Consider the following 57,671-nt stretch of genomic DNA (forward strand, 5'->3'; position numbering starts at 1 on the left):
GTTGCTCAGGTACTTAAAAAAAATATTTTATAATAGTGTTGCGGAATTAAGGAATTTTACACACATATGATTAGTATTATTGCTGCAGTAGACAGAAAGAGAGGTATCGGTTATCAGAACCGGTTGTTATTCTGGCTTCCCAATGATTTGAAGCGTTTCAAAGCCCTCACCACGGGAAATACCATCATCATGGGCCGAAAGACCTTTGAATCTCTCCCCAAAGGCGCGCTTCCCAACCGCCGCAACGTTGTTCTGTCCACTCAAAAAGATTTGATCTGTCCCGGTACAGAAGTTTTTCCCTCATTGGAAGAAGCACTAAGCAGTTGCCAGCCCGACGAACACGTCTACATCATCGGCGGTGCAAGCGTTTATCGCCAGGCACTCCCCTTTGCAGATACCCTCTGCCTGACCGAAGTGGATGCAGAAGCCCCTCAGGTGGACGCCTACTTTCCCGAAGTCGCTCCGACTGTATGGCAAGAAAAAAGCAGGGAGTCCCATCCCGCAGATGAGAAGCATCCCTGCCCTTATGCATTCGTCGATTATATCCACCGGTAAAATTAATCTTCCTCTTCTTCTACCGTTATAGGCATCTGCCGCTTGATGGCTTCGTGGAAAGAAATCAAGGTTTCCGTACGCGCCAGTCCCAGCGGCTGCAACTTATCATGTATGATGCTCAGCAAATGATGGTTGTTGCGGGCATAAAGCTTTATGAACATATCATACTTGCCCGTTGTAAAATGGCATTCCACAATCTCGGGAATAGCTTCCAATGCTCTCGTTACAGCATCAAAAGAAGCAGGATCCTTTAGATAGATACCGATATAGGCGCATGTTTCATATCCTATCTTCTCCGGATCAATCACATATTCAGAACCTTTCAATATACCTAAGTTTGTCAGCTTTTGAATGCGCTGATGAATGGCTGCTCCCGATACATTACAAGCTCTGGCCACTTCAAGAAAAGGAATGCGTGCATTATCGGCTATAAGTTTTAAAATCTGTTCGTCTAAAGTATCCAATTGATGATGTCCCATTTCAAATTCTAATGATTAATAAATTACTATATCTCCCGCATATCTATACGGCAACATGCAAAGTTAGCTATTTTTTCGCCAATAAAAATACGGTTTATAACTTTTCTTGCAAAAAAAAGAATAATACCGCATATCAGGCATTTCAAAGTGCATATGCAAAATTCCATCTCGCATGACCGGAAAATTGCAGATGAGCTTTAAAGATATTATCTTTGTAGTAGCAATAATAATGAACCGTTATGAAAAAGTATTCCTTATTCCTATTATGCCTGATGGCAGCAATATCCTTGCATGCCCAAAGTTTTGCCGATTATTTTGCAGATAAAACCCTGCGTGTCGACTATATCTTTACCGGAAATGCAGCCAAACAAGAGATATGCCTGGACGGATTGTCTTGTCTCCCCTCTTGGGCAGGAAGGAAGCATCATTTACCTGAGTTGCCCCTGCAAGGAAACGGACAAATCATTATGCGAGATGCAGCCAATGGCAGCGTAATCTACAAAACATCCTTTTCTTCGCTCTTCCAGGAGTGGCTGGAAACGGATGAAGCCAAAGCGGTGACCAAAGGATTCGAAAACACCTTTCTCCTTCCCTATCCCCTCCGTCCTGCAGAAATAGAAATAACACTTCTCGACCCGCGTAGAAATGTACGGGCAAGCATGAAACATACGGTCAGTCCCGACGACATCCTGATACATCAGAAAGGTACTGCCCACATCACACCACATAAATATCTGCTGCAAAGCGGCAATACGGCCAAATGCATCGACGTAGCCATCCTTGCAGAAGGATATACTCCCGAAGAGATGCCGGTATTCTACGAAGACGCAGCCATTGCCTGCGAAAGTCTGTTTGCCCACGAACCCTTCCGGTCCATGAAAAAGCACTTCAACATTGTAGCAGTGGCTAGCCCCTCCGAAGACAGCGGAGTAAGCGTACCACGCCTCGGAGAATGGAAACGGACAGCATTCAGCTCTCATTTCAGCACATTCTATTCAGACCGGTATCTGACCACCTCCCGTGTCAAATCCATACACGATGCGCTGGCGGGAATACCGTATGAACACATCATCATCCTTGCCAATACGGAAGAATACGGCGGCGGTGGAATCTATAATTCCTATACCCTTACTACCGCCCACCATCCAATGTTCCGCCCCGTTGTGGTACATGAGTTCGGGCATAGCTTTGGCGGACTGGCCGATGAATACTTCTACGACAATGACGTGATGACAGATACCTATCCACTAGATGTGGAACCCTGGGAACAGAACATCAGCACAAGAATCGATTTCATTTCCAAATGGGAAGATATGCTTGCTCAAGGAACTCCCGTTCCTACTCCCTCTTCTGAAAGTGGAACATATCCCGTAGGTGTATATGAAGGAGCTGGCTATTCTGCCAAAGGCATTTACCGTCCGGCAGACAATTGCCGCATGCGCACCAATGAATACCCTACTTTCTGCCCGGTCTGCCAACGGGCCATCCGCCGCGTCATTGAATTTTATACTGAATAAAAACAAACTAAACTAAAAGAACTTATGATCAGACTTCAACGTATTACAACAGCTGACACAGACTTGTACAGCTACATGGAGAAATTAATGACCCAATCGTTCCCTTCAGAGGAGTACCGGGAACTGGAGGAATTGCGCAAGTATACAGATACCAAAACGCACTTCTATAACAATATCATCTTCCATAACAACACCCCGGTAGGTCTCATCACTTACTGGGATTTCGGACATTTTTACTATATAGAGCATTTTGCCATTGACCCCGCACAGCGTAACGGCGGATATGGAAAGAGCGTACTAAACCATTTATGCCAACTCTTAAAACATCCCATCGTCTTGGAAGTGGAAATACCCGAAGAAGAAATGGCTAAACGCCGCATTAACTTCTATCAACGGCAAGGATTCTCCTTATGGGAAAAGCCCTACCAACAACCACCCTATAAAACAGGCGACAACTACCTGCCTATGCTCATCATGGCCTATGGAGATATAGAATGTGGAAAGGATTTTGACTCTGTAAAGGAACACATCTACCGCGAAGTATATAATGTGAAATCTTAAAAACCCAATATACTTAAAACAATAAAGGTCGTTTCAACAAATGAAACGACCTTTATTATATCATTAAACTAACTTTTACTGACGCGGTTGCGCAGAATAGTTAATCTTCAAAGCATAAGCCTTACGAAGCGCTTCTTTGATATCTGTTACGATACCCATTTTCGTATCTTGGTCAACTTTCAAAGACACTGTCATCTGCGGCTGATCTTCTTCTTTCATACTGGCACGTTCACCAATAATGTAATCTTGAATTTCAGCAACTTCAGCATAGCTGTCGTTCAACTGGATACGGCTCTCATTACCTAACTTCTTACGAAATTCGGCAGTAGGTTTTCCTACATAGATAAACGTAACCAAAGACTTCTTTTCAAGTTTCTCCAATTCTGTAGCTTGCGGAACCTTAAACTCAACCTTCAATGTTACCTCACGCATCGTTGTTACAATCATGAAGAAGAACAACAAGGTGAAGATAAGGTCAGGCAGAGAAGAAGTGTTCAACGCCGGCATTCCACGTTTACCAGTCTTATTAAATTTTCCCATTACTTCTTTTCTCCGTACTTTTTAGGTTCTGCCTCAGAAATCTTCTGAGAATAAATTTCACGAATTGCATCTTGTTGTTCTTGATCCAACTCCATATAATTCTTCTGCCACTTTTCCTGAGCCAATTCATCACGCAACTCGTTATAAGCTGCTACCAACTCATTCTGTACAGACATATATGCTTTGTATGAAGAACCACGGTCACAACGCAAAGAAATCACATGGCCTTCCGTCACTTGTACTGTACCGAAGAAAGGAACATTCTTAGAAATCTTTTCCGGTTTTGTATCTTCGTTATACGGATTGGCAATAAATTCTTTTGCTTTTGCACGCAATTGGTCAACAGTAATATAATCATTCCCGCACATTAACTGGTCCTGCATGTTCAAGAAGACTTGCAATACGTTGCGTTCCTTCTTCTTTGCATCGTCCAACTTCTGGTCCTTTTCCGGTGGAGGCGGCAAACGTCTTGCCAAACCACGGTCGGTATCCATAGATGTTGTAATCAAGAAGAAAATCAGCAACAAGAAAGCGATGTCCGCAGTAGAACTTGAGTTAATTTCAGGAACTTCTCTTTTCTTTTTAGCCATTGTAATTATATCTTTAAATTGAGTTACCTCAATTGATTATGATAATTTTTTCTTAATGCTACTAAAAATGATTGCCAAGACTGTACCAGCAAACAAGATATAGATAGAATAAAGGAACATGTCAGTAAGCTTCAACCAGAAAGGTACGTTCTCAGTTCCGCTATAACCCGGAATAACAAGTGGTTCTTCACTACCCATAGTCCAAGAAATAACAACAACTGCAACCAATATAACCAAACCAATCAAAGATTTCAACGCTGCTCCCGGATTGTCTTTCAGTGCAGCTCCAAATTGGAACAAAACACCAACCACGGTAGCAATAATAGCTACAAAGAACAGAATGTACATCAAATAAATCAATGCGTCTGTATGAGCCGGTTGCCACATTTCTGCGTCAACGCTTGCCAACACTGCATCGCCCTGAGCATCTCCACCGAAGAAGAACATGCCCAACACTACCAAGATGATAGCGAACATGACATACAGTGCATAGTATGATACTTTATATGATAACTTAGCCATCTTAATTATTTTTTGTATTTCAAGTCATATTTGATAACCATATCCAACAGAGAGATAGAAGAATCTTCCATTTCGCTGGTCAAAGCTTCAATCTTAGCCAGGATGTAGTTATAGAATACCTGCAGAATCAAGGCAACGATCAAACCGAAGATAGTTGTAATCAAGGCAACCTTCATACCACCTGCTACAACCGTCGGAGAGATATCACCTACCTGCTGGATCTTATCAAATGCCTGCACCATACCGATTACAGTACCCAAGAATCCCAAAGACGGAGCCATAGCGATGAACAGTGTAATCCAAGAGCAACCTTTTTCCAGGTAACCAGCTTGTACACCACCGTAAGAAACTACTGACTTTTCTACTACGTCGATACCTTGGTCAATTCTCATCAGACCTTGATAGTAGATAGAAGCGATAGGACCTCTAGTGTTACGTGCGATGTCTTTAGCAGCTTCAACGTCACCTTTTTCCAAAGCAGCTTCAATAGCAGCCAAGAATTTCTTTGTGTTGATTTCAGCCAAGCTCAAATAAATGATACGTTCAATACAAAATGCAAGACCGATAACCAATGCGATAGCTACCAAACTCATGAAAGATGCAGTACCTTCAATAAACTTAGTTTTGAGTTCTTTGTGGATACCACCTTCTGCAGCTTCCATTGCGGCAGGAGCAGCAGCGTCAGCAGCAGGTGCTACAGCTGCTTGTTCAGTTTGTTCAGCTGCAGGAGCATCTTGAGCCTGAGCAAGTTGAGTTGAGCCAAATGTTAAGACTCCCATCACAGCAACAATTGCAAATAACTTTTTCATTGTGTGTCTAATTTTTAAGATTAATTAATTAATTTATTTATTATAATTTGTTGTTTTATCTCCATTTTATCACACTGCGGAGAGACGGGGATTCGAACCCCGGATACCCTTTAGGGGTATACACGCTTTCCAGGCGTGCCTCTTCAACCACTCGAGCATCTCTCCAATAGACGCCTTTTCTGAAATCGGGTGCAAATTACAAAAAAAATGCGAACCACCAGCGTTTTCAGCTACAAATGTATTCTTTTTTTTGTTGTTCTGCCTCATTCTCCCCGTTTTATATTAAATAAAATCTCAAAATTAATAAACTTTAAAATCTTAAAGAACTTATTTGAGCATTCCGAACACTTTTAAAGCGTTATCAGAAGTAACCTGGGCCACCTTTTCAGGAGAGTTCCCATAGATTCCGGCCACCTTTACCAAAGTATCCTTAACATATGCGCTTTCGTTCCTCTTGCCTCGATTGGGAACCGGAGTCAGATAAGGGGAATCGGTTTCCAGCACGATGCGTTCCAAAGGAATATTCTTCAAGACTTCGGGTAAAGTTGATTTCTTGAAAGTCACCACACCATTTATTCCTATCATGAAATCCGCAAATTCCATAATCCTGCAGGCCTCTTCCGAGGTTCCCGTAAAACTATGGAAAATTCCTTTCAAAGGAGTCTGCTGATAGGGTTTCAACACATTATATATATGGTCGAACGCTTCCCTACAATGCAGCACTACCGGCAAACCGTATTCCAAAGCCCACTCAATCTGCTTGTCCAACACCCTTTGCTGCTCTCTAAGAAAAGTCTTATCCCAATACAAGTCCATACCAATCTCGCCAACCGCAACAAATTCATTCGGTGAAGCCAGCTCCCGGGCCACTATTTCCAACTCCTTTTCATAATCCGCATCCACAGAGGTAGGGTGCAATCCAATCATCGGATAGCAATACCCTTTATATTCACGGCACACCCGAAGCATAGGTCCTATGGTGGTACTATCGATATTGGGCATAAAAATATGCGTGACTCCTGCCTCACGGGCACGAGCCATCACTTGAGGCAAATCCTCTGCAAACTCTTCTAAAAAAAGATGGGAATGTGAATCAATCAATCTCATTCTTCAACTTACTCTTTGCGTTTCTCACCGGTACGGTAATAATAGATTATTCCATAATCACGGCATAAATCCAAACGTTTCTCATTGGGAGTGACCTCCTCGAATTTCTTTTCAACCTGGTTCCATATATCCAAAATCAAACCATCCGCCTCTGCACGCATCGAAGCCAAGGTGTCCAAACTGCGGGCTGTCAAAGATTGAAGATTCTTTTGCTTCTCATAACTATCCATGAAAATATCATAATGCACCCTCACTTTTGCAATCGTAGGGTTATAAATGGGAATTCCTCCCTGGGATATACGTTTGTTTTCCCCATCCACGATTTTACGCCCCCACTCTGCCAAGGCAGGCTCTGTCGATAAATCAGGCACATTATTGTTGCTTGTGTCCAAACCGTAATATTCCTTATGAGCAATACGCACTTCAGAACGGATGACAGCTAAATTCAACACCTGGATAAAATGAGAAATATACAGACGGGCAGTCTTTACATTAGCCTGATGCTTACGTCCCGCCCGAGCCTGCCGCTCAAAACAGTCGGCATAATAAGCTTGCGCAGCTTCAAACTTTGTAAGAAAATTCCGCGCATCAGTCAACGCCTTCAAAGATACGGCCAAATCATACACATTACATATATCACCCTTGACGACCACTGCTTTCAGCGCCCGTATTCTCGCTTGATCTGTATTAGGCAATCTTCTATAAGGCATTTTCTCCCGGATTTAAAGTTATACTTCCCGATGCATCAGGTTAGCCATCAGGTTCTTCAATTCCTCTTTCTTTTCATCTGCCACCTTCACCGCCAACAGACTTTCCATTGCGCGTTCACAATACTCTTCCATCTTTTTCTCACACAGTTCCTTGACGCCAATCCGGTTATACAGTTCCGTCACCGCAGCAACTTTCTCCTCCGGGTTGAATGCAACAGCATCCACCCAAGCATTCAAGCGGGTCAACTGCTCCTCATCCGCATGTTCAAAAGCCTTTATCAGCATGTAGGTCTTTTTATTGCACAGAATATCACCTCCAATATTCTTTCCAAAGACGGCAGCATCGCCATAAATATCCAGGAAATCATCTTTCAACTGAAAAGCGACACCCAAGTTCATGCCAAAATCATACAACTGCTCCGCATCTTCAGAAGAAGCCCCTCCCAAAAGAGCGCCAATCTTCAAGCTTGCAGCCAACAATACCGAAGTTTTCAGACGAATCATTTCCAGATACTCCTCTGCCTTCACATCCTTCCGATGTCCAAACTCCATATCCAGCTGCTGTCCTTCACAGATTTCCAGTGCAGTCAGGCTAAATATATCCATCACCTCTTTCAGGTGTTCAACCGGGCATTGAGCCATAAACTGATAAGCTAATACAAGCATTGCATCCCCCGAAAGGATGGCAGCATTGTCATCCCAAACTTTATGTACCGTCTCCTTACCACGGCGACGGTCTGCACGGTCCATCAAGTCGTCATGCAAAAGAGTATAATTATGATACACTTCAATCCCCGTTGCAGGGTTAAAAATACGGGTAATATCCTCCTGATACAGATTGTAGGCCATCAACATCAATACCGGACGGATTCTTTTTCCGCCCATGGACAACACATAGGTAACGGGAGCATATAAACCTTGAGGAGTACGGGTAAACTGCAATTCTGCAATATGAGAATTTATTCTTTCTAAAAGCTCGGAAGCTGTAAACATGGCATTTTCAGAATTTAGGGAATAGCGGATAATGAAAAGAGGCTGCATTCCGGCAGCCTCTCCCACTTATAGATATTTTATTACTGCAATCTAAACATTACAGGCACGGTATACTTAACACGAACGGGTTTACCACGCTGCATACCGGGTTTCCACTTCGGCATGCCCATAATCACGCGGACAGCTTCTTTGTCCAAATACGGGTCAACGCCTCTCAGAACTTTAGCATCTACGATACTACCGTCCTTATTAACCACGAACTGTACAGTTACACGGCCTTGAGTTCCGTTTTCCTGTGCAATAGTAGGATATTTAATATTCTTGCTCAAATACTGCATCAAACCAGCCATACCACCATTCGGGAACTCAGGCATCTGTTCTACCACCTCGAAAATAGTCTGTTCTTCCGGTTCTTCCTCTTCCACTGCTACGGGAACATATTTGATTTCCACTGCCTGGTTCAATTCTTCAGAAGATACAATGGCCGTTTCTTCCACGTCAGCATCGTCTTCAACGATAGTCAACGTCTCTGCAATTGAAGGGGCTTCGGGAGGCGGAGGAGTAACCTGCTCCGGCTGTTCTGTAATAGGGATGATTTCCTCTTCAAAAAATACGTCGGTAATAGCCTGGCTCGTGTCAATCTTGATGTCACGCTTTGTCCACTCGAACGCAACAAACATGAAAGCGAGCACGATTACATAACCGACAAGCAGCCAAGTCGACTTCTTACTCTCCAGGTCTGCCTTAGGTGATTTCTTAATTTCCATAATTTATAATATAATTTTAGTGTTTCTCATTTGGGGCAAATATAGCACTTTTCCCAAGAATGTTCACGCTCTGCTGTTTTTTTTTACACAATAGGCGCTCCATTTTCATTTTTTTAATCCTTCAAAAACCTCCATGTGCTTTTGTGCCACAAATGTAACGAGATATTTTAAAAATACCGTATCTTTGGCAAGAATTTTAAATGAAATATTGAAATTTTCTGTTTTGCAGGTGTTATACCTATATAACTATAGCATAAAAGTCATGAAAAAGATAACAATAGCAATCGACGGTTTTTCCTCTTGCGGGAAAAGCACTATGGCCAAAGACCTCGCCCGCGAAATCGGTTACATATATATAGATAGTGGTGCCATGTATCGGGCAGTAACATTATATAGTATAGAGAATGGTATTTTCCAGGGTGACCGCATAGATGCCGAAAAACTGAAAAGTCTAATAAAGGATATACATATTTCTTTCCGCCTGAACCCCGAAACCGGACGCCCAGATACCTACCTGAACGGAGTAAATGTAGAAAACAAAATCCGTACCATGGAAGTATCTTCACGTGTCAGCCCCATTGCAACATTGGATTTCGTACGCGAAGCTATGGTGGCACAGCAACAAGAGATGGGCAAGGCCAAGGGTATCGTTATGGATGGGCGCGACATCGGCACTACCGTTTTTCCGGATGCCGAGCTGAAAATTTTTGTAACCGCCACCCCCGAGATACGGGCACAACGCCGCTATGACGAACTAAAGGCCAAAGGGGAAGAAGCCAGCTTTGACGAAATTCTGGAAAATGTGAAACAACGGGACTATATTGACCAAAACCGGGATGTAAGTCCGCTGCGCAAAGCTTCTGACGCTTTATTGTTGGACAACAGCCACCTGAGCATTTCCCAACAAAAGGAATGGCTGGCGGAACAATTCGAACGGGTTATAAAGGAGAAGAACTGAACCGGATATGGCAAAAGTAGAAATAGACGAAGGCTCCGGCTTCTGTTTCGGAGTTGTCACCGCAATAAACAAGGCAGAAGAGGAACTGGCGAAAGGAGGAACCCTCTATTGTCTGGGAGACATCGTGCACAACAGCCGTGAAGTGGAACGCCTGAAGGCAATGGGGCTGATTACCATCAACCATGAGGAATTCAACCACCTCCACAACGCCAAAGTGCTGCTGCGTGCTCATGGAGAGCCCCCTGAAACTTATGACATTGCCCGCCGCAACAATATAGAAATCATTGACGCAACCTGCCCGGTCGTACTCCGCCTGCAAAAGAAGATTAAGCAAGAGTACGTCCAGGAAGACAACCGCGACAAGCAAATTGTCATCTATGGCAAAAATGGACACGCCGAAGTACTGGGTCTGGTAGGACAAACCACCGGAAAGGCCATCGTCATCGAAAAGCAGGAAGAGGCAAGGAAACTGGATTTCAGCAAAGACATCCGTCTCTACTCCCAGACCACAAAGTCTCTGGACGGATTTCAAAACATTGTGAAATACATAGAGGGACATATCTCACCGAAAGTCACTTTCGAGTCCTATGACACTATCTGCCGACAAGTAGCAAACCGGATACCTAATATCCGGAAATTTGCAGCTTCCCATGATTTAATATTCTTTGTCAGCGGCAAAAAAAGCTCTAACGGCAAGATGCTGTTCAGTGAGTGTAAAAAAGTCAATGCCAATTCACATTTGATAGACAGTGCCGAAGAAATAGATAGTTCTCTGTTAGCCGGTGCCAATTCCATCGGTGTCTGCGGAGCCACTTCCACCCCCAAATGGCTGATGGAAGAAATTTCAGAAGCCATAAAGTCAAAACTTAAATAACAGTTTGTCATCCTTTTGGAACAGCAAATTAACGTAATTTATTAGTCACCGCCTCAGCTTTTTACTATCTTTGCGGCATGAAAAAATAGTCCAAATCTATTTTTCATCATGATTATTAATACTAAACAAAAAGATTGTTATGGGAACAGTTAAGTGCATTGGTATCTTGACATCAGGAGGTGATGCTCCGGGAATGAACGCAGCCATACGTGCCGTGACACGTTCGGCTATTTACAACGGACTTTCAGTTAAAGGTATATATAGAGGTTACAAAGGTCTGGTAACCGGCGAAATCAAAGAATTCAAAAGCCAAAATGTCAGCAACATCATCCAGCTGGGTGGTACAATCCTGAAGACAGCCCGCTGCAAAGAGTTCACGACTCCCGAGGGCCGCCAGATTGCTTACGACAACATGAAGAAAGAAGGCATTGACGCCTTAGTGATTATCGGAGGCGACGGTTCGCTGACCGGTGCTCGTATCTTTGCACAAGAGTTTGACGTGCCTTGTATCGGGCTGCCGGGAACTATCGACAATGACCTTTATGGAACAGATACCACTATCGGCTACGACACCGCGCTGAACACGATCCTGGATGCTGTGGACAAAATCCGTGATACAGCCACTTCCCATGAGCGCTTGTTTTTCGTAGAAGTCATGGGACGCGATGCCGGTTTCCTCGCTCTGAACGGCGCCATCGCCTCCGGAGCAGAAGCAGCCATTATCCCGGAATTCAGTACGGAAGTGGACCAACTGGAAGAATTCATCAAGAACGGTTTCCGGAAATCCAAGAACAGCAGTATCGTACTGGTAGCCGAGAGTGAACTGACCGGCGGTGCAATGCACTATGCAGAGCGTGTAAAGAACGAATACCCCCAATATGACGTACGCGTAACCATCCTCGGTCACTTGCAACGCGGTGGTAGCCCTACGGCACACGACCGTATCCTTGCCAGCCGTCTGGGCGCAGCCGCCATCGACGCCATCATGGAAGGACAGCGCAATGTCATGATAGGCATTGACCACGATGAAGTGGTATACGTTCCCTTCACGAAGGCCATCAAGAATGACAAACCCATCAAGAAAGACCTTGTAAATGTATTGAGAGAACTGTCTATCTAATGACAGACTGTTCAGATACCCCATAAACAGAGAAGGCGACATATGCGCCTTCTCTGTTTTTTACAACCATTTTTTCACTATACTTTCCGTCCTCTCCCACAGTTCTTCCATCTGTACATGCCGGGTGTACTTCTCCGAAAGAGACTTGGGACGGCAACTGGCATTCAATGTCCCCGTACGTTTACCGGCATCCTCATCCAGCAATAAGCCGACAGCCGTTGCAGCTCCCTTACGGGGAGTACGGATAAAAGGCCTGAAAAGTATATCTGTCAGCGGGTCAAACCACATATGCATGGTGATGATATTGGTAGACACAATCCCCGGGTCAGCCGCATTCACAACAATACCTTTGTGTTTGACGCGACTGGCCAAGTCGATGGTGAACAGAGTCAATGCCAGCTTCGTGTTGCTATATATAGGAATGCGCCAAAAGCCACCCTTCCTTCCCCGGAGGAAAAAATCCGGAAAGTCAAGATGACCGATGGCATACGTACAAGATACCATATTCACAATACGGCTCCCCTCTCCCATCAATGGCAGCAGCTTGCGGGTCAGCAGGTAAGGCCCTACATAATTGACACTCACCGTCCGTTCCAGTCCGTCTTCGGTAATGCGGCGTTCCGTTTCCATGGTTCCGGCATTGTTCATCAGCAACGCCAACGGCTCTCCCCGCTTCAACAGATGCTCTGCAAATGCGGCCACTGAAGCCAGAGATGCCAAATCAATGGGAGCAGTCTCAATACGCGGATTACCGGTTTCACGCATCAGCAGTTGCCGCTTGGGTTCGGCAGCTTGGGGGTCACGGCATGCCATGATGACCTGATAGCCGGCAGTTGCCACTGCGCGGGTAATTTCCATGCCCATGCCACCGTCTGCCCCGGTTATAACAGCTAAATTCACTTTAATAATTAAAAATTGAAAATTAAAAACTAAAAATCAGCCTTTCGCTTCGATTTTCTCTATCTCCCTTTTCAGACAAGGTGGAAGCTCCTCCTTCAAATGCTGATGGCATGCCATCTCGATGGAATACATCCGGGCAATGCAATAATTACTATGCCGGCAGTTGCAACGTGCATTCTCTTCGGCACGCATGCGGTTGACAAACCCCGGCTCATTGAGCAGAGCGCGTGCCATTTGCACAGCCTCGAAGCCGTCATCCAGCACCTCATCTATCTTGTCCCTGGAAACCAGGCCACCCACATAAACCAACGGTATCTTCAAGGCGGCACGGAATTTCAAGGCATCTTCCAGGAAATAAGCTTCCTTAAACGGTACGCTCGGTATCATCCATTTGCCTACCATGCGTACACCGTATTTCAACCACCAGCAGGTCATGTAATGCGTCATGCTGCGGATAGGCATTTCGCCCCGCATGACATACATCGGCGCCTTACTGACGAACCCACCGCTCAAGACCAGCGCATGTGCTCCCGACTGCTCCAGCCTCCGGGCCACCTGCATCGTCTCGTCCAGCTCCATCCCTCCACGGAAACCGTCGCGCATGTTCATCTTCACCAGCACAGCCATATCACTGCCGGCAGCCTTCATCACTTCTTCCATCACCATATCCATAAAACGCATACGGTTCTGCAACGAGCCTCCGAACTCGTCTTTCCGATGGTTGGTGGACGGGGACAAGAACTGGCTGATGAGATAGCCATGCCCTGCATGAATCTCTACAGAATCAAATCCGGCCTCCCGTGCCAGATTCACCGAACGTCCATAAGCACGCGCCATCTCCGGCAGCTCATCGGCACGCAGTCCGCGCACAAAGGTAGGAGAGTAAAGATTGAAACCGGAAGATGCGCCGACGGGCATACAACCGCAAATGCTCTTATGGGACATATTGCCACAGTGTCCCAACTGGATGCCTGCCGCAGCCCCCTCCGCATGTATGGCATCAGTCAGCCTACGGAGTCCGGGGATAATCTCAGGACGCATCCACAACTGGCGGTCAAAAGACAAACCGCTCTGAGTAACTGCCGCATAGGCAACAGTAGTCATACCTATACCTCCCGCCGCTACCGACCGATGATAGTCGAGCAACATGTCCGACGGAGCGTTTCCGGGACACATGCTCTCGAAAGCAGCCGAACGGATGGTACGGTTACGCAAGGTCAACGGTCCGAAAGTGACGGGGGTGAATAACTTGGATTCCATCGTTATGAGTTATGAGTTATGAGTTATAAGTTATGAATTATTCATTTTCCATTTTCAACTCTCCATTTTCCATTAATAAAGAAATGGAATGATGCGTTTGCGCTTTCCTACCGCCTCATCACCAAACTCCTCCCGATAACGGCGGTGAATGGCATCGGCACGGGGAACAAGGTTGGCAAACGTCCACCAGACGAACACCCAGGCGGCGGGAGAAGCTGTGAGTATGGCAAACCCCGTCCATTCCACCAGTTCACCGAAGTAATTGGCAGAAGTGACGTATCGGTAAAGCCCTTTTCCGGGAAGATAATGCTTCGTATCACCTGGCCTGCGCAGATGACGTATCACATAGTCGGAATGCAAATTGACGAACATACCTGCAAAAAACAGAATGATTCCCAACAAGGCATGAGGTTTCAGCAAATAGGCCCAGCCATCGGCATACAAGCCTTCGGGAGCGAAATAGAACAAACCGCCCGCCTGCATCATCCCGTTCAAAAGGTTGAAGACGATACCCATCGCCATAATAGCTACCGGCATCCGGCTTTTACCTTTCAGCAGGAACGGAAAAATAAAGGCCCGCTGAAGATAGTGCAACTGAAACAGCAGGAAGAAGAAATATACCGGCACGGCAAATCCCGCTCCACTCTTCCCCCACAACCCAAACATGACGATGAATACCGGCGCTTCCATAAGCACCCACGCCAGTTTATTATTGATGGAGATTCCCCACGAGGCAGTACGGAACATGCCATAACCCGCTTTGACAAAATAGAGTGCAATAAAGACAACCAATGCCACAGCACTCATTACCCACAGAAATATCTGAAAAGTTTCCTGATTCATAGTTCTTTATTTATGCGAAGCAAAGATAAAGAAAACTCACAACAAACAAATCGTTTTCCCCGGATAATTGTTTTTTCATGCAAAAACCAGTGTTTTTTACTGAGAAGATTAAGCAGTAGAGATACGAAAATCTAATCGTTCCATCATGGAGTAAATTTCATTCCACCATGGAGAAAAAACCGTTCCACCATGGTGGAACGATTTTTTCCCCGTGATGGAACGATTTAAAAGATACAAGTCTAATCCTTACCGTTTCTTAATGGGCACATAAGCCACCTCATCCAAAACATTCTTATAGGCAGGACGGATAATACGCTTGCCTTCGAAATTCAATTCTTCATTGCGATGTGCACACCAACCGACAATACGTGCCATGGCAAACAAAGGCGTGAAGATTTCCTGCGGCAGCCCAATCATCTCGTAGACAAAGCCCGAATAGAAATCCACATTACTCGAAACCGTCTTGCCATTATTCTTCACACGGCCAAACACATCAATGGCGCGCTCCTCGAGCAGTTCAAGGAAAGCGAACTCGCGTTCTTTCCCTTTTTCGCGGGCAAGGTCGCGGGCAAGCTCTTTCAGCAGAATGGCGCGCGGGTCGGAAATGGTATAGACGGCATGTCCGATACCATATATCAAGCCGGTCTTGTTATAGGCTTCCTTGTTGAGCATGCGGGTGAAGTAAGTATCAATCTCATCCACATTCGTCCAGTCCTGAATGTTTTCCTGCAGATGGTGGAACATATCGGCAACCTGGATATTGGCACCTCCATGAAGCGGCCCTTTCAAGGAACCGATACCTGCCGCTATCGAAGAGTAAGTATCCGTCCCGGTAGAAGAAGTGACACGTACGGTAAAAGTGGAGTTGTTACCACCACCGTGCTCGGCCTGAAGAACCAGCAGCAGGTCGAGCGTGCGGGCATCCAGCTCCGTGTAGTCCTTCTTCAGCATATAGAGGAAATTCTCGGCAATGGAAAGGTTTTCCTGCGGATGGCGGATATGCAGTGAACGGCCATGGGTGGCATGGCGAAGCATGTTATAGGCATACGCAATGATGGTCGGGAATTTCGAAATAAGCTCAATGCTCTGCCGCATCAGATTATCGCGGGAAGTGTCATCTGCATCAGGGTCAAAACGATACATCTCGAGCACGCTGCGCGCCAGGATGTTCATAATGTTGTTTCCTTCGAGTTCAATGATATTCATCTTGGTCTTCTGCTCCAGCGGCATGTTGTCGTTGATGAGTTCACGGAAAGAAGAGAGTTCTTCCTTGTCGGGCAGGCGACCGGAAAGCAACAAGTAGGCAATTTCCTCAAAACCGAAACGCTTCTCTTTGATGATGGCGTGTGCCAAGTCATCCACATCATAACCGCGGTAGAACAATTTGCCGGGAATAGGCTTCAGCCCTCCACCGGGGATGCGTTCATAGCCGACCACATTGCCTATTTTGGTCAACCCCACCAAGACTCCCGTGCCGTCCTCATTACGCAAACCGCGCTTCACATCAAACTTCCTGAACAGTTCATTCTCAATCCGGGTAGCTTCCTTCAAATCTTCGGAAAGCTTGTAAATCAGATACTCCTTCTTCATAATCGTTTCGTTTTATTCGTTATTCCCATTTTCTATTCTCCTTACAATCTCCCGGGTGAAAGTCGAAGTGGACAGCGAGACGCCACCCGGCATAAAACGTGCCAAGTCGGCAGTAGCACGGGCTTCTGTGAAACTTTCCTCCAAGGCGTTCTCTATAAGAGAGGCTGCTTCCTTCCAACCCAGATATTCAAGCATCATCACAGCGGAAAGGATGATGGAACAGGGATTCACAATGTCTTTCCCGGCAATGTTCGGAGCCGTCCCGTGAGTAGCCTCAAAAATGGCATGCCCCGTTTTATAGTTGATATTCGCACCCGGTGCAATGCCGATGCCGCCTACCATGGCAGCCAGTTGGTCGGACACATAATCACCGTTCAGATTCAACGTGGCAATCACGGAATATTCTTCGGGGATAAGCAACGTGTTCTGCAAGAATGCATCGGCAATGCAGTCCTTGATGACCAGACGCCCTTCTGCCAGCTCTTTACCAAACTCACATTCTGCCAGCTCGTACCCCCACTTCTTGAAACCGCCTTCCGTAAATTTCATGATGTTTCCTTTGTGTACCAAGGTCACGGAAGGCAGATGATGCTCAAGCGCGTATTGGCAGGCGGCACGCACCAAGCGCTCTGTTCCTTCTCTTGAAACGGGCTTCACGCCAAACGAGGAGGTTTCGGGAAAACGGACTTTTGTCACCCCCATGTCATCATGGAGAAAACGATAGAACTTTTCAGCCTCCGGAGTTCCGGCTTCCCATTCGATGCCTGCATAAATATCCTCGGTATTCTCACGGAATACGCACATATCCACCTTCTGCGGCTCTTTGAGTGGAGAAACAATACCCTTATACCAACGTACCGGACGTTGGCAGACATACAAATCAAGCGTCTGACGCAATGCCACGTTCAACGAACGGATACCTCCGCCGACAGGTGTTGTCAAAGGACCTTTGATGCCCACCTTATAAGTGCGGAAGGCTTCCATCGTTTCATCCGGCAGCCAGGAGCCGGTTTCGTGGAAAGCACGTTCTCCTGCCAGCACTTCTTTCCATTCAATGCCACGCCGGTCACCATAGGATTTCCTGACAGCGGCATTCACGACAGCCTGCATGGATGGGGTCACTTCTGCTCCCACTCCATCGCCGGAAATAAAAGGTACAGTAATTTTTTCCATATTCTATCTTGCATTAAGTGCAGAACCGGCCCGGAACCAGGCTATCTGCTGTTCGTTATACGTATGTTGTACTTCAAAACTTTCTTTACTCCCGTCCTCGTGATGAAGAACCACCTTCAACGTACGTCCCGAAGCAAAATCTTTCAACCCCATGACAGAAATCAGGTCGCGTTCCCGAATCTTGTCATAATCGGCCTTATCCGTAAAGGTCAGTGCCAACATGCCTTGTTTCTTTAAATTCGTCTCATGGATACGGGCAAAGCTTTTCGCCAAAATGACGCGTACATTCAAGAAGCGTGGTTCCATGGCAGCATGCTCACGGCTGGACCCTTCACCATAATTCTCTTCGGCAACGACAATGGAAGGGATACCTTCGGCCTTATACAGCTTCGCAGTGCCTGACACTGTTCCATAGGTATTGGTGGAGCGGTTCCAAACCTTGTTCGTCTCTCCATTGAAAGCATTGACAGCCCCCATCAGCATATTGTCCGAAATATTCTCCAAATGTCCCCGGAAACGGAGCCATGGCCCCGCCATAGAGATGTGGTCGGTGGTACATTTCCCTTGCACTTTAATCAATAAGGGCATATTCAGCAAGTCCATGCCATCCCAGGCAGGGAAGGGAGTCAGCAGTTGCAAGCGCTGTGAATGAGGATTGACCGTAATTTCCGTCTGTCCTTTGCCTGGAGCAATGTATCCTTCCTTTCCTCCTATAAACCCGTGTGCCGGCAGTTCTTCACCGACCGGTTCGGACAGTTTCACAACCTCTCCTTTGGCATTGACCAGCGTATCCCTCAACGGGTCGAAACAAAGGTCACCGGCAATGGTCAGCGCCATCGTTATCTCCGGGGAAGCGACGTAAGCAAAAGTGTTGGGATTTCCATCGGCACGTTTGGCAAAATTACGGTTAAAAGAGGTGACGATGGAATTTTTTCGTTCAGGGTCATCAGTATGGCGCTTCCACTGGCCAATACAAGGTCCGCAGGCATTCGCCATTATCGTTGCGCCAATATCTTCGAAAGCGGCAATCATGCCGTCGCGTTCAGCAGTGGCACGTATCTGCTCCGAACCGGGGTTGACAATCAGCGGAGAAGCAACCTTCAAATTCTTTTCCTTTACCTGCCGGGCAAGGGAGGCTGCGCGGCTCAAATCCTGATAGGACGAATTGGTACACGACCCTATCAGGCCGACTTCCATCCGGCGGGGATAGTTATTGGTTATCACTACCTCGGCAAATTTCGATATCGGTGTTGCTGCATCCGGCGTAAAGGGCCCATTGATATACGGTTCCAACAGCGAGAGGTCTATTTCAATGATGCGGTCGTAATATTTTTCCGGATTTGCCAGCACTTCGTCGTCGGCGCGAAGGTCGGCAGCTACGGAAGCAGCCATTTTTGCCACTTCTTCACGTCCGGTAGCCTTCAAATAAGTACCCATGCGCTCATCGTAAGGGAAAAGGGAGGTAGTCGCCCCCACCTCTGCCCCCATATTGCAGATGGTAGCCTTTCCAGTGGCAGACAATGAAGCGGTTCCCGGTCCAAAATATTCAATGATGGCATTGGTTCCCCCTTTTACAGTAAGAATACCCGCCAACTTCAGAATAACATCTTTGGGAGCTACCCAGCCACTCAATTTACCCTTCAAGTGTACGCCTATCAGACGCGGCATTTTCAATTCCCATTCCATGCCAGTCATCACATCCACCGCATCGGCACCACCCACACCAATGGCCACCATGCCCAAACCTCCGGCATTGGGCGTATGAGAGTCCGTGCCTACCATCATTCCACCCGGAAATGCGTAGTTCTCCAATACCACCTGGTGAATAATGCCTGCTCCCGGCTGCCAAAAACCTATGCCATAGCGGGAAGAAACATCACGGAGAAAATTATAGACCTCCTCGTTGGTCTTCGTAGCAGTCGCGATATCTTCTTTTGCACCTTTATATGCTTGAATCAAATGGTCACAGTGCACAGTGGAAGGCACGGCAACCTGCTCACGGCCTGCATTCATAAATTGCAATAAGGCCATTTGGGCCGTTGCATCCTGCATGGCCACACGGTCGGGACGGAAATTCACATAGTCTTCTCCCCGTCTGTAGTTCTTCACTTTATCCCCATCATACAAATGAGCATACAAAATTTTCTCCGCTAAAGTCATCGGACGCTGTAGTACATTCCGTACGCGTTCTATCTTCTCCGAATAAGCGGCATAAAACGTTTTGAGCATCGTTAAATCATATACCATAACCACTATTTTTTAGTTTTTCATTATTGTAAAGATTACAAATTAATATCATAAACAAATAAAAAGGCTGAATAGTTTAACAAAATAAAGCATTTTTTCCGTCGGAAGTGAAGAATGATTACCTTTGCAACCATGAAGGAACAAGATTCAAATAGTCCTATTATTCACCTCCAGCAGCAACAACTTTTGCTGCGCATGGAATACGAATACGAAAAAGAGGAATTCAAACGCCAAACCGAAAACATGGGGATTGCCCGGAAAGTGAAACGGGGACTTTGCTGGTATCCTGCCACTCCGGGACGAAGTTACTATAATTCACTGAATCAATTAGTAATAGAAATTACACACACAGAAAATACCGATATAGAACATAATTTTGAGTTCGGCCGTCCCGTATGTTTTTTCCGCCAGTCTGCCGATGGAAAAATAACCTATATGAACTTCACCGCTACCGTAAGCTATGCCGACGAGACACGGATGGTAGCGATAATGCCCGGAGCCGGTGCCGTTATGGAAGTGCAGGAAACGGACAACCTCGGCGTGCAACTTTATTTCGACGAAACATCCTATCGGACCATGTTCGAAGCCTTGGAAGATACGTTACGCTCCAAAGGCAACCGCCTGGCCGAATTGCGGGACATATTGCTGGGAACCTCGAAAGCCGGTTTCCGAGAGCTCTACCCCGTACGGTTTCCCTGGCTGAACTCCACGCAGGAGACAGCTGTAAACAAAGTGCTGTGTGCCCGCGACGTGGCCATTGTACATGGTCCTCCGGGAACCGGAAAAACGACCACCTTAGTGGAAGCCATCTACGAAACCCTGCATCGGGAACCGCAGGTACTGGTATGTGCCCAAAGCAATACCGCCGTCGACTGGATTTCGGAAAAACTTGTGGACCGTGGCGTCAATGTCCTGCGTATCGGCAATCCGACCCGTGTCAACGACAAGATGCTTTCCTTTACCTACGAGCGTCGTTTCGAGAACCATCCGCTTTATCCGGAACTGTGGAGCATCCGGAAAAATCTCCGTGAACTGGGCAGCCGTGCCCGCCGTGGCAGCTATGACGAACGCGAAGGAGTACGCAGCCGTATGAGCCGCCTGCGCGACCGCGCCACCGCATTGGAAATACAAATCAATTCAGAGCTTTTTGATGGGGCACATGTCATAGCCTCCACGCTGGTAAGCAGCAATCACCGGCTGCTGAACGGACGCCGTTTCGGCACCCTTTTCATTGATGAAGCAGCCCAGGCCTTAGAGGCTGCCTGCTGGATAGCTATCCGAAAAGCAGACCGCGTGGTATTGGCGGGTGACCACTGCCAACTTCCACCCACCATAAAATGCTACGAAGCCGCCCGTGGAGGTCTGGAACGAACATTGATGGAGAAAGTGGTGTCCAACAAACCTGCCGTTGTCTCTTTGCTGAAAGTGCAATACCGCATGCACGAGGAAATCATGAAATTTCCTTCCCAATGGTTTTATAATGGCGAGTTGGAAGCCGCTCCCGAAGTGCGTTACCGGGGCATCCTGGACTGGGATACCCCCATCCACTGGATTGACACCTCCGAAATGGATTTCAAAGAAGAATTTGTGGGAGAGACTTTCGGGCGCATTAATAAGGCGGAAGCGGACCTGCTCCTATCAGAACTGAAAATCTACATCAACCGTATCAGTGGCAACCGCATTCTGGAAGAAAAAATAGACTTCGGCATCATCTCCCCTTACAAGGCACAAGTGCAATATCTCCGCAACAAGATAAAGGCAGACGCTTCACTCAAGCCTTATCGCAGCTTGTTCACTGTAAATACGGTGGATGGCTTCCAAGGGCAAGAGCGCGATGTTATCTTCATCAGCCTTGTCCGTGCCAACGAAGAAGGGCAGATAGGATTCCTGAATGATTTAAGGAGAATGAATGTAGCCATCACCCGGGCACGTATGAAGCTGGTGATAATGGGAGAGGCAGATACGCTGAAACATCACGGTTTTTACCGGAAGCTACTGGAGTTTATTCAAAATATAGGGAATCAATAATAAAGAAATACCCCCTCCGGTAACACCGAAGAGGGTATTTCACCTATTTATATAAAGCTGATTAATTGTTTTCCGGACGAAGTTTACGAACTGTAACAGCTGTCTGCCACATTTCGCTTTCACGCAAGGCTTTCAATTCTGCATTCAGCTTCTCACGATAATCGGGTTTGGAGTTACTGTCGATAGAAATCTGAGCTTCGTTGCCCGACTTCACACTTGCATACAATTTCTGTACAACCGGCTTGATGGCATCATGAAACGGGGTCATCCAATCCAGCGCACCACGCTGTGCCGTAGTAGAACAGTTGGCATACATCCAGTCCATACCGTTCTTGGCAAACAATGGCATCAAAGATTGAGTCAACTCTTCCACTGTTTCATTGAATGCTTCAGAAGGAGTATGGCCGTTTTCGCGCAATACTTCATACTGAGCCAACAGCAATCCCTGGATAGCACCCATCAATGAACCGCGTTCACCGGTCAAGTCGGAAGTGGCTTCGCGGATGAAAGTTGTCTCGAACAAATATCCCGAACCAATACCGATACCCAGTGCAATCGTCTTGTCAAAAGCCTTACCCGTAGCATCCTGATAGACGGCATATGATGAGTTCAAGCCACGCCCTTCGAGGAACATGGTACGAAGTGAAGTACCGGAACCTTTGGGAGCAACCATAATAACATCAATATCTTTAGGAGGAACCACGCCGGTACGGTCGTTCCAGGTAATAGCAAAACCATGAGAGAAGTAAAGAGCCTTTCCGGGAGTCAAATAAGGTTTGATAGTCGGCCATACAGACATTACAGCTGCGTCAGACAACAGACACATGACGATAGTACCTTTCTGGCAAGCCTCTTCGATGCCGAACAAAGTCTCACCCGGTACCCATCCGTCAGCCACCGCCTTTTCGTATGTCTTACCCGGACGTTGTCCTACAATCACATTGAAACCGTTATCACGCAAGTTGCAAGCCTGGCCCGGGCCTTGTACGCCATAACCGATTACTGCAATTGTTTCATCTTTCAAAATCTCACGTGCTTTTTCCAAAGGAAATTCTTCGCGGGTCATTACATTCTCAATAACACCGCCAAAATTCAATTGTGCCATTTTTTGTTTTAATTTTTATTTGTGGCTTACGCCAACGTTGATAAATTTATTTATTTCTCTGTAAATATCACTTTAGAGCGACAGACCACTTCGCTGCCATTCTTTTTCACCTCCACATCGTAAACGCCCTCACCGGCATCATCCATGAACAAAGTCAACTCATCCCCATAATAGCTTTCGACTACATATGCCATTTCAAAACGACGGATGCGCTTCTCCTTATACATCTCTATCGGGAACAAATCAAGGATATGCTCGATGTAACGGATGCTGTTCACATGCCCGTTAATGTCAATATCACTGTATTTGGCTACCAAAGCAGCAACCGGTTCCTTTGAGGCCACCTTTATCCGCGAAGGTTTTTCTATCGGGCAAGGCTCATCGCAAACATAATCTACAATGCTGCCACTATGAAGAGCCAGCAAATCTGCCGGCTTACGGGTATTCATGCTAATCATCGCCCAAACGGAACGTGCATACCCAATCTTCTTGCCCTCCTTATCGATGATAGCGAAATTACGGTCTGTAAAAAGGCGATAGACATTCTCCACCCAAGTCTGAATGGAGAAATCTTCGTACTGATAAGGCATTTCATCCAGTTCGACAGCCAGACGGGACAATACCCAAGTATAATTGTCCTCGTTTAGAGTCGCGATGCCAAAACCGCGGTCGCTGGCATGGAAACCCGCACAATTCAACAAATGGTTGCCCAATACTCCCATTGTCAGCCGTCCGGTAAAGTCGACATGAAACGGTTCGGCAACAAACTTGTAGGTACCTATCTTATTGTTCTCGCTCATCATGATTCCTAGTGTTTACTTTGACGATATTTTGCTTCACGGTCCGCCAGATATTCATTGACACGCTCAAAGCAGCTGGTCGTAATGGCTACGCGACCCGAACGGACGAACTGAAGTACGCAATCCAACTGGCGCAACTCCTCATAAAGATTGGTGATTTCCTCACTCATGCCATTCTTCTCAACAATGGCAAATACAGCATTCACCTCCACAATACGGGCATTGTACTTACGGATTACTTTAGACACCTCCGGTTTTTCTTCCAGCGTAGGAGTCGTTATTTTATAGAGGGCAATCTCGTGCTGATAGATTTCATCATCCGTGAAATAATGGGCTTGCAGCACATCTATTTTCTTGGTAATCTGCTTGGTCACCTTTTCAATGGTATCCTTGTCCGTCCAAGCGGTAATGGTATATTTATGTACCCCCTTGATGGAGGAGGCCGATACATTCAAACTCTCGATGTTTATCTGCCGGCGGGTAAACACAGCCGTCACCTGATTCAGCAAACCGGCAAAGTTTTCCGAATGAACAATGATTGTATATAGTTTTTTATCCATAGATAGAGTAAATTCTTTAATTTCGCATGACTTCAGCATTCCAACAACATCTGATTGACCGAACCGCCCGGAGGTGTCATCGGCATTACATTTCCTTCTTCCTCCACACAAGCTTCGAGCAGGAATGGTCCGTCAGTCGCTATCATCTCGTCAATCGCTTTTGCCAGCTCCTCGCGGGTCATTACCCTGCGTGCAGGAATATCATATGCCGAAGCAATCTTCATATAATCCGGATTCATCATCGGAGTAAACGAATAACGACGATTGAAGAACATCGCCTGCCATTGACGAACATTGCCCAGGAAGTTATTGTTCAACAGAATCATCTTCACCGGAGCTTTTTGCTCCATGATGGTACCCAGTTCCTGCAGGTTCATCTGCAAGCCGCCGTCTCCCATGAATACGCATACCGTGCGGTCCGGACGTCCAAAAGTGGCACCGATAGCTGCCGGAAGGCCGAAGCCCATAGTACCCAGGCCACCGGAAGTAACAATGCTACGTTCCTTGCTGTATTTGAAATAACGGGCGGACATCATCTGATTCTGGCCGACATCAGTCACCAATATCGCCTCGTTATGGGTAGCCTCACTCACAGCACGCACCACCTCACCCATGCTTAGCGCTTTTCCTGCCGGATGTAATTCCGGACGGATTACCTTTTCCTCTTCCACTTCCTCGTATTGCCGGAAACTGTCAATCCATTCCTGATGGTTGGCGGGTTCCAGCAATTGGGTAACGGCAGCCAGTGTCTCTTTGCAATCTCCCAGGACAGCAACATCGGTCTTTACATTCTTATCTATTTCGGCAGGGTCAATATCAAAGTGGATAATCTTCGCCTGCTTGGCATATGTTTCCAATTTACCCGTCACACGGTCATCAAAGCGCATGCCTACGGCGATAAGGACATCACATTTATTGGTATTGATATTGGGCCCCAGGTTACCGTGCATACCAAGCATTCCTTTGTTCAACGGATGGTTCGTAGGTAATGCGGAAAGTCCCAATAAAGTGCATCCGGCAGGCATTCCGGCTTTCTCAATGAAAGCACGAAGCTCTTGCTGGGCTTCTCCCAGCTCCACGCCTTGTCCTACCAGCACCAAAGGCCGTTCCGCACCATTTATTAATTCAGCAGCCTTCCGTATGGCCTCCGGCTCCATTTCGGGAACGGGAAGATAGCTACGGACATAGTCCACCTTAGTAGGCGCATATTCTGTTTTCTCCACTTGGGCGTTTTTAGCAAAATCCAGCACGACCGGTCCCGGACGTCCGCTCTTTGCCACATAGAAAGCACGTGCCACTGCCCAGGCCACATCTTCTGCACGACGAATCTGGTAACTCCATTTCGTGATAGGCTGAGTAATGCCTACCAAGTCCACTTCTTGAAATGCATCCGTACCCAGAAAGTTCGTCCCTACCTGGCCGGCAATGACAACGATAGGCGTACTGTCAATCATGGCATCTGCAATGCCCGTGATAGTATTGGTAGCACCCGGTCCACTGGTAACCAGACAAACGCCAACCTCGCCTGATACACGTGCAAAGCCTTGTGCCGCATGGGTTGCTCCTTGTTCATGGCGAACCAAGATGTGGTTCAATTCCTTCCGGTGGTCGTATAAGGCATCGAATACCGGCATGATGCTCCCTCCCGGATAACCGAAAATGGTCTTTACTCCCTGATGCTCCAGAGAGCGCATCAATGCTTCTGCGCCTGTTATTAGAGCCTCACCCCGACCCTCTCCTTGGGAGAGGGAGGAAAAGTTACTCTTTTTATTATTATCAGCCATACTTTATCTATTCATTATATTTAAAAGCTCAATAGTAGCTTGAAAAATTTGTTTCATTCTTTCCTCCCCTCGCTTTCGGAAAGGGGGGCTTTTAATCAATCAGCCTCACAGCCCCTTTGTCAGCGGAACTCACCATACTGGCATATGCTTTCAATGCTTTGGAGACTTCACGGTTGCGGGTTACCGGAGTCATAGGGCGTGCTGCAAGCTCTTCATCCGTCAACTTCACATTGATAGAACGGTTCGGTATATCAATTTCGATAATGTCCCCATCCTTAATCTTGCCGATATTACCACCGGCAGCCGCTTCGGGAGAAACATGTCCGATACTTAGTCCGGAAGTACCACCACTGAAACGCCCGTCGGTAATCAATGCACACTCCTTACCCAGATGGCGGGATTTGATATAAGAAGTAGGATAAAGCATCTCTTGCATACCCGGTCCACCTTTCGGCCCTTCGTGAGTGATGACGACGACGTCTCCACTGACCACCTTTCCAGCCAGAATACCGTCACAAGCCGCATCTTGTGAGTCGAAGACTTTCGCCGGCCCCGTAAATTTCCAGATACTCTCGTCTACACCGGCAGTCTTGACAACGCAACCGTCCTGAGCTATATTTCCCTTCAAAACTGCCAGACCGCCATCCTTGCTGTATGCATGTTCCAAATCACGGATACAACCGGTCGCACGGTCCGTGTCGAGTTCCTTATAAGACGCATTTTGTGAACCAAGTACCAGATTGAACTTTCCGGCTGCCGCACTGGAGTATTTCTTGATTGCCTCTTTACATACATTAGAGCTGGTAATACTATACCGGTCGATTGCCTCTGCCAACGTCATTCCATCCACACGGCGGACATTCGTATCGACCAATCCGCCCTTGGCAAGCTCATCCATGATGGCAATGATGCCACCGGCACGGTTAACGTCTTGTACATGATACTTTTGGGTATTGGGAGCCACCTTGCATAAGCAGGGGGTCTTGCGGGAGAGCATGTCAATGTCGTCCATCTTAAAATCCGCTCCGGCTTCGTGAGCCACAGCCAACAAATGAAGTACCGTATTAGTGGAACCGCCCATCGCAATATCCAGCGTCATGGCATTCAAAAATGCCTCGCGGGTAGCAATACTTCGCGGGAGTACGCTCTCATCCCCTTCTTCATAATATCTAAAGGCATTCTCTACAATCAACTTGGCTGCATCCTCAAATAGTTTCTTGCGATTTTCGTGAGTGGCTACAATCGTGCCGTTACCGGGCAGTGCCAATCCAATCGCTTCATTCAGGCAATTCATGGAATTAGCGGTAAACATGCCTGAGCAGCATCCGCAAGTGGGGCAGGCATGTTGCTCAATCTGTGCCACCTCTTTATCGCCCACACTTTCATCAGCAGATTTAATCATGGCATCAATCAAATCCAAATGCTGTCCGTTCCATTCCCCGGCTTCCATCGGACCGCCTGAAACAAACACAGTCGGTATATTCAGTCTCATAGCCGCCATCAGCATCCCCGGAGTAATCTTGTCACAGTTACTGATGCAAACCATAGCATCCGCCTTATGGGCATTTACCATATACTCCACACTATCGGCAATGATATCTCTTGAAGGCAGGGAATAAAGCATACCGTCGTGTCCCATAGCGATACCGTCGTCAATGGCAATCGTATTGAACTCCGCAGCAAAACACCCCAGTTTTTCAATCTCTTCCTTTACAAACTGGCCTATTTCGTGCAGATGTACATGCCCGGGGACGAATTGTGTAAATGAATTGACTATAGCGATAATGGGCTTACCCATCTGTTCCTTCTTCATACCATTCGCCGTCCACAATGCACGGGCTCCCGCCATACGGCGACCTTGTGTGCTGAACGAGCTGCGTAACTGATGCTTCATTTTCAAATCTCCTTTTAATGAAAAAGCCTCTCCCACTATAGTGAGAAAGGCTTAATAAATTATCTTCTAACGTACGAATACATACATAACCTTTCTCACGCTCTTGATGCCACCACCACGACGCGAATAATATGCAGGACTGCCAGGTTAATAGATGTATGTAAATTCATAACTTAATTCTTCTTTTTTGTTTCAAACGTGCTGCAAAGGTAAGGGCTTTTTTATAATCTCCAAACAAATTGAAGAAAAAAATAAGATAAATATGAATAATCGTAAGAAAATATCGCCCTAAAATCCTATTTTATCACTTAACAGTTCTAAATAGAACCATTCAGACAGCCAATGTAAATGTATTGCCAATCATTGAAACCATTTAATAATCTGAAAATTACCAAAGGCTCTCTACATCCCGAAACAAATAATTCGTATCTTTGTCTCTTCAAATACTCAAAAAAAAGTATTTACTAATTAAATAAAGATAGAAAATTAATGGAAACAGTAGAAAACAAGTACATCACCGTAGCATATAAGCTGTACTCAATCGAAAACGGAGAAAAAGATTTCGAAGAAGAAGCACCCGTAGAGCATCCTTTTCAGTTTATCTCAGGTCTGGGAATGACACTCGAACCCTTTGAAGCCCAGATAAAAGACTTGCAGATAGGCGATAAATTCGACTTTACCATTCCGGCATCAGAAGCTTATGGTGAATATGACGACGACCATGTTATTGACCTCCCCAAAGAAATCTTCATGATAGAAGGAGAATTCGACAGCGACCGTGTAGTGGAAGGCGCCGTCATCCCCTTGATGACTTCTGAAGGTCAACGCATCAATGGAAGTGTAGTAGAAGTAAAGGAAGACGTAGTTGTAATGGACATGAATCATCCACTCGCAGGTTGTGATTTGAACTTTACCGGAGAAGTGGTGGAAAGCCGTCCGGCTACGAACGAAGAGCTTGCTGAAGTTGCCCGTATGATGGGTGGCGGTTGCGGCAGCTGCGGTTGTGGTGACTGTGGCGACGGATGCGGCGACCATGAATGTGGAGGCGGATGCTGCCACTAAAGAATTAAAAATTAAAGAATTAAAAATTAAAGAATCAGACTACACAGTATTAAGCATGCCGCATGGTAATTCTTTAATTTTTAATTCTTTAATTTTCAAATTCTATATTATTTACTTGTCATTATCTCCAATACCAATTTATCCGTTTCATTCATTCCTTTAGAACCGATTTTTGTCAGATTACGGATACTCTGATCCACATCCTCATCAATAATACCTTCTACGGAAGTCACACAACGGTTTTCCATGGCCATGATGGCTGAAAGCACTGCGGTTGAAACTCCGGTAGTTACTTTCAATGCACAACTGGGTTTGGCACCATCACAAATCATTCCGGTAAGATTGGCAATCATGTTCTGCACAGCATATGCCACCTGTTCATAAGTTCCTCCCATTAGCCAAGTTATACCGCAACTGGAACCCGTAGCAGCAACCACACAACCGCATAAGGCAGATAAGCGTCCCAAACTCTGCTTGATATAGATTACTGTTAAATGGCTCAACATCAAGGCACGAATCAATTCTTCTTCCGATTTTCCATTTTCTTCGGCATAGACCAGTACGGGAAGGGTAGCGGATATCCCTTGATTGCCACTGCCGGAATTGCTCATCACCGGAATCATGGCACCGGCCATACGGGCATCACATGCTCCCGAAGTGTAAGAAAGGATATGAGAGAAGACACTGTCGCCCATAATCCGGTGTTCGTAAGTGCCACGTAGGATTTTACCCAGTCCATGACCATATTCACCTTCGAAGGAACGTTCGGCGGCAGTCTTGTTCAGTCGTGCCGTATCAAGAATAAAACGAATGTCGTCTAATGGGGTTGTCATGGCGAAGTCATACACTTTGCGTAAAGTCAAGTCCAATACATCCTCCTCCTCTTCGATGCAAGAAGCGGTTTGTTTGTCCAGCAGGATATCCCCGTTGTGCGTTATATAAGTAAAGCAAGTATGTCCACCAGCAATAATGGCGGTTGCCTTGTCCGTATCGGCTTCACAGCAGACTTCTATATAAAGTTTCTCTTCTATATCGTCTTTTAAGGATATATGGATACGCTTTTCTTCTATGAAACGCTTTCCTGCCTCCACTGCATCAGGGGTACTGTCTTTCAAAACCTCCAATTGATATACCGACTTGCCTATTAAAGCGCCAAGCGCCACAGCAATCGGTAATCCAATCATCCCCGTACCAGGAATACCCACTCCCATTGCATTCTTCAGAATATTGGCACTCAGCAATACGGTTATCTTTTCGGGACGCTTATTCAACACTTCCACAGCCTTTGCTACACACAATGCTACTGCTATAGGTTCTGTACAACCAATGGCAGGGACGACCTCGTTCTTGACAAGGGCAATGATTTGCAGTCTTTCCGTTTCAGTCATATTTATTCAAATTTGATGCAGGCAAAGATAATGTATTTTATTCTATAATAAAACGAACAAAAAAATAAAAAAGAGGATTCCAAGCACAGAACCCTCTTTATAGATAAAGAAAAATCTTTTCTTATTTTTTATAAGAATTGTCACCAAGACTTATACCTAAATTGAATCTGGTAGTAACATTCCAAATTCCTTCTATTTCAGTCATTGAGTTCAAGGCAGTCAGCATCTGAATCATATTCCACAAAGGTATACTCTGTCCCCAGAATTCAATGTTCGTGTTCTTTAACAACGCATCTACATCAGGTAACATCGGATAGAGAGCAGGCATAAAAATATCAAATAAATCCTTATCCAAATAGATAGAGAGATCATTTACCGTTCTTACGAGCTCTTCCTCGTTCTTTATCTCCAATTGGGTGGTTCTATAGTTCAAGGGGAAACCATCGATTACATAGCTAATCAGCTTTTCAATATCACTATCAGAAATTTTAGAAATATCTAACTTTTTCAGCATATTATCATCTTCAAGTCCAGCCAACAACTGACCCAACAAATTCTTGATGTCAGCTCCACTCATGCTCTTCACCATTTCTATAATCTGCAAAACAGCTTCCGGAGTCATTTGAGAATCCTCAGCATCTTTCAATGCTTCGGTTACAATGGCAGGAATATTCAGCACAACATAGATATGCTCACCCTTCACATACCAATAAGCCAGATTTGTGGGAGAAGTTTTCCAAACAATGCCGTCCGTTGAAGGGAGCTGCCCCATACCGGCCATAATCATCTGATCCATAGTAATGTTTATTTCTTCTGCATAGCTGGCTACAATAGAACCATCAGCTTTGAACTCTACATCTTTCAAAAGCTGTATCATAGCCGCAGATAGGACATTCGTCCCTACTGTCGAGATATTATCCGCTGCAATCCCTGCATTACCACCTTCTCCATAAGGCGATACCCAAGTCAATCTTCCCGGAGCATAAATATTGGTTCTATCTTTAGAATCAGCATAATAAACAGCATCACACAACTGATATTTCTTCACGATATCTCCTACAAACTCCGTAGAAACCGTAACTGTAGCTTTCCCTTCTAATGTGATAGTACCCGAAACTTTCACATTCGTAGAGCTAAGCAGCACCCAAGCCGCCTTAGTAGCAGGCGTTACACTTTTCTCGCCTTGAAACTTAAAAGTACCGTCTGTCTGTTCAACAACAGTCACATTAATTTCTATTTCATCTGCACCTCTAACCACTTTATTCAACGTCAAAATACCATTCTGCGCATCGGTCATCGCTAATTTCACACTAGCATCAGAACTTGTCGGAATATTAGTTTCCAGTTCCAGATTTTCAGCTGTAATAATCTGACTAGGCACTTTCTTCCAATTTTCATCATCATCATCACTACAAGCCGTGAATAAACTCATTGAACAGATCAATGCAAATAAATAAAATAAATTCTTTTTCATACTTTTTTGAGTACTTGTTTAGTTAATAAAAAGCTTCCCAAGGGAGCTATTAATTTCCCATTTTAAATCGAAGGTGCAAAGTAACACTTTTTAAGGTTACAGTACAAGGTCTTTTCTAAAAAATAAATGTTCCTTTTTTCATCATTACGAGTGAAATTCGGATGCAGATTTCATAAAGAGTAAGCCATTTTTATAAAGAACAAGCCATTGACCAAACTCTGGCAAAGGCAGGCAACTTTATGCGGAAAAGACTTTTTATCTTATTTCCTTAAACGTTTTATGAAAAAAAGTTGTTATCTTTATAAAGTCAAAAGCATTTCTTATAAAGCGTATTGGCACATTAACCTCATATATAAACCTTTAAAGCATTTGATATGTTCAACTCATTTGGAAATATTCTCCGTCTTACCAGTTTTGGGGAATCGCACGGTAAGGGCGTGGGAGGAGTGATAGACGGATTCCCTGCAGGAATAGTCATTGATATGGATTTCGTCCAGGCAGAGCTCGACCGACGCCGCCCCGGACAGTCACGTATCACTACCGCCCGGAAAGAAGGTGATAAAGTGGAGTTCCTCTCCGGCATCTTCGAAGGAAAATCCACAGGCTGCCCCATAGGATTCATTGTATGGAACCAAAACCAACATTCTGACGATTACAATAATCTGAAAGAAGTCTACCGACCGTCACATGCCGACTATACTTATAAAGTGAAATATGGCATCCGCGACCACCGCGGAGGCGGACGTTCATCAGCCCGTGAAACAATCTCGCGTGTAGTAGCGGGTGCCCTGGCCAAATTGGCGCTGAAGCAGCTGGGTATACACATCACGGCGTACACTTCACAAGTAGGTCCTATCCGCCTTGAAGAAAATTATACCGCATACGACCTCGACCTGATAGAGACCAATCCGGTCCGCTGCCCCGACCCGGCGAAGGCAAAAGAAATGGAAGAACTCATCTTCAAGATAAAGGGAGAAGGAGATACCATCGGAGGAGTGGTGACTTGTGTCGTCAAAGGATGCCCCATCGGACTGGGACAACCCGTATTCGGTAAGCTCCATGCAGCACTTGGAGCAGCCATGCTCAGCATCAATGCAGCAAAAGCATTTGAGTATGGAGACGGTTTCAAGGGATTAAAGCAGAAAGGCTCGGAGCAGAATGATGTGTTCTACAACAATAACGGACGTATCGAGACCCGCACCAATCATTCGGGCGGTATACAAGGTGGAATCAGTAACGGGCAAGACATCTATTTCCGTGTAGCCTTCAAACCCGTGGCAACCGTACTGATGGAGCAACACACCGTGAACATTGACGGTGTAGACACCACCCTGAAAGCCCGAGGACGCCATGACCCGTGTGTATTGCCACGCGCAGTACCCATCGTGGAAGCAATGACAGCAATGACATTGTTGGATTATTACCTGATTGACAGAACAACACAACTATAATATTCACCCATGGAAATAAAGAAATACATCACCGAGAACGAGCCTAAAATGCTGGAAGACTTGTTCAGCCTCATTCGCATTCCAAGCATCAGTGCCAAACCCGAGCATCACGACGATATGCTTGCCTGCGCCGAACGCTGGGCACAGTTGCTGCTCGAAGCCGGAGCGGATGAAGCCCTCGTAATGCCCTCCAAAGGTAACCCGATTGTTTTTGGACAAAAAATCGTAGACCCGGACGCCAAGACCGTATTGGTATATGCCCACTACGACGTGATGCCAGCCGAACCTCTCGAACTTTGGAAAAGCGACCCCTTTGAACCGGAAATACGCGACGGACATATCTGGGCACGCGGTGCTGATGATGACAAAGGGCAATCTTTCATACAAGTGAAAGCGTTTGAATACCTCGTACGCAACGAACTGCTGCAAACCAACGTAAAATTCATCTTCGAAGGAGAAGAAGAAATCGGTTCGCCCAGCTTAGAAAGCTTCTGCCAGGAGCACAAAGAGTTGCTGAAAGCAGACGTCATTCTGGTTTCGGACACCAGCATGCTTGGTGCAGACCTGCCTTCACTGACCACCGGACTGCGCGGACTGGCCTATTGGGAAATAGAAGTGACCGGCCCCAACCGCGACCTGCACAGCGGTCACTTCGGCGGTGCTGTTGCCAACCCCATCAATGTGCTTTGCCAGATAATCAGCCAAGTGACGGACGCAGAGGGACGTATCACCGTACCGGGCTTCTATGACGATGTGGAAGAAGTTCCCCAAGCCGAGCGCGACATGATAGCCCGCATTCCTTTCGACGAAGAGAAATACAAAAAGGCTATCCATGTAAAAGCACTTTTCGGAGAGAAAGGTTACAGTACGCTGGAACGTAATAGTTGCCGTCCGTCTTTCGACGTATGCGGCATCTGGGGCGGATATACGGGTGAAGGGTCCAAGACCGTGCTCCCATCCAAGGCATACGCCAAGGTATCCTGCCGGTTGGTTCCCCACCAGGACCACCACAAGATATCCCGGCTCTTTGCCGACTACATTCTGGACATAGCGCCGGATTCAGTACAGGTAAAAGTCACTCCGATGCATGGAGGCCAAGGATATGTATGTCCCATCACCCTACCCGCCTACCAAGCCGCCGAAAAAGGTTTTGAAAAAGCTTTTGGAAAGAAACCGCTGGCAGTGCGTCGGGGTGGAAGTATCCCCATCATCTCCACTTTCGAGCAAGTACTGGGCATCAAAACCATTCTGATGGGCTTCGGGCTCGAATCCAACGCCATCCACTCACCTAATGAGAATATACCGTTGGACATCTTCCGTAAAGGAATAGAAGCTGTTGTCGAATTCTACCTCAATTATAAATAAAACAAGAAAATCAGGATGAAAGACTTCCAAATTCAAGCCATCGGCCTGATGTCCGGCACTTCCCTTGACGGGCTGGACGTATGTTGTTGCACTTTCCGGCAGCAAGCCGGAAAATGGTCTTTCCACATAGACTGTGCAAAAGGCTATAGCTACCCCGACGCCATGAAGCAGATATTGGGTACCGGTGCACAGACAATGAGTGCTTTGGAGTTCATCACTTTCCACAGCTCCTATGGAAAGTTTCTCGGTGAACGTGTCAACGAGTTCATGCAAGAATTTGGAGTCCACCCCGATATTATCGCCTCCCACGGGCATACCATCTTCCATGAGCCTCAAAAGAGAATCATGTACCAAATAGGTGACGGAGCCGCCATTGCCGCTGAAACCCGTATACCTACCGTTTCGGATTTCCGGCGGCTGGACATCATGCTGGGTGGGCAGGGCGCTCCACTCGTACCTATTGGCGACCGGTTGCTTTTTGCCGACTACGACTTCTGTTTGAATATCGGCGGTTTCTCCAACATCTCATTCGAGCAGGACGAGCGGCGCATCGCTTTTGACATCAGTCCGGTGAATTACGTCATCAACCATTACTGCCGGCAAATAGGATTGGAATTTGACCGTGACGGCGAGATAGCACGGCAAGGCAACATCTGCCAAGAACTGCTGGACGAACTGAACGGAATGGATTTCTACCATCAGTCCGGACCGAAGTCATTGGGACGGGAGTGGGTGGAAACGCTGGTATATCCCATGCTCGAGCGTTATGGCTTGAGTATGGAGAATATGCTACGTACCTTTTACGAGCATGCCGCCTGGCAAATATCACGCATCATCACCGCCCGCCCCTTGCCCGATGGTAACGGAAAACTGCTGATTACCGGCGGAGGTGCATTCAACAAGTTCCTCATAGAACGTATCGACGCCTTGTGTCCGTGTGAAATCGTGATTCCCAGCCGGCAAATCATAGAATACAAGGAAGCCCTAATCTTTGCTTTCCTGGGTGCCCTCTATATGGCGGACACACCCGGATGCCTCGCCTCGGTGACGGGAGCCACGACAGATAATATCGGAGGGATGCTGTTTAAAATATAGTCAATTTTACCATTATGGAAAAATCAAAAGACACCTGGACCGTCTTATCCAGCGAATACCTTCATCGGGCTCCGTGGCTCACTGTGCGTAAGGACCATGTAGTGCTGCCCAACGGCAACCACATCCCCTCCTATTATATATTGGAATATCCAAACTGGGTGAATACCATCGCCATCACCCGTAATGGACAATTTGTCTTTATCCGCCAATACCGGCATGGCATACAAGAAACGTCCTATGAGCTCTGTGCAGGGGTATGCGAAGAAGAGGACGGCTCTCCGATGGTTTCCGCACAACGGGAACTTTTGGAAGAAACCGGCTATGGAAACGGAGTATGGAAAGAGTTCATGCAAATCTCTCCCAATCCAAGTACCCACACCAACATTACCTACTGTTTCCTGGCTACGGACGTGGAGAAAATCTCCGAGCAACACTTGGAAGATACGGAGAACCTGACCGTACACCTGCTTTCCTTGCAGGAGGTCAAGGACTTGCTGCAACAAGGAAGCATCCGCCAGGCGCTGATGGCTGCTCCCCTCTGGAAATACATGGCGGAGAGAATTATTTAATGTGATTACCCTTATTCAAACGGCTTGCGGAATGTACATCCGGATTTCCATTCGGAACAACCGTAAGCCGTTTTCCCCTTGATAACGGTACCTTTTCCGCAAAGCGGACAAGGCTGGCCGACGAAGTCATCAGCTTGTACGGAAGCCTCCGTACTTGAAGCTGCCACAGCGCCCGAAGCCTGCTCCGTCTTTTTACCTGCGGCGGCAGACTTTCTCGGTGTTCTTTTCTTCGGCTCCTTTTTCGGCTTATCGGCAGCCTCTGTCTTGGCAGAAACCTTACTGCCCTTTTCGGGAGCAGGCGCTTGGATGGTGATGTGGCGGTTGCTGTTATCAGAAAGTACACTCATCACGACTTCCGATACCATCTGCTTCAATTCTTCCAAGAATTGTCCGGCATTATATGTCCGCCTTTCTATCTCACGTAGCTTTTTCTCCCAGATACCGGTCAGTTCCGCCGACTTCAACAGCTCCTCATGGATAATCTGTATCAGCTCCACACCGGTAGGGGTGGCTATCAGGTTCTTCTTTTCCTTGCGGATATAGTTTCGCTTGAACAGCGTCTCGATGATGGCTGCACGGGTAGATGGACGACCGATACCGTTTTCCTTCAGCGCATCACGCAGTTCGTCGTTATCCACCAGCTTGCCCGCCGTTTCCATAGCACGCAGCAGGGTGGCTTCCGTATAAGGCCGGGGCGGCTGCGTCCACTTCTCATACAAATCGGGGACGTGCGGTCCGCTTTCTCCTTTCACAAAAGCCGGAAGCACATTCTCCTCTTCTCCCTTCTCCTCTTTCTCCTCCTGCGATTGTGCCGAGGGGATGCCGAAGATAATACGCCAACCCGGTTCCAGAATCTGCTTGCCGGTAGCCTTGAACTCTATGCTCTCTACCTCGCCCAATACGGTGGTAGTGGCAAACTTACAATCGGGATAGAATACAGCAATGAAACGGCGTGCTATCAAATCGAATACGCGACGCTCCATATCCGTCAGATTCTGCGGATGCTGACCGGTAGGAATAATGGCGTGGTGGTCTGTTACCTTCGAGTTATCGAAAACCTTTTTGGACTTCAACAATGCAGTTCCTGTCAAAGGGGCTGTAAATGTCTCGTAATCACGCAGACCTTTCAAGATGCCGGGGCATTTGGGATAGATGTCATCACTCAAATAGGTAGTGTCTACACGTGGATAGGTAGCCACTTTCTTCTCATACAAAGACTGGATGATTTTCAGCGTCTCATCAGCGGAATAGGCAAACTTCTTGTTACATTCCACTTGCAAAGAAGTCAAGTCAAACAAGCGGAGTGGCGCCTCCCTCCCCTCTTTCTTGGTGACATCCGTCACGGTAAAAAGAGAATTCTTAATCTGGTCCAATAAAACAAGCCCACGTTCGCGGTCGGTAATGGGGTCGATACCCCGATTCTCTTCTTCTTTTTTAGGTTTCTTCCCGGCAGCTATAGCCTCTTTCTGCTTCTCGGCTTCCAATACCAGTTCCTCCTCACTTTTCCGGAGGATGGTGGAGAAAGTGGTATCTCGATAGACGGTCTTCAGTTCCCAGTATTGCTTGGGAACAAAATTCTGTATTTCCAACTGACGGTTTACAATCAGCGCCAGTGTCGGCGTTTGCACACGGCCGATAGAAAGTACCTGCCGGTTCTGCCCATACTTCATGGTGTAGAGGCGGGTGGCATTCATCCCGAGCAGCCAGTCGCCAATGGCACGCGACAAGCCTGCTTCGTACAAAGGCTGGAAATCCGACGCATCGCGCAGCTTGGCAAAGCCCTCACGGATGGCTTCCTCTGTCAATGAAGATATCCAAAGACGTTTCACCGGGCAACGTGCCCCGGCTTTCTGCATCACCCAGCGCTGTATCAATTCTCCTTCCTGCCCGGCATCACCGCAGTTTATAATCATATCGGCATGTTGCATGAGGTTCTCTATCGTATGGAACTGGCGCTCGTATGTGGGATTGCTAATCAGCTTAATGCCGAAACGGGGAGGTATCATGGGGAGGCTTCCCAAACTCCATGACTTCCAGTTAGGGGTATATTCATGCGGCTCCTTCAGCGTACAAAGATGGCCGAATGTCCAGGTCACCTGGTATCCGTTTCCTTCGATGTATCCGTCCTTCTTTTCTTTCGCTCCCAATACATCGGCTATGTCACGCGCCACAGAGGGCTTTTCGGCAATACAAACTATCATTCGTTATTCTTTTAGCGGGACAAAGGTAATAAAAAGGGGGCAAGAACGAAACTATAAGCAAGAAACGATAACATAGACCAGGTGATTTTTCTCCCCCAAAGCTGACGTACGGACATAAAAAAAGGAGTACCGCTGTACTCCAACCTTTGTTAACCTTAAATCTAATACTATGAAAAACACATTGCAAAGATACGGACTTCTGATAAATCTGCAAATTATCCAACTAAAAAAGTATGTTCTATAACACAGATTAAGAAAAAGGGACGGATATGTAAACACATACCGTCCCTCTTTTAACATTTAACGTGTCGGATTATTCTTCATCCAACAAGATTTCCAATATCTGGCAAGCAGCCTTGGCAACCGGAGTACCGGGGCCAAAGATGGCAGCTACACCTGCCTTGTAAAGGAAGTCATAGTCTTGTGCGGGAATTACACCACCGGCAATCACTACGATATCCTCGCGTCCCAACTTCTTGAGCTCTTCGATAATCTGCGGAACCAATGTCTTGTGTCCGGCAGCCAATGAAGAAACCCCTACTACATGAACGTCGTTCTCAACCGCTTCACGGGCAGCCTCGGCCGGTGTCTGGAACAAGGGTCCCATATCCACATCGAAGCCACAGTCGGCATATCCGGTTGCAACAACCTTGGCACCGCGGTCGTGACCGTCCTGGCCCATCTTGGCTACCATGATACGAGGCTGACGTCCCTCTTTCTTCGCAAACTTCTCCGCCAATTCACAAGCACGGTGGAAGTCGCTGTCATTCTTACTTTCTGATGAATACACGCCTGATATAGTTCTAATTACTGCTTTATAACGTCCTACAATCTTTTCGCAAGCATAAGAGATTTCCCCCAAAGTGGCACGGACACGGGCTGCCTCGACTGCCAGTTCCAGCAAGTTTCCCTTACCGGTCTTTACACATTCAGTAATAGCCTCCAATGCCTTGTCCACTTCCGCCTGGTTACGTCCTTCCTTCAGACGCTTCAGGTTCTCAATCTGTTCCTGACGGACAGCCGTATTGTCGATTTCAAGAATATCAATCGGAGCTTCTTTCTCCAGACGATACTTGTTCACGCCGACAATGGTCTGCGAACCGCTATCGATACGGGCTTGTGTACGTGCAGCAGCCTCTTCGATACGCATCTTGGGAATACCGGTTTCGATGGCTTTTGCCATACCGCCCAGCTTCTCTACTTCCTGAATCAATTCCCAAGCCTTGTGAGCCAACTCATTAGTCAAACTTTCCACATAATAAGAGCCACCCCATGGGTCTACATTCTTGCAAATGTAAGTTTCTTCCTGAATATAAATCTGCGTATTACGTGCAATACGTGCAGAGAAATCCGTCGGCAAGGCAATAGCCTCGTCAAGAGCATTGGTATGCAGTGACTGAGTATGTCCCAATGCAGCAGCCATCGCCTCGATACAAGTACGGCCCACATTGTTGAACGGGTCTTGCTCTGTCAGCGACCAGCCGGAAGTCTGGGAGTGCGTACGCAAAGCCAGCGACTTCGGATTCTTCGGGTTGAACTGCTTCACAATCTTTGCCCACAACATACGTGCGGCACGCATTTTGGCAATTTCCATAAAGTGGTTCGTTCCGATGGCCCAGAAGAAAGAGAGACGCGGTGCGAAAGCATCGATGTCAATACCCGCAGCCGTTCCGGCACGCAGATATTCCAAACCGTCTGCCAGGGTGTAAGCCAACTCGATGTCTGCCGTAGCACCCGCTTCCTGCATGTGGTAGCCGGAGATGGAGATAGAGTTGAACTTAGGCATTTTCTGGGAAGTATATTCAAAGATGTCAGAGATAATCTTCATAGAGAATGCAGGCGGGTAGATATAGGTATTACGCACCATGAATTCCTTCAAGATATCGTTCTGGATAGTACCAGCCATTTCTTCCAACTTGGCACCCTGCTCCAGACCTGCGTTGATGTAGAATGCCATAACAGGAAGTACGGCACCGTTCATAGTCATAGAGACGGACATCTTGTTCAAAGGAATTCCATCGAACAACACCTTCATATTCTCCAAGGAACAGATAGATACACCTGCCTTACCAACGTCACCCACTACACGTTCGTGGTCGGGGTCGTAGCCACGGTGAGTGGCCAAGTCGAAAGCTACGGACAAACCTTTCTGTCCGGAAGCCAAATTACGACGGTAAAAGGCATTTGATTCTTCCGCTGTGGAAAAGCCTGCATACTGGCGGATGGTCCAAGGACGCAACGTATACATCACCGAGTACGGACCACGCAGATAAGGAGGAAGCCCGGCAGCATAGCCCAAGTGTTCCATTCCCTCAAGGTCTTCTTTTGTATAAACAGGCTTCACCTCAATGTGTTCCGGCGTTTTCCAATCAGCATGGATGCCGTTAGCCTTTTGCCACTCAGCACCGTTGACGGGCTGAAAAGCGGCATATATATCTAAGTTTTTAAAATCTTTTCGCATCATGTTATTTACGATTTGACGATTTACGATTTACGATTGAAGTTGCTTACTTCAAAAGTTTGGCGTTGAATTCTTTTAATGTCTCTAATACGTTGACACGGACATGGATAAAGTTCTCGATACCGGCAGCCTTCAAGTCGTCCATGCAAGCAGGAGCACCGGCTACGATAAACATGGCACGGCCATTCAGAGCCTTGAAGGCAGGAACAGCATATTCTGCATATTCATCATCACTTGAACACAATACCACGATGTCGGCCTTGGCAGCCATAGCTGCTTCTATACCTTCTTCTACGGTGGGGAAACCGAGGTTATCCACAACTTCGTATCCGGCACAAGCCAGAAAGTTGCAAGAGTACTGTGCACGTGCCTGGCGCATGGCCAGATTACCGATAGTCAGCATAAACGCTTTCGGGCGTTTGCCGGAAGCCTCTGTTTCGAGACGCAACGCTTCAAATTCACTGGCAGCACGGTCAAAGTTCAGTGTCGGAACATCTTTTTCGCAGGTATGTCCGCCGCCGCAACAGCAAGTAGCCTCAACCGGTTTCTTATCTCCCGCCTTTTCATTAAAGTTGGGGAACTGGTTGGTACCCAGCAACACTTCCTTACGCTTGGCGACTGCAGCATGACGGGCCTTGTTGCTTTCGTTTACGGCAGCCTGCACTTTTCCGGCTTTCACGGAAGCATAGAAACCACCGTCTTCTTCTACAGTGAGGAAGAGGTCCCAAGCCTGCTTGGCAATAGAGACGGTCAAATTCTCAATATAGTAAGAACCTGCAGCTGGGTCAATAACTTTATCGAAGTGCGATTCTTCTTTCAACAGCAGTTGTTGGTTACGCGCCATACGCTCAGAGAATTCGTTAGGAGCATCATAAGTCTTGTCGAACGGAGTAACCGTCATTGAGTCAACGCCGGCAAGGGCGGCACTCATCGCCTCAGTCTGCGTACGCAACAAGTTTACGTGTGCATCAAACAAAGTCAAGTTGAATGAAGAAGTTTCCGCATGAATCTTCATCTTGGCTGCACAGCGGCATTCGTTATCCTTACCCTTGTTGTCGCAGTCGCGCAGACACTCGGGACTGTAAGAAGCCACAATATTAGCCCACAGCATACGTGCAGCGCGGAATTTGGCTATTTCAAGGAAGTAGTTGGAACTGATACCGAAATTGAACTTAATCTTCTTGGCTACCATTGCAGCCGGCAGACCGGCATCAACCAGCTGATTCATATATTCATTACCCCAAGCCAAAGCATAACCCAGTTCCTGAAAAATATAAGAACCCGCATTGTTTAATGTCAACGCGTTCACATTCAATACACGGTATTTCGGAAGGGAAGCGGTAGCCTCGAGCAGCGCCTTGGCTGTTGCCACCATATCACCTTTTTCTTTACCTTTGGCCAGCATTTTGTTGAAGTAGTCATAGTTGATGGAGCCCTGCAATTTCGTCAAGTCATAATCCTTCTTCTGGAAATAAGCGACAAGAAGTTCTGCAAGTTCCACCACATGCCCCTGGCAGGTAGAGAAATTCAACTCGACACATTCCGCGCAGATATCTTTCAACAAAGTTTCAATATACTCTGCGTTCAATTCCTTGGCCTTTACATGGAAAGAGAGTGAATCTACACCTTTATTCAAAATATCCAACGCCTTGGCATTGGCCTCTTTGGGGCATTCCACTTTGATTTCCTGACGCACAAGCCATTCATTGTTGTCTTTCTTGGTACCTCTGAGATAAGGAAACTCGCCGGGAAGGGCATCTGTCGTCTTCAAACCTTCCAGGTCCTCCATACGGTAGAAAGGTTTCACCTTAAATCCTTCGTTTGTCTTCCAAACGAGCTTCTTCTCGAAATCCGCCCCTTTCAGGTCTGCGGTAACTTTCTCCATCCACTGCTCAGTGGAAACGGGAGAAAAGTCGGAGAAGAGTTTTTCTTTACTGTCTGCCATAGTTTATTTAAAATTTAAATAGATGAATACTATTCATTTTTGTCATCAAGAGACTTGCAAATATAAACAAATACTTAGAACAAAATCTTTTTTTAGAGAAAATTGCACTTACAGATGACTCCGTGTCCATACGGATTCAGCGTATTCACCGGAAGCATACTCTACTTTTGCAAAGTTGATATAGCAAAAAGTACCACAAAGCCTTTGCTACCTCCTTTTTATTAAGTAATTTTGCGCGAAATTTAAAAAACGACATATTAATAAGGTACTATGAATTGGTTAGAAAGCTTGCTATGGGACCCTTCATCTGTCGCTCACATCGTTTGTTTGTATGCATTCGTAATATCTGTGGGCGTATTGCTGGGTAAGATTAAGATTTTCGGGGTATCGTTGGGGGTTACATTCGTCCTCTTTGCCGGTATCCTGATGGGCCATTTTGGCTTCACGGGCGAAACACACATTTTGCATTTCATCCGCGAATTCGGTTTGATTTTATTTGTATTCTGTATCGGTCTGCAAGTCGGGCCCTCCTTCTTCTCTTCCTTTAAGAAAGGGGGTATGCGGCTGAACATGCTTGCTGTCGGCATCGTATTGCTGAATATCGCAGTAGCATTGAGCATCTACTTCATTGACGGAGGAATAGACTTGCCAATGATAGTAGGTATTCTCTATGGTGCCGTAACCAATACTCCGGGTCTGGGTGCCGCACAAGAAGCCCTGAACCAGATAAACTATACGGGAGACCCCATTGCACTGGGATATGCCTGCGCCTATCCGCTTGGTGTGGTAGGTATCATAGGTTCCATCATAGCCATCCGCTATATCTGCCGGGTGAACCTCAAGAAAGAGGAACAGGAACTCAACACGCAGGAAGCCGATGTTAAGCATCAGCCGCACATGCTTCACCTCGAAGTACGCAATGAATCAATTTCCGGAAAGACCCTGCTCCAGATAAAGGATTTCCTGGGACGTCCGTTTGTATGTTCGCGCATACGCCACGAGGGGCACGTCAGTATCCCCAATCATGAAACAATATTCCACGTAGGAGACCAGCTCTTCATCGTATGTTCCGAAGAAGATGCCGAAGCGGTGGCTGCCTTTATCGGAAAAGAAATACACGTAGACTGGGAAAAGCAGGACACTCCGATGGTTTCCCGCCGTATCCTCGTCACCAAGTCCGAAATCAATGGCAAGAAGTTGGGAAGCCTCCACTTCCGCAGCATGTACGGTGTAAATGTAACCCGTATCAACCGTTCGGGTATGGACTTGTTTGCCGATCCCAATCTGGTACTTCAGGTAGGTGACCGCGTAATGGTGGTCGGCCAGCAGGATGCCGTAGAACGTGTAGCCGGCGTATTGGGTAATCAGTTGAAACGTTTGGACACTCCGAATATCGTAACTATTTTTGTGGGAATCTTTTTGGGAATCCTGCTGGGTAGTCTACCTATCACATTCCCGGGTATGCCGACACCGGTTAAGTTAGGTTTGGCTGGTGGTCCGCTGGTAGTGGCCATCCTCATCGGACGTTTCGGTCACAAAATGCATCTTGTGACATACACCACCATGAGTGCCAACTTGATGTTGCGTGAAATCGGTATCGTGCTCTTCCTTGCCAGCGTCGGCATAGAAGCCGGTGAGCATTTTGTGCAGACCGTGGTAGAAGGCAGCGGATTGCTGTATGTGGGATATGGTTTCCTGATAACCGTTATTCCTTTGTTGATAATCGGTATGATTTCCCGCTTCTACTGCAAGGTGAACTACTTCACGTTAATGGGTCTGATTGCCGGTAGTAACACAGACCCTCCTGCATTGGCATATGCCAACCAGACATCGGGCAATGACGCTCCGGCAGTAGGTTATTCTACAGTATATCCGTTGACTATGTTCCTGCGTATCTTGGCGGGGCAGATGATATTGCTGACAATGATGTAATAGGAAATGCAATAACCTCCTTAAAATAAAACCTCCGGTCTTTTCAAAACTATAATATGAAAAGACCGGAGGTTTTATTTTGAAGATTATCCATCAACGGCAACGATCAAAGAAAGATTCTATCGCCTCCTTATCCACAAAGTAGCCTTTCACCCCGCATACCATGCGGTTGTTCATAAGCAACCCTTCATACCCATTCCGGTCCACATCCAGCACCTCCTTCTGATAGGTTTCTGAAACGGTATGCGCCTTTTCGTCAGCAGGCAATTGCTGGTAAGTACCAATGTACCAATTGCCGTCAAACAGATTGTTTGTAGAGCTTATCATAGAGAATCTGCTTGCCTCGGCAGCATAGAAAGTATTCTGTTTGAAAAACGTGTCATCGGCCAAACCATCCCAAGAATCGGAAGTAATCATCGTACGGTCCACGTTAGCAGCCAGCTTTGCATTGGCATGAATAATATTGTGTTCTACCAGCGTATGTTTCGCAGGACCGGCAACATGTATGCTCGGCGAAAACATCCCTGCACGGGTTTCTTTGGGACGAATACCATCGCCGATACTGATATTATAGCGTACCACGTAGAAGTCCTGCCCATTGTCCCAGGAGTTACCGGTGTCCTTAGGGTCGAAATATTTCATGACGTAGACCATGGACAAAGAAGCGGCTGCGCCACCGTACCAATTGCCTTCCCCGCCCTTGCCGTTCCACGACATGCCGGGTACAAACAAAGTGCTGTAAAGCCGTGGGTCACGGTTGGCAAAATGGGCGGCATTGGGGCGCGTCACATCCAATGCTCCATTGTTCATTTCCCCGTAGTTACGGTCGGTCACCGGAGTACCGTCCGTCAGGTAATAGTCATCCACCAGGTTTAGTGTACCATTCATTGATTCGATAGGAGTATTCCAGTGTGCATTGAAAGACATCCGGTCCACACTTGCCGAAGTCTCGGAACTTCCGTATACCTTTATACCCGGCAGAAAGAACACCCACAACAGTAAGAGGAATCTCAATCGTGACATACCGAGCACTCAGTTTACCTGAGATTGAGTTTCTGTTTCACAAATTCCTCTATGAAATCCGTCGTTCCCTCAACTCCCAATACAGAGGAATCGATACACAAATGATATGTCTCGGCAGCCCCCCATTTTTTATAGCTGTAGTAGTTATAGTATTCGGCGCGTTTCTTATCCGCTTTGTTCATCATCTCCTCCGCTTCACGCTCAGAAATGGAATGCATTCGGCAAAGGCGTTTGATGCGCTCTTCATTGGAGCAGGAAATGAAAACATTGACACAGCGTGGATTATCCCGAAGAATATAATCAGCACAACGTCCCACGAACACGCAGGACTTCTCCTCCGCCAATCGGCGTATCACGTCACTTTGCACTTTGAACAGAGCATCATTACTCAGGCAATTCGTAGCAGGGATAGCCCCGTCACTGACAAAAGGGAAACGCATGCCGAAGAGCCCTCCAATAATGCCTTGTGAAGCTTTCTCATCAGCTTTTTCAAAAAACTCACAACATAGTCCACTCTCTTCGGAAGCCAGCCTAATCAGCTCCTTATCATAAAAATCAATTCCCAGACGGGTAGCCAGCTTCTCGCCTATCTCCCGTCCACCACTACCCAACTGACGGCCTATATTGACTATAAAATTATTGTCCATATGCTTGTTAATCTATTAGTTTGCAGATAGCAAATATAAATATTCTTACGGAATATCTACAGAAAGCATATGAAAAATTTTATTTTAATGTGCTGCAGCAGTCTTAAACTTACGGAATTGATAAACCAGCATCACCAGTGCTATCAAGCTTGCAAGTAAATCGGATACCGGCATACTATACCACACCCCGGCCACGCCAAAGAAGTGCGGCAGAATAAGCAGACAAGGAAGCAGAATCAGCATCTGCCGCGTAAGTGAAAGGAATATCGCCTTGCCCGCCATCCCTATACTTTGGAAGAAATTGGAGGTTACCATCTGGAAACCGATAATGGGGAAGAACATCACCGTAATACGCAATCCCGTAGCCGAAAGTTCCGTCAATTCTGCGTCTGATGTAAAGATACCCACCACCAGATTAGGTGCCAGCATCCCTACCAAGAAGCCAAAGGTTGTCACACAGGTGGCATAGATTATTGTCAGTTTCAGTACCTTGTTCACCCGGTCGTACAACTTTGCTCCGAAGTTATATCCGGCAATGGGCTGCATTCCCTGGTTTAATCCCATCACAATCATAACTACGATAAACACCAAGCGGTTCACAATACCAAAGGCACCGATAGCCAAGTCGCCTCCGTACTTCTTCAATCCCTGATTGATAAGGATTACAATAAGGCAAGCCGCCAGGTTCATCAGAAAAGGAGACATACCGATAGCCAGTGAATCAAATACAATCTTACGCTTCAGACGGAAGATACCCCGGCGGAAGTGCAGCAATTCATTGGCGTTATTGAACTGCTTGAGTTGCCACAGCAAGGCAATGACCTGCGCAGACACCGTAGCAATGGCAGCCCCGCGAATCCCCCAGTCGAACATAAATATAAAAATAGGAGCCAATATCGTATTGATAGCCACCGTAGCAATAGTGGCATACATCGCCTGCTTGGGATGTCCCGAAGCACGCAGCACCGCATTCAGACCCAGATAGAGATGGGTAACAACGTTGCCCAACAAGATTATCTCCATAAACTGCCGCGCATATTCCACCGTCTCATCACTGCCACCAAAGAAATAAAGGATAGGATTAAGAAAAGGAAAGACTATAACGGTAAACGCCAAACCCAACAAAATATTCAGTACAAACACATTGCCCAGCACCCGTTGCGCCGTATCATAATCCTTCTGTCCCAGCTTTACCGAAATCAGTGTAGCAGCACCTACGCCTACCAATGCACCGAAAGCAGCCCCGAGGTTCATCAACGGGAAAGTCAGTGCCAATGCCGACAGAGCCATGGTCCCCACACCGTGACCGATGAAAATACTATCTACCATATTATATAAAGAAGATGCCGTCATGGCAATGATTGCCGGCACGGCATACTGCATCAAGAGTTTTCCGATGCTCTCCGTACCCAACGCTGTGGGTGTCTTTTGTGCTGTCATACTATATACCTATTTCTTTTTACCGGGTGCAAAGGTACGTATTTTCCGTCAAAAGGTTCGCTATCTGAAAAATGTTTCGTACTTTTGTACCCAAATTGAGTGAAATATAGCGAAATGAACGTATTAGAACTAAGTGAACAAGAAATCATTCGTCGCAACAGTATGAATGAACTTCGCGCGATGGGCATTGAGCCTTATCCCGCAGCAGAGTATGTAACAAATGCTTTCTCTACCGATATTAAAGCTGAATTCAACGACGATGCAGAGCCTCGCCAAGTGTCCGTTGCCGGACGTATCATGAGCCGCCGTATCATGGGTAAAGCATCTTTCATCGAATTGCAGGACTCCAAAGGACGCATCCAGGTATATATCACCCGCGATGACATCTGCCCGGACGAGGACAAGGAGATGTACAACACCGTGTTCAAACGTTTGCTCGATTTAGGCGACTTCATCGGTATCGAAGGATTCGTATTCCGTACCCAGATGGGCGAAATCAGCATCCATGCCAAGAAGCTGACCGTACTTGCAAAGAGTATCAAGCCCCTGCCTATCGTGAAATATAAGGACGGCGTGGCTTACGACTCTTTCGAAGACCCCGAACTCCGCTACCGCCAGCGTTATGTAGACCTTATCGTGAACGACGGCGTGAAAGAAAAATTCCTGAAGCGCGCCACCGTCATCAAGACCATGCGTGCTGTGCTGGATGAAGCCGGCTACACGGAAGTGGAGACGCCGATTCTTCAATCCATCCCCGGTGGAGCAAGCGCCCGTCCGTTCATCACCCACCATAACTCTCTGGATATAGACCTCTACCTGCGTATCGCCACCGAGCTTTACTTGAAGCGACTGATTGTGGGCGGATTCGAAGGTGTATATGAAATAGGCAAGAACTTCCGTAACGAGGGTATGGACAAGAACCATAACCCGGAATTCACTTGTATGGAGCTGTACGTGCAGTACAAGGACTACAACTGGATGATGAGTTTTACGGAGAAATTGCTGGAACGCATCTGTATCGCCGTAAACGGCTGCACAGAAACCGAGATAGACGGCAAGAGCATTAGCTTCAAAGCTCCCTACCGCCGTCTGCCCATCCTGGAAGCCATCAAGGAAAAGACCGGATACGACCTCGAAGGCAAGAGCGAGGACGAAATCCGCCAGGTGTGCAAGGAACTGAATATGGAAATTGACGACACCATGGGCAAGGGCAAGCTGATTGATGAAATCTTCGGAGAATTCTGCGAAGGTACTTTCATACAGCCCACTTTCATCACCGACTATCCCGTAGAGATGAGCCCGCTGACCAAGATGCACCGCAGCAAGCCGGGACTGACCGAACGTTTCGAGCTGATGGTGAACGGCAAGGAACTTGCCAACGCTTACAGCGAGCTGAACGACCCGATAGACCAGGAAGAACGCTTCAAAGACCAACTCCGCTTGAGCGAAAAGGGAGACGACGAAGCGATGTTCATCGACCAGGACTTCCTGAAAGCATTGCAATACGGTATGCCTCCCACATCGGGCATCGGTATCGGCATCGACCGTCTGACCATGTTAATGACGGGCGAATCCTTTATCCAAGAAGTACTTTTCTTCCCGCAGATGCGTCCGGAAAAGGTTATCCCCAAAGATGCTCCTGCACGATACACAGAGCTGGGCATCCCCGAAGACTGGGTGGCTGTAATCCAGAAAGCCGGCTACAACCTGGTGAGTGACATGAAAGATGTGAATCCGCAAAAACTCCACATGGACATCTGCGGTATCAACAAGAAATATAAATTGGAACTGGCAAACCCGACCGTAAACGAAGTTGCTGACTGGGTCGGAAGAATTAAGAATTAAAAATTAAAGAATTAAATAGGCAAGATTAAAGATAAGAGGAGGAGGAAGGTACTCCTTTCCCCTCTTTTAATTTTTAATTTTTAATTATTAATTTCGATATGAAACTACCCGGTAAGATAGCCATCATGGGCGGAGGAAGTTGGGCAACTGCCATTGCAAAAATGGTTCTGTCACAAGCGGAGTCTATAAATTGGTACATGCGACGCGATGACCGTATTGCCGACTTCAAACGGCTTGGTCATAACCCTGCCTACCTGACGGGCGTCAAGTTTGATACCAAGCGTATCAACTTCAACTCCAACATCAATGATGTCGTGAAAGAATCTGATACGCTCATCTTCGTTACACCTTCCCCTTATCTGAAGGTTCACTTGAAGAAACTGAAGACTAAGATTAAGGATAAATTCATCATCACTGCCATTAAAGGTATTGTGCCCGATGACAACTTGATTGTCTCGGAATATTTCACTAAGGAATATGGCGTCCCGGCTGAGAATATTGCTGTATTGGCAGGTCCCTGCCATGCGGAAGAAGTGGCTCTGGAACGCCTTTCTTATTTGACCATTGCTTGTCCCGACACCGACAAGGCTTGCACCATTGCCCGCAAACTGGCCAGTTCATTCATCAAGACCTCTGTCAGTAATGACGTTGCCGGCATTGAATACAGTTCGGTGCTGAAGAATGTATATGCCATTGCAGCCGGTATCTGCAGCGGTCTGAAATATGGCGACAACTTTCAGGCTGTGCTCATGTCCAATGCCATACAGGAAATGAACAGATTCCTGCAAACGGTACATCCGCTGAACAGAAACGTAAGTGATTCCGTTTATTTAGGTGACCTGCTGGTGACGGGATATTCCAATTTCAGCCGCAACCGCACATTCGGTACGATGATTGGCAAGGGATACTCCGTGAAAAGCGCGCAGATTGAGATGGAAATGATTGCTGAAGGATATTACGGTACAAAATGTATCAAGGAAATCAACAAGCATTATCATGTCAACATGCCTATTGTAGATGCAGTATACAACATTCTGTATGAGCGTATCTCGCCGACGATTGAAATCAAGCTGCTTACCGATTCATTCCGGTAAGCGCGAAAAAAGATAAAACGAAATACTGAATTTAAAACCTAGAATATTATGATTAGTTTGAACATTGAAAAGACTCTTGGATTCATCTCCAAAGAAAACGTTTTCGCCTATGAAGCCCAAGTAAAGGCTGCACAGGAAGCATTAGAGAATGGTACCGGTAAGGGCAACGACTTCTTAGGCTGGCTGCACCTCCCCTCTTCCATCACTAAAGAGCACCTGGCTGACCTAAAGGCTACCGCACAGACGTTGCGTGACAACTGCGAGGTAGTAGTAGTTGCCGGTATTGGCGGAAGTTACCTCGGTGCACGTGCGGTGATAGAGGCTTTGTCAAACAGCTTCACTTGGTTGCAAGACAAGAAAACGGCTCCGGTCATTCTGTATGCAGGACACAATATCGGTGAAGATTATCTATATGAACTCACCGAATACTTGAAAGACAAGAAATTCGGTGTTATCAACATCTCCAAATCCGGTACTACCACTGAAACGGCCTTGGCGTTCCGTCTGTTGAAAAAGCAATGCGAAGACCAACGCGGCAAGGATATGGCAAAGAAGGTTATCGTTGCCATCACCGATGCCAAAAAGGGCGCTGCCCGCGTAACGGCCGACAACGAAGGCTACAAATCCTTCATCATCCCCGATAACGTGGGCGGACGTTTCTCCGTACTGACTCCGGTAGGCTTGCTGCCCATCGCAATAGCAGGTTTCGACATTGAGAAACTGGTTGCAGGTGCAGTTGCCATGGAAAAGGCTTGTGGAAAAGATGTTCCGTTTGCAGAAAATCCTGCTGCCATCTATGCAGCTACGCGTAACGAGCTCTACAAGAACGGTAAGAAAATTGAAATCCTCGTAAACTACAATCCCAAACTGCACTACGTAAGCGAATGGTGGAAGCAGCTTTATGGTGAATCCGAAGGTAAGGAAAACAAGGGTATCTTCCCTGCTGCCGTAGATTTCTCCACCGACCTGCACTCCATGGGACAATGGATTCAGGAAGGCGAACGTACCATCTACGAAACTGTCATCTCCGTGGAGAAGACACAGCACTCCCTGCAAGTACCTTCGGACGAAGCCAACCTCGACGGACTGAACTTCCTGGCAGGCAAGCACGTGGACGAAGTGAACAAGATGGCTGAATTGGGCACACAGCTTGCCCACGTTGACGGCGGCGTACCCAACATGCGCATCGTTATCCCTGCACTGAATGAAGAAAGCATCGGAGGTCTGCTCTACTTCTTTGAAATAGCTTGCGGTATCAGCGGTTATATTTTGGGAGTCAATCCGTTCAACCAACCGGGTGTGGAAGCATACAAGAAGAATATGTTTGCATTACTGAACAAGCCCGGCTACGAAGAAGAGTCCAAAGCTATCCAGGCAAGACTCTGATAAATTAAGAATTGAGAGTTGAAAATCGGGAAACGGCTTTTCATTGCGCTTGTTGTACAGCCGTTTCTCAATTTTCAACTCTCAATGTATTTACCCCGCATTTCTTAATTTTTAATCCTCAATCTACCAAGTGTTCGAAAACTCTATCGCCCGTTATCTGGAAAAGCACGGGCATCCCAACATCCAATTGAAAGCAGTTCTTTTTGACATGGACGGCGTACTGTTCAACTCCATGCCCTACCATGCCGATGCCTGGCATAAAGTAATGGAACGTCATGGCCTGCACTTGAGCCGTGAAGAGGCATACATGCACGAGGGACGTACCGGAGCCTCCACCATCAACATCGTTTATCAACGCCAGTATGGCAAGGATGCCACTCCCGAAATGATAGAAAGCATCTATGCAGAGAAAAGCGCCGAATTCAGTACCCACCCGGAACCGGAACGTATGCCGGGTGCTTGGGAAGTACTGCAAAAGGTAAAAGCGGCAGGACTTATTCCGGTACTTGTCACCGGTTCGGGCCAACACTCCCTGCTGAACCGCCTTGTCCACAACTTCCCCGGTATGTTTCAGCGCGACCACATGGTGACCGCCTTTGATGTGAAATACGGGAAGCCCCATCCTGAGCCTTATTTGATGGGACTGGAAAAAGCCGGAGTACAAGCCAATGAAGCTATAGTTGTAGAAAATGCACCTATCGGAGTACAAGCCGGAACAGCAGCAGGCATATTCACTGTAGCAGTCAATACCGGTCCGCTGGACAGGCAGGTATTACTGGATGCCGGAGCAGATTTATTGTTTCCGTCCATGCAGGCGCTTTGTGACGACTGGGAAAGGTTGCAAACCGCATTAGATGCCAGTAATAGCCTTCGCCACAAAGATTGACGGCGACCCAAACAATATAACAGTTGATTGGAGCTTATATAACCAAGTAATACCATTACTTGATATACAGAAGACATCTATTGTCTTTCTTCTTAAAGCGCTCCAATCTACCCATTTTCTCCTTCTCGGTTTCTTTAATAGGGAACGTTATTCTACAGGTATCTTTATCATAATCATACAATTCTCTGGCAGGAACTACATAAACAGATTCCGGACTGTCACCACACCATCCAAAGCCAAAAACATAAAACAAGTTTTTTATCGGACGGTTCAACAGATTGGAATTCATATACCCCTCGTACTTTTCAATGTCTTTTATATCGAGATAAAAACCTATCTTACTTCGCCATTTACATTCTACAGCTATAATATATCCAACTTCATGAATGGTACTCGTTGTGGTAACACACTCCATCAACAAATCCGGAGATGATGAAGACAGAGGCCTATACCCCTCAATGTATTTATCACCTCTCCAATCTAAAAGCCGCCAAAATATTTTCTTATCACATAGATCCGAATAACCATCTTTACTAATATTGGAGTTCTTCACAACCCATTCCTCAAATCTATCTCCTAAATATTTACTTTTCTTCCTTTCTTTAAAATATTGAAAGGTATCCATAAACCGATATTGGAAAATAGTCTATTGTGTCTTTAAATAATATTCATTGCAAACAAAAATTCATAGGTGAAGAGCCGCAACACCCATTTTCAAAAATAGATTTTTTTTCATTTCCAAAAATAGAGTTTTTTTCCCAATTCTTTCCAGATTTCCTTCCCATCTTTGTAATACAGAAAACAAATAAAGTATTAATTATTAAAAATAGAGAAGTATGAAAAAATTAGTTATGATGTTGGTTTGTATGTTTGCAGTGCACACAATGGTAATGGCGGATAATGATAAGCCGATAGAGGTGAGCCAGTTGCCGGCGAAGGCGCAGACATTTATCAAGACTTATTTTAAAGACCATAAGGTGGCAATGGCTAAATTGGAGTCGGGAATGTTTTATAAAAGCTATGATGTGGTGTTCACGAATGGGGAGAAGGTAGAATTTGATAAATCGGGGGAATGGAAAGAGGTACGATGCAGACAAAGTGAAGTTCCTGTACAGATTGTACCGGAAGCGATACGTAACTATGTAAAGACCAATTATCCGGATGCAAGAATTCTTCAGATTGAGTACGATGACAATGAGTATGAGATAAAGTTGTCTAATCGTTGGGAAATTACATTTGACTCTAAAATGAGGGTGATTGACATTGACGATTGATGACAAGAAAGATTTAGAATATGTAGATTATAAAGTATCAAGAAACTGAAAACAGTTGCTTGGAGAGGGTTTCTCCAGGCAACTGTTTTTTTTTATGCACTTCCGTACGGTAGCAGGGCATATGGTGCTGCGCTCATTGTACAACAGTGGTTGTACTACTATTCCAATTGCCCGGAGTCAACGAAGCCCCGGCTGCACTTTTGCAGTTTTTTAATCAGTGTGTCCGGAGAAGGACACTCAACCTTCTCCGGAGCTGAAAATACTGATTTATAAGGAAATGGCGCTTCTCGGCGCTTCCTGCCGGAAGGCGACTCAGGCTATGACGCTTTCAGGATTTTGGCAGACCTCACCATGGTATAGGTAGTCTCCTTAGTACAATGGCGCATATCATTCAGCTTACTGAAAAATAGAGTTTTTTTCAGAGAGGTTTGTTCGGCAGAGAAATTCCAACCGCAGAACGGAAGAACAACGTTTTCAGTCCGTCATAAAATCCCGGAAGAGCAACCGTTCCATGCGTCTCTTCCGGGAACTTTTTTGATACCACCCGCAAATGCCGCTTCTCCATACGAGGAACTGCACTCCCTATAAAATCATCTGTCAGGGGAAAGTGGATCAGCTTCCTATCAAGACGCGGCTGAGTGGCAAACGCAACATACAGTTGCTTTCCTGAAAAGTCAACCTTATCTACCTGCCGTTCTACCTGTTTCTGAAAACATCCTTTATCCCACCATAAACTGGGGTCTATGGCGATGTATGTATCAAATGCACTGGGATAATTCAGCAAAACATGCAGCGTGAACAACCCGGCATAAGAATGTCCAGCCAACAAGTGTTGTCCATTCACCGGCAAGTCTTGTTCCACTGCGAGGCGTAGCTCCTCCGTCAGAAAACGGCAAAATTGTCCTGCCCCACCCCCTTCCGGTTTATCGCCCGGACGGACAGTTCCGTCACGCCGGGCAGCGGAACAGGTTGGCGTAAAGTCTCTGGTTCTGTTTGTATTCAGGACAGCCACAACGATACAGGGCGGTAAGGAAGAAACTTTGGAGGTGGAAAACAAGCGAGTAAAACCTACCACCGAATGAAAAAAAGAATCACCGTCCAGCAAATAAAGAACCGGATAACTTTCCTCTTTTTCACCCGGGCGGGTTGCAGGTACATACACCCAATATTCTCTAGCCTCATTCAAGACATGCGAAAACAAAGTGTGGCGAGTCCCGATAGAAATAGCTTCTTGCGCTCTCAGCGGAAAACCGAGCCAAGTGACAACTACCAATATAAACAGAATATGCAGGCTTCTCATTTCAATTCTTTTTTCAGTCTGCAAAGTTCGCAGAAAATAAGTTGACTACCTATCCCTATTTTTAGGTATTCTCACGGTTGAAAGCTTTCCGCAGAAATCAAAGGCTGATTAAGAAAGTTTGATGGGCAACTGAATTTCCGTCATCCATTCATCCACCGTTTCTTTGTTCCAAATGCCGTCAATATGGCAAAACCGGGCACGGTCAATGACCTCGTATCCATTTGTCTCGGCATACGCAAAAAGCTCGGCGAAAGTTTCGGGCATATGCTCATAAGCACCGTAATGGTTGACACAGAGCGCAACCGGCACTTCCGGAAGTTCCTTGAATTTAATCAGTTCCGAATCTTCCTTGCGTTCAGCCACCGCTTCAAAAAACTCGATATCAATATCAACCCCATATTCCTCATTATATTCCACCGTGAAACAATATTCCGGGGCAGGACATTCACAACCCAAACGGTACATTTCAGGCCCGATGATATTCGGACAAAGATTGAACAGCTCCTGATAAGAGTCTATTTTACGGCGATGGGTAGCAAAAATTCTTGAAGGGAGGGATTTCTTAAACACTTTTTCCATAACATTCTCTTGTTTATGGAGTAAATTTTCCAATTTGGCAAGTTCGGTCTGCCGCCATATCAAGTGTTCAATCTCGTTTTTGCAACGTTCTATTTTAACCTTCAACAATTCAGCATCCGGAAATTCCTTGCCATCGGCAAACAACTCGGATATCTCTTCGAGGCTGAACCCTAATTGCTTGAGGTAAACAATACGGCTCATACACCGGAGCTGGCTGATGTCGTAATAGCGATACCCCGTCCACTCATCCACTTCAACGGGTATCATCAATCCTATCTCTTCATAATGACGAAGCGTCTTAACGGTCACCTGGCAAAGTTTGGAAAACTCTCCGATTTTAAACTTCATTTTATTCTTCATAAACTCATGCACATTTTGTTTATGATGCAAAGATAGGTCCTGCCCTTAGGGACGAGTCAAGAGATTGCTTCAAAAAAAACACATATTTCACTATTCACAACGGCAATAGGTGTTTGCACCGCACGTACAATGGGGTAACAACTGCCCACTCAGTTCATCGCGGTAAAATTCATACAGCCGCCGGTACATGGTTTCATAGAGTGCGGCAATTTGTTGCTCCTGCTCACTTTCATTTTGAAAACGATTTTTAAAGGGGTCTTCAAAATTAAAATGCACCTGCTGCTTGGCATCCAGAGTGATAAATTTCAGTTCTTCTCCGGCTTCTTTACATAGGGTAATCACGTAGTCCCACGACCGGTGCGTATAGGTCCCGACACCAGACGGTTTCTTGCGAGACACGCTGAAACCATTCTGTTCCATCACATTGCACACGGCATCGGGAACGCAGTTCCCCTCCATAATTCCTGCCGTAGAGATATTCATTCCCCTGCCAAATGCATGCAGGAGTTCCTGCGCGATACGGCTGCGGCACGTATCTTCATTACTTATTAACAGTATATCCATTGTCCGTTACTTTTCCAGGTTTAAATACTCGCCATCTCCTTCTT

The 57,671-nt window shown here is 46.4% G+C and carries 51 protein-coding genes and 1 tRNA gene (1 of these 52 running past the window's edge); 18 read left to right on the forward strand and 34 right to left on the reverse strand.

What is annotated here, in order from left to right:
- Nucleotides 1–66: 66 nt before the first annotated feature.
- On the forward strand, nt 67–555 hold the full coding sequence (locus DXD78_RS13645) for a dihydrofolate reductase (protein WP_008664019.1): 489 nt from the start codon (nt 67–69) through the stop codon (nt 553–555).
- A 2-nt stretch (nt 556–557) separates the two neighbouring features.
- Here DXD78_RS13645 and DXD78_RS13650 read toward each other — a convergent pair whose 3' ends face one another.
- Entirely contained in the window at nt 558–1,034 is a 477-nt protein-coding gene (locus DXD78_RS13650; protein ID WP_005827104.1) for an Lrp/AsnC family transcriptional regulator, read from the reverse strand.
- A gap of 239 nt (nt 1,035–1,273) precedes the next feature.
- Between DXD78_RS13650 and DXD78_RS13655 the strand changes: the two genes are divergently transcribed.
- Together DXD78_RS13655 and DXD78_RS13660 are read left to right on the forward strand one after the other, a co-directional pair.
- Nucleotides 1,274–2,551, forward strand: coding sequence for an IgA Peptidase M64 (locus DXD78_RS13655; RefSeq protein WP_117589113.1), 1,278 nt, complete (start codon nt 1,274–1,276; stop codon nt 2,549–2,551).
- Between the two features lie 24 nt (nt 2,552–2,575).
- Nucleotides 2,576–3,112 carry a GNAT family N-acetyltransferase gene (locus tag DXD78_RS13660; protein ID WP_005827111.1) on the forward strand — a complete coding sequence of 179 codons (537 nt, stop codon included), beginning with the start codon at nt 2,576–2,578 and terminating at the stop codon, nt 3,110–3,112.
- Between the two features lie 75 nt (nt 3,113–3,187).
- Here DXD78_RS13660 and DXD78_RS13665 read toward each other — a convergent pair whose 3' ends face one another.
- From DXD78_RS13665 to DXD78_RS13705, 9 genes are all read right to left on the reverse strand, one after another.
- Nucleotides 3,188–3,652 carry a biopolymer transporter ExbD gene (locus DXD78_RS13665; protein ID WP_005827114.1) on the reverse strand — a complete coding sequence of 155 codons (465 nt, stop codon included), beginning with the start codon at nt 3,650–3,652 and terminating at the stop codon, nt 3,188–3,190.
- Complete coding sequence (locus DXD78_RS13670; RefSeq protein WP_005827116.1) at nt 3,652–4,242, reverse strand: biopolymer transporter ExbD; 591 nt, start codon at nt 4,240–4,242, stop codon at nt 3,652–3,654. The genes DXD78_RS13665 and DXD78_RS13670 overlap by 1 nt, the downstream gene beginning before the upstream one ends.
- A 36-nt stretch (nt 4,243–4,278) precedes the next feature.
- Nucleotides 4,279–4,764, reverse strand: coding sequence for a hypothetical protein (locus DXD78_RS13675; RefSeq protein ID WP_005827118.1), 486 nt, complete (start codon nt 4,762–4,764; stop codon nt 4,279–4,281).
- A gap of 5 nt (nt 4,765–4,769) precedes the next feature.
- Nucleotides 4,770–5,573 carry a MotA/TolQ/ExbB proton channel family protein gene (locus tag DXD78_RS13680; protein ID WP_009037966.1) on the reverse strand — a complete coding sequence of 268 codons (804 nt, stop codon included), beginning with the start codon at nt 5,571–5,573 and terminating at the stop codon, nt 4,770–4,772.
- 77 nt (nt 5,574–5,650) lie between these two features.
- Nucleotides 5,651–5,738, reverse strand: a tRNA-Ser gene (locus tag DXD78_RS13685).
- 162 nt (nt 5,739–5,900) lie between these two features.
- Nucleotides 5,901–6,680: a TatD family hydrolase gene (locus tag DXD78_RS13690; RefSeq protein WP_009037964.1), complete on the reverse strand. Its 780-nt coding sequence runs from the start codon at nt 6,678–6,680 to the stop codon at nt 5,901–5,903.
- Nucleotides 6,681–6,688: 8 nt separating this feature from the next.
- The gene (locus DXD78_RS13695) at nt 6,689–7,390 is read right to left on the reverse strand and encodes a hypothetical protein (RefSeq protein ID WP_005827126.1); all 702 of its coding nucleotides are present in this window, start codon (nt 7,388–7,390) and stop codon (nt 6,689–6,691) included.
- An 18-nt stretch (nt 7,391–7,408) separates the two neighbouring features.
- Nucleotides 7,409–8,383 (reverse strand): polyprenyl synthetase family protein, encoded by a 975-nt coding sequence (locus tag DXD78_RS13700; protein ID WP_117652790.1) that lies wholly within the window; start codon nt 8,381–8,383, stop codon nt 7,409–7,411.
- An 80-nt stretch (nt 8,384–8,463) separates the two neighbouring features.
- Nucleotides 8,464–9,150: an energy transducer TonB gene (locus DXD78_RS13705; RefSeq protein ID WP_005827130.1), complete on the reverse strand. Its 687-nt coding sequence runs from the start codon at nt 9,148–9,150 to the stop codon at nt 8,464–8,466.
- A gap of 262 nt (nt 9,151–9,412) precedes the next feature.
- On the opposite strand from DXD78_RS13705, the gene cmk reads away from it, so the two are divergent.
- The 3 genes from cmk (at nt 9,413) to pfkA (ending at nt 12,102) form a co-directional block, all read left to right on the forward strand.
- Nucleotides 9,413–10,108, forward strand: a complete 696-nt coding sequence (gene cmk, locus DXD78_RS13710; protein WP_034525522.1) for a (d)CMP kinase — start codon at nt 9,413–9,415, stop codon at nt 10,106–10,108.
- Nucleotides 10,109–10,115: 7 nt separating this feature from the next.
- Nucleotides 10,116–10,982: a 4-hydroxy-3-methylbut-2-enyl diphosphate reductase gene (locus DXD78_RS13715; RefSeq protein ID WP_005827134.1), complete on the forward strand. Its 867-nt coding sequence runs from the start codon at nt 10,116–10,118 to the stop codon at nt 10,980–10,982.
- Between the two features lie 139 nt (nt 10,983–11,121).
- Complete coding sequence (pfkA, locus tag DXD78_RS13720) at nt 11,122–12,102, forward strand: 6-phosphofructokinase (protein ID WP_005827137.1); 981 nt, start codon at nt 11,122–11,124, stop codon at nt 12,100–12,102.
- A gap of 60 nt (nt 12,103–12,162) precedes the next feature.
- On the opposite strand, the gene DXD78_RS13725 is transcribed toward pfkA, so the two are convergent.
- The 6 genes from DXD78_RS13725 to DXD78_RS13750 all read right to left on the reverse strand — a co-directional run bounded on the left by DXD78_RS13725 (nt 12,163) and on the right by DXD78_RS13750 (nt 20,115).
- Nucleotides 12,163–13,002 carry an SDR family oxidoreductase gene (locus tag DXD78_RS13725; RefSeq protein WP_005827139.1) on the reverse strand — a complete coding sequence of 280 codons (840 nt, stop codon included), beginning with the start codon at nt 13,000–13,002 and terminating at the stop codon, nt 12,163–12,165.
- A 36-nt stretch (nt 13,003–13,038) separates the two neighbouring features.
- Complete coding sequence (locus DXD78_RS13730) at nt 13,039–14,262, reverse strand: NADH:flavin oxidoreductase (protein ID WP_008664036.1); 1,224 nt, start codon at nt 14,260–14,262, stop codon at nt 13,039–13,041.
- 72 nt (nt 14,263–14,334) lie between these two features.
- Nucleotides 14,335–15,105: a DUF1295 domain-containing protein gene (locus tag DXD78_RS13735; protein ID WP_005827144.1), complete on the reverse strand. Its 771-nt coding sequence runs from the start codon at nt 15,103–15,105 to the stop codon at nt 14,335–14,337.
- A 246-nt stretch (nt 15,106–15,351) separates the two neighbouring features.
- Nucleotides 15,352–16,695 carry a citrate/2-methylcitrate synthase gene (locus DXD78_RS13740; RefSeq protein ID WP_009037962.1) on the reverse strand — a complete coding sequence of 448 codons (1,344 nt, stop codon included), beginning with the start codon at nt 16,693–16,695 and terminating at the stop codon, nt 15,352–15,354.
- A gap of 12 nt (nt 16,696–16,707) precedes the next feature.
- Nucleotides 16,708–17,868 carry an NADP-dependent isocitrate dehydrogenase gene (gene icd, locus DXD78_RS13745; RefSeq protein WP_005827150.1) on the reverse strand — a complete coding sequence of 387 codons (1,161 nt, stop codon included), beginning with the start codon at nt 17,866–17,868 and terminating at the stop codon, nt 16,708–16,710.
- A gap of 3 nt (nt 17,869–17,871) precedes the next feature.
- Nucleotides 17,872–20,115 (reverse strand): aconitate hydratase, encoded by a 2,244-nt coding sequence (locus tag DXD78_RS13750; protein ID WP_008664041.1) that lies wholly within the window; start codon nt 20,113–20,115, stop codon nt 17,872–17,874.
- Nucleotides 20,116–20,247: 132 nt separating this feature from the next.
- Here DXD78_RS13750 and DXD78_RS13755 point away from each other — a divergent pair, with 132 nt between their 5' ends.
- Nucleotides 20,248–22,143: an AAA domain-containing protein gene (locus DXD78_RS13755; RefSeq protein ID WP_034529520.1), complete on the forward strand. Its 1,896-nt coding sequence runs from the start codon at nt 20,248–20,250 to the stop codon at nt 22,141–22,143.
- Nucleotides 22,144–22,204: 61 nt separating this feature from the next.
- On the opposite strand, the gene ilvC is transcribed toward DXD78_RS13755, so the two are convergent.
- The 5 genes from ilvC to ilvD all read right to left on the reverse strand — a co-directional run bounded on the left by ilvC (nt 22,205) and on the right by ilvD (nt 28,286).
- Entirely contained in the window at nt 22,205–23,248 is a 1,044-nt protein-coding gene (gene ilvC / locus DXD78_RS13760) for a ketol-acid reductoisomerase (protein WP_005833131.1), read from the reverse strand.
- A 50-nt stretch (nt 23,249–23,298) separates the two neighbouring features.
- Nucleotides 23,299–24,048: an acyl-[acyl-carrier-protein] thioesterase gene (locus DXD78_RS13765; RefSeq protein WP_009037960.1), complete on the reverse strand. Its 750-nt coding sequence runs from the start codon at nt 24,046–24,048 to the stop codon at nt 23,299–23,301.
- Between the two features lie 8 nt (nt 24,049–24,056).
- Nucleotides 24,057–24,608: an acetolactate synthase small subunit gene (ilvN, locus tag DXD78_RS13770; protein WP_034529517.1), complete on the reverse strand. Its 552-nt coding sequence runs from the start codon at nt 24,606–24,608 to the stop codon at nt 24,057–24,059.
- Nucleotides 24,609–24,640: 32 nt separating this feature from the next.
- Complete coding sequence (gene ilvB / locus DXD78_RS13775; RefSeq protein ID WP_009037958.1) at nt 24,641–26,392, reverse strand: biosynthetic-type acetolactate synthase large subunit; 1,752 nt, start codon at nt 26,390–26,392, stop codon at nt 24,641–24,643.
- Nucleotides 26,393–26,483: 91 nt separating this feature from the next.
- Nucleotides 26,484–28,286: a dihydroxy-acid dehydratase gene (gene ilvD / locus DXD78_RS13780; RefSeq protein WP_034529514.1), complete on the reverse strand. Its 1,803-nt coding sequence runs from the start codon at nt 28,284–28,286 to the stop codon at nt 26,484–26,486.
- A 489-nt stretch (nt 28,287–28,775) separates the two neighbouring features.
- Between ilvD and DXD78_RS13785 the strand changes: the two genes are divergently transcribed.
- Entirely contained in the window at nt 28,776–29,348 is a 573-nt protein-coding gene (locus DXD78_RS13785) for a peptidylprolyl isomerase (protein WP_005833142.1), read from the forward strand.
- Between the two features lie 107 nt (nt 29,349–29,455).
- On the opposite strand, the gene DXD78_RS13790 is transcribed toward DXD78_RS13785, so the two are convergent.
- Nucleotides 29,456–30,736: a serine dehydratase subunit alpha family protein gene (locus DXD78_RS13790; protein WP_009037955.1), complete on the reverse strand. Its 1,281-nt coding sequence runs from the start codon at nt 30,734–30,736 to the stop codon at nt 29,456–29,458.
- 121 nt (nt 30,737–30,857) lie between these two features.
- The gene (locus DXD78_RS13795; protein ID WP_083790055.1) at nt 30,858–32,210 is read right to left on the reverse strand and encodes a DUF4925 domain-containing protein; all 1,353 of its coding nucleotides are present in this window, start codon (nt 32,208–32,210) and stop codon (nt 30,858–30,860) included.
- Between the two features lie 374 nt (nt 32,211–32,584).
- Here DXD78_RS13795 and aroC point away from each other — a divergent pair, with 374 nt between their 5' ends.
- From aroC to DXD78_RS13815, 4 genes are read left to right on the forward strand one after another with little or no spacing between them, the layout of a single operon-like run.
- On the forward strand, nt 32,585–33,661 hold the full coding sequence (gene aroC, locus DXD78_RS13800; RefSeq protein WP_008664052.1) for a chorismate synthase: 1,077 nt from the start codon (nt 32,585–32,587) through the stop codon (nt 33,659–33,661).
- A gap of 9 nt (nt 33,662–33,670) precedes the next feature.
- Complete coding sequence (locus DXD78_RS13805; protein ID WP_009037953.1) at nt 33,671–35,026, forward strand: dipeptidase; 1,356 nt, start codon at nt 33,671–33,673, stop codon at nt 35,024–35,026.
- Nucleotides 35,027–35,041: 15 nt separating this feature from the next.
- On the forward strand, nt 35,042–36,121 hold the full coding sequence (locus DXD78_RS13810; RefSeq protein ID WP_009037952.1) for an anhydro-N-acetylmuramic acid kinase: 1,080 nt from the start codon (nt 35,042–35,044) through the stop codon (nt 36,119–36,121).
- Nucleotides 36,122–36,135: 14 nt separating this feature from the next.
- Nucleotides 36,136–36,690, forward strand: coding sequence for an NUDIX hydrolase (locus DXD78_RS13815; protein ID WP_005833149.1), 555 nt, complete (start codon nt 36,136–36,138; stop codon nt 36,688–36,690).
- Between the two features lie 11 nt (nt 36,691–36,701).
- Here DXD78_RS13815 and DXD78_RS13820 read toward each other — a convergent pair whose 3' ends face one another.
- From DXD78_RS13820 to mutA, 3 genes are all read right to left on the reverse strand, one after another.
- Nucleotides 36,702–38,891: a DNA topoisomerase 3 gene (locus tag DXD78_RS13820; protein WP_005833152.1), complete on the reverse strand. Its 2,190-nt coding sequence runs from the start codon at nt 38,889–38,891 to the stop codon at nt 36,702–36,704.
- Between the two features lie 313 nt (nt 38,892–39,204).
- The gene (gene scpA, locus DXD78_RS13830; protein WP_005833154.1) at nt 39,205–41,352 is read right to left on the reverse strand and encodes a methylmalonyl-CoA mutase; all 2,148 of its coding nucleotides are present in this window, start codon (nt 41,350–41,352) and stop codon (nt 39,205–39,207) included.
- 46 nt (nt 41,353–41,398) lie between these two features.
- On the reverse strand, nt 41,399–43,297 hold the full coding sequence (gene mutA / locus DXD78_RS13835) for a methylmalonyl-CoA mutase small subunit (protein ID WP_009037951.1): 1,899 nt from the start codon (nt 43,295–43,297) through the stop codon (nt 41,399–41,401).
- A 270-nt stretch (nt 43,298–43,567) separates the two neighbouring features.
- Here mutA and DXD78_RS13840 point away from each other — a divergent pair, with 270 nt between their 5' ends.
- Nucleotides 43,568–45,229: a putative transporter gene (locus DXD78_RS13840; protein WP_009037950.1), complete on the forward strand. Its 1,662-nt coding sequence runs from the start codon at nt 43,568–43,570 to the stop codon at nt 45,227–45,229.
- A gap of 93 nt (nt 45,230–45,322) precedes the next feature.
- On the opposite strand, the gene DXD78_RS13845 is transcribed toward DXD78_RS13840, so the two are convergent.
- From DXD78_RS13845 to DXD78_RS13855, 3 genes are all read right to left on the reverse strand, one after another.
- The gene (locus tag DXD78_RS13845) at nt 45,323–46,252 is read right to left on the reverse strand and encodes a RagB/SusD family nutrient uptake outer membrane protein (RefSeq protein WP_034529631.1); all 930 of its coding nucleotides are present in this window, start codon (nt 46,250–46,252) and stop codon (nt 45,323–45,325) included.
- Between the two features lie 14 nt (nt 46,253–46,266).
- A complete protein-coding gene (locus tag DXD78_RS13850; RefSeq protein ID WP_009037948.1) occupies nt 46,267–46,899 on the reverse strand; it encodes an AAA family ATPase in 633 nt (210 codons plus the stop codon).
- Between the two features lie 84 nt (nt 46,900–46,983).
- Nucleotides 46,984–48,339 (reverse strand): MATE family efflux transporter, encoded by a 1,356-nt coding sequence (locus DXD78_RS13855; protein WP_009037946.1) that lies wholly within the window; start codon nt 48,337–48,339, stop codon nt 46,984–46,986.
- A 114-nt stretch (nt 48,340–48,453) separates the two neighbouring features.
- On the opposite strand from DXD78_RS13855, the gene lysS reads away from it, so the two are divergent.
- From lysS to DXD78_RS13875, 4 genes are all read left to right on the forward strand, one after another.
- Nucleotides 48,454–50,184, forward strand: coding sequence for a lysine--tRNA ligase (lysS, locus tag DXD78_RS13860; protein WP_009037945.1), 1,731 nt, complete (start codon nt 48,454–48,456; stop codon nt 50,182–50,184).
- A 98-nt stretch (nt 50,185–50,282) separates the two neighbouring features.
- Nucleotides 50,283–51,278, forward strand: a complete 996-nt coding sequence (locus DXD78_RS13865; RefSeq protein ID WP_009037944.1) for an NAD(P)H-dependent glycerol-3-phosphate dehydrogenase — start codon at nt 50,283–50,285, stop codon at nt 51,276–51,278.
- A gap of 48 nt (nt 51,279–51,326) precedes the next feature.
- A complete protein-coding gene (locus DXD78_RS13870; protein ID WP_005827213.1) occupies nt 51,327–52,664 on the forward strand; it encodes a glucose-6-phosphate isomerase in 1,338 nt (445 codons plus the stop codon).
- A gap of 130 nt (nt 52,665–52,794) precedes the next feature.
- Nucleotides 52,795–53,550 (forward strand): HAD family hydrolase, encoded by a 756-nt coding sequence (locus DXD78_RS13875; protein ID WP_009037943.1) that lies wholly within the window; start codon nt 52,795–52,797, stop codon nt 53,548–53,550.
- A gap of 55 nt (nt 53,551–53,605) precedes the next feature.
- On the opposite strand, the gene DXD78_RS13880 is transcribed toward DXD78_RS13875, so the two are convergent.
- Nucleotides 53,606–54,175 (reverse strand): hypothetical protein, encoded by a 570-nt coding sequence (locus DXD78_RS13880; protein ID WP_009037942.1) that lies wholly within the window; start codon nt 54,173–54,175, stop codon nt 53,606–53,608.
- Nucleotides 54,176–54,386: 211 nt separating this feature from the next.
- Between DXD78_RS13880 and DXD78_RS13890 the strand changes: the two genes are divergently transcribed.
- The gene (locus DXD78_RS13890) at nt 54,387–54,824 is read left to right on the forward strand and encodes a PepSY-like domain-containing protein (RefSeq protein ID WP_005827221.1); all 438 of its coding nucleotides are present in this window, start codon (nt 54,387–54,389) and stop codon (nt 54,822–54,824) included.
- A gap of 418 nt (nt 54,825–55,242) precedes the next feature.
- Here the strand turns inward: DXD78_RS13890 and DXD78_RS13895 are convergent, their stop codons facing one another.
- From DXD78_RS13895 to msrA, 4 genes are all read right to left on the reverse strand, one after another.
- Complete coding sequence (locus tag DXD78_RS13895; RefSeq protein WP_009037941.1) at nt 55,243–56,124, reverse strand: alpha/beta hydrolase; 882 nt, start codon at nt 56,122–56,124, stop codon at nt 55,243–55,245.
- Nucleotides 56,125–56,232: 108 nt separating this feature from the next.
- Nucleotides 56,233–57,063, reverse strand: a complete 831-nt coding sequence (locus DXD78_RS13900; protein ID WP_005833169.1) for a MerR family transcriptional regulator — start codon at nt 57,061–57,063, stop codon at nt 56,233–56,235.
- Nucleotides 57,064–57,153: 90 nt separating this feature from the next.
- Nucleotides 57,154–57,627 carry a hypothetical protein gene (locus DXD78_RS13905; RefSeq protein ID WP_005833171.1) on the reverse strand — a complete coding sequence of 158 codons (474 nt, stop codon included), beginning with the start codon at nt 57,625–57,627 and terminating at the stop codon, nt 57,154–57,156.
- Nucleotides 57,628–57,633: 6 nt separating this feature from the next.
- Nucleotides 57,634–57,671, reverse strand: partial view of a peptide-methionine (S)-S-oxide reductase MsrA gene (gene msrA / locus DXD78_RS13910; RefSeq protein WP_034522775.1) — the end only. Its footprint extends 604 nt past the window's final position; the window shows 38 of its 642 coding nt (coding positions 605–642); its start codon lies off the right edge, out of view — the gene reads right to left on this strand; its stop codon occupies nt 57,634–57,636.

The organism is Bacteroides sp. D20 (genome assembly GCF_003436255.1).
In the GTDB taxonomy this organism is placed as follows: Bacteria; Bacteroidota; Bacteroidia; order Bacteroidales; family Bacteroidaceae; genus Bacteroides; species Bacteroides uniformis.

Coding starts and splice junctions, on each gene's coding strand:
- DXD78_RS13645 (WP_008664019.1), top strand. CDS start 67: ATGATTAGTATTATTGCTGCAGTAGACAGAAAGAGAGGTATCGGTTAT.
- DXD78_RS13650 (WP_005827104.1), bottom strand. CDS start 1,034: ATGGGACATCATCAATTGGATACTTTAGACGAACAGATTTTAAAACTT.
- DXD78_RS13655 (WP_117589113.1), top strand. CDS start 1,274: ATGAAAAAGTATTCCTTATTCCTATTATGCCTGATGGCAGCAATATCC.
- DXD78_RS13660 (WP_005827111.1), top strand. CDS start 2,576: ATGATCAGACTTCAACGTATTACAACAGCTGACACAGACTTGTACAGC.
- DXD78_RS13665 (WP_005827114.1), bottom strand. CDS start 3,652: ATGGGAAAATTTAATAAGACTGGTAAACGTGGAATGCCGGCGTTGAAC.
- DXD78_RS13670 (WP_005827116.1), bottom strand. CDS start 4,242: ATGGCTAAAAAGAAAAGAGAAGTTCCTGAAATTAACTCAAGTTCTACT.
- DXD78_RS13675 (WP_005827118.1), bottom strand. CDS start 4,764: ATGGCTAAGTTATCATATAAAGTATCATACTATGCACTGTATGTCATG.
- DXD78_RS13680 (WP_009037966.1), bottom strand. CDS start 5,573: ATGAAAAAGTTATTTGCAATTGTTGCTGTGATGGGAGTCTTAACATTT.
- DXD78_RS13690 (WP_009037964.1), bottom strand. CDS start 6,680: ATGAGATTGATTGATTCACATTCCCATCTTTTTTTAGAAGAGTTTGCA.
- DXD78_RS13695 (WP_005827126.1), bottom strand. CDS start 7,390: ATGCCTTATAGAAGATTGCCTAATACAGATCAAGCGAGAATACGGGCG.
- DXD78_RS13700 (WP_117652790.1), bottom strand. CDS start 8,383: ATGTTTACAGCTTCCGAGCTTTTAGAAAGAATAAATTCTCATATTGCA.
- DXD78_RS13705 (WP_005827130.1), bottom strand. CDS start 9,150: ATGGAAATTAAGAAATCACCTAAGGCAGACCTGGAGAGTAAGAAGTCG.
- cmk (WP_034525522.1), top strand. CDS start 9,413: ATGAAAAAGATAACAATAGCAATCGACGGTTTTTCCTCTTGCGGGAAA.
- DXD78_RS13715 (WP_005827134.1), top strand. CDS start 10,116: ATGGCAAAAGTAGAAATAGACGAAGGCTCCGGCTTCTGTTTCGGAGTT.
- pfkA (WP_005827137.1), top strand. CDS start 11,122: ATGGGAACAGTTAAGTGCATTGGTATCTTGACATCAGGAGGTGATGCT.
- DXD78_RS13730 (WP_008664036.1), bottom strand. CDS start 14,262: ATGGAATCCAAGTTATTCACCCCCGTCACTTTCGGACCGTTGACCTTG.
- DXD78_RS13735 (WP_005827144.1), bottom strand. CDS start 15,105: ATGAATCAGGAAACTTTTCAGATATTTCTGTGGGTAATGAGTGCTGTG.
- DXD78_RS13740 (WP_009037962.1), bottom strand. CDS start 16,695: ATGAAGAAGGAGTATCTGATTTACAAGCTTTCCGAAGATTTGAAGGAA.
- icd (WP_005827150.1), bottom strand. CDS start 17,868: ATGGAAAAAATTACTGTACCTTTTATTTCCGGCGATGGAGTGGGAGCA.
- DXD78_RS13750 (WP_008664041.1), bottom strand. CDS start 20,115: ATGGTATATGATTTAACGATGCTCAAAACGTTTTATGCCGCTTATTCG.
- DXD78_RS13755 (WP_034529520.1), top strand. CDS start 20,248: ATGAAGGAACAAGATTCAAATAGTCCTATTATTCACCTCCAGCAGCAA.
- ilvC (WP_005833131.1), bottom strand. CDS start 23,248: ATGGCACAATTGAATTTTGGCGGTGTTATTGAGAATGTAATGACCCGC.
- DXD78_RS13765 (WP_009037960.1), bottom strand. CDS start 24,048: ATGAGCGAGAACAATAAGATAGGTACCTACAAGTTTGTTGCCGAACCG.
- ilvN (WP_034529517.1), bottom strand. CDS start 24,608: ATGGATAAAAAACTATATACAATCATTGTTCATTCGGAAAACTTTGCC.
- ilvB (WP_009037958.1), bottom strand. CDS start 26,392: ATGGCTGATAATAATAAAAAGAGTAACTTTTCCTCCCTCTCCCAAGGA.
- ilvD (WP_034529514.1), bottom strand. CDS start 28,286: ATGAAGCATCAGTTACGCAGCTCGTTCAGCACACAAGGTCGCCGTATG.
- DXD78_RS13785 (WP_005833142.1), top strand. CDS start 28,776: ATGGAAACAGTAGAAAACAAGTACATCACCGTAGCATATAAGCTGTAC.
- DXD78_RS13790 (WP_009037955.1), bottom strand. CDS start 30,736: ATGACTGAAACGGAAAGACTGCAAATCATTGCCCTTGTCAAGAACGAG.
- DXD78_RS13795 (WP_083790055.1), bottom strand. CDS start 32,210: ATGAAAAAGAATTTATTTTATTTATTTGCATTGATCTGTTCAATGAGT.
- aroC (WP_008664052.1), top strand. CDS start 32,585: ATGTTCAACTCATTTGGAAATATTCTCCGTCTTACCAGTTTTGGGGAA.
- DXD78_RS13805 (WP_009037953.1), top strand. CDS start 33,671: ATGGAAATAAAGAAATACATCACCGAGAACGAGCCTAAAATGCTGGAA.
- DXD78_RS13810 (WP_009037952.1), top strand. CDS start 35,042: ATGAAAGACTTCCAAATTCAAGCCATCGGCCTGATGTCCGGCACTTCC.
- DXD78_RS13815 (WP_005833149.1), top strand. CDS start 36,136: ATGGAAAAATCAAAAGACACCTGGACCGTCTTATCCAGCGAATACCTT.
- DXD78_RS13820 (WP_005833152.1), bottom strand. CDS start 38,891: ATGATAGTTTGTATTGCCGAAAAGCCCTCTGTGGCGCGTGACATAGCC.
- scpA (WP_005833154.1), bottom strand. CDS start 41,352: ATGCGAAAAGATTTTAAAAACTTAGATATATATGCCGCTTTTCAGCCC.
- mutA (WP_009037951.1), bottom strand. CDS start 43,297: ATGGCAGACAGTAAAGAAAAACTCTTCTCCGACTTTTCTCCCGTTTCC.
- DXD78_RS13840 (WP_009037950.1), top strand. CDS start 43,568: ATGAATTGGTTAGAAAGCTTGCTATGGGACCCTTCATCTGTCGCTCAC.
- DXD78_RS13845 (WP_034529631.1), bottom strand. CDS start 46,252: ATGTCACGATTGAGATTCCTCTTACTGTTGTGGGTGTTCTTTCTGCCG.
- DXD78_RS13850 (WP_009037948.1), bottom strand. CDS start 46,899: ATGGACAATAATTTTATAGTCAATATAGGCCGTCAGTTGGGTAGTGGT.
- DXD78_RS13855 (WP_009037946.1), bottom strand. CDS start 48,339: ATGACAGCACAAAAGACACCCACAGCGTTGGGTACGGAGAGCATCGGA.
- lysS (WP_009037945.1), top strand. CDS start 48,454: ATGAACGTATTAGAACTAAGTGAACAAGAAATCATTCGTCGCAACAGT.
- DXD78_RS13865 (WP_009037944.1), top strand. CDS start 50,283: ATGAAACTACCCGGTAAGATAGCCATCATGGGCGGAGGAAGTTGGGCA.
- DXD78_RS13870 (WP_005827213.1), top strand. CDS start 51,327: ATGATTAGTTTGAACATTGAAAAGACTCTTGGATTCATCTCCAAAGAA.
- DXD78_RS13880 (WP_009037942.1), bottom strand. CDS start 54,175: ATGGATACCTTTCAATATTTTAAAGAAAGGAAGAAAAGTAAATATTTA.
- DXD78_RS13890 (WP_005827221.1), top strand. CDS start 54,387: ATGAAAAAATTAGTTATGATGTTGGTTTGTATGTTTGCAGTGCACACA.
- DXD78_RS13895 (WP_009037941.1), bottom strand. CDS start 56,124: ATGAGAAGCCTGCATATTCTGTTTATATTGGTAGTTGTCACTTGGCTC.
- DXD78_RS13900 (WP_005833169.1), bottom strand. CDS start 57,063: ATGAAGAATAAAATGAAGTTTAAAATCGGAGAGTTTTCCAAACTTTGC.
- DXD78_RS13905 (WP_005833171.1), bottom strand. CDS start 57,627: ATGGATATACTGTTAATAAGTAATGAAGATACGTGCCGCAGCCGTATC.